The 55,396-nt window shown below is 57.7% G+C and carries 57 protein-coding genes, 1 tRNA gene, 3 pseudogenes and 1 riboswitch (1 of these 62 running past the window's edge); of the genes and pseudogenes, 23 read left to right on the forward strand and 38 right to left on the reverse strand.

Annotated features, from left to right (window positions below):
- Positions 1–109: 109 nt before the first annotated feature.
- The 8 genes from MA884_RS17960 to MA884_RS17995 all read right to left on the reverse strand — a co-directional run bounded on the left by MA884_RS17960 (position 110) and on the right by MA884_RS17995 (position 8,636).
- Positions 110–1,339, reverse strand: a complete 1,230-nt coding sequence (locus MA884_RS17960) for a hypothetical protein (protein WP_256231757.1) — start codon at positions 1,337–1,339, stop codon at positions 110–112.
- A 32-nt stretch (positions 1,340–1,371) separates the two neighbouring features.
- Positions 1,372–1,821: a YcgN family cysteine cluster protein gene (locus MA884_RS17965; RefSeq protein ID WP_186656064.1), complete on the reverse strand. Its 450-nt coding sequence runs from the start codon at positions 1,819–1,821 to the stop codon at positions 1,372–1,374.
- A gap of 263 nt (positions 1,822–2,084) precedes the next feature.
- Complete coding sequence (locus tag MA884_RS17970) at positions 2,085–3,020, reverse strand: D-2-hydroxyacid dehydrogenase (RefSeq protein WP_256231758.1); 936 nt, start codon at positions 3,018–3,020, stop codon at positions 2,085–2,087.
- 123 nt (positions 3,021–3,143) lie between these two features.
- Positions 3,144–3,437: a YcgL domain-containing protein gene (locus MA884_RS17975; RefSeq protein WP_256231759.1), complete on the reverse strand. Its 294-nt coding sequence runs from the start codon at positions 3,435–3,437 to the stop codon at positions 3,144–3,146.
- Entirely contained in the window at positions 3,434–4,567 is a 1,134-nt protein-coding gene (gene rnd, locus MA884_RS17980) for a ribonuclease D (protein ID WP_256231760.1), read from the reverse strand. Before rnd ends, MA884_RS17975 begins: the two co-directional genes overlap by 4 nt.
- A gap of 121 nt (positions 4,568–4,688) precedes the next feature.
- Positions 4,689–5,330 (reverse strand): class I SAM-dependent methyltransferase, encoded by a 642-nt coding sequence (locus MA884_RS17985; RefSeq protein ID WP_256231761.1) that lies wholly within the window; start codon positions 5,328–5,330, stop codon positions 4,689–4,691.
- 70 nt (positions 5,331–5,400) lie between these two features.
- Positions 5,401–7,050 carry a phosphoethanolamine transferase gene (locus MA884_RS17990; protein ID WP_256231762.1) on the reverse strand — a complete coding sequence of 550 codons (1,650 nt, stop codon included), beginning with the start codon at positions 7,048–7,050 and terminating at the stop codon, positions 5,401–5,403.
- 203 nt (positions 7,051–7,253) lie between these two features.
- On the reverse strand, positions 7,254–8,636 hold the full coding sequence (locus MA884_RS17995; protein WP_256231763.1) for a glutamine synthetase family protein: 1,383 nt from the start codon (positions 8,634–8,636) through the stop codon (positions 7,254–7,256).
- 523 nt (positions 8,637–9,159) lie between these two features.
- Here MA884_RS17995 and MA884_RS18000 point away from each other — a divergent pair.
- Positions 9,160–9,462: pseudogene (locus MA884_RS18000) on the forward strand (LysR family transcriptional regulator); the annotation flags it as partial.
- A gap of 105 nt (positions 9,463–9,567) precedes the next feature.
- On the opposite strand, the gene MA884_RS18005 reads toward MA884_RS18000, so the two are convergent.
- Together MA884_RS18005 and MA884_RS18010 are read right to left on the reverse strand one after the other, a co-directional pair.
- A complete protein-coding gene (locus MA884_RS18005) occupies positions 9,568–9,933 on the reverse strand; it encodes a 5-carboxymethyl-2-hydroxymuconate Delta-isomerase (protein WP_256231764.1) in 366 nt (121 codons plus the stop codon).
- 72 nt (positions 9,934–10,005) lie between these two features.
- Complete coding sequence (locus tag MA884_RS18010) at positions 10,006–10,959, reverse strand: LysR substrate-binding domain-containing protein (RefSeq protein ID WP_256231765.1); 954 nt, start codon at positions 10,957–10,959, stop codon at positions 10,006–10,008.
- A 165-nt stretch (positions 10,960–11,124) separates the two neighbouring features.
- Between MA884_RS18010 and MA884_RS18015 the strand changes: the two genes are divergently transcribed.
- The 3 genes from MA884_RS18015 to MA884_RS18025 all read left to right on the forward strand — a co-directional run bounded on the left by MA884_RS18015 (position 11,125) and on the right by MA884_RS18025 (position 12,739).
- Positions 11,125–11,316, forward strand: coding sequence for a DUF1508 domain-containing protein (locus tag MA884_RS18015; protein WP_256231766.1), 192 nt, complete (start codon positions 11,125–11,127; stop codon positions 11,314–11,316).
- A gap of 142 nt (positions 11,317–11,458) precedes the next feature.
- Positions 11,459–12,265 (forward strand): AraC family transcriptional regulator, encoded by an 807-nt coding sequence (locus MA884_RS18020; protein ID WP_256231767.1) that lies wholly within the window; start codon positions 11,459–11,461, stop codon positions 12,263–12,265.
- Between the two features lie 102 nt (positions 12,266–12,367).
- A complete protein-coding gene (locus MA884_RS18025) occupies positions 12,368–12,739 on the forward strand; it encodes a cupin domain-containing protein (protein ID WP_256231768.1) in 372 nt (123 codons plus the stop codon).
- 31 nt (positions 12,740–12,770) lie between these two features.
- Here MA884_RS18025 and MA884_RS18030 read toward each other — a convergent pair whose 3' ends face one another.
- The 3 genes and pseudogenes from MA884_RS18030 to MA884_RS28080 form a co-directional block, all read right to left on the reverse strand.
- Positions 12,771–13,541: a phytanoyl-CoA dioxygenase family protein gene (locus MA884_RS18030; RefSeq protein WP_256231770.1), complete on the reverse strand. Its 771-nt coding sequence runs from the start codon at positions 13,539–13,541 to the stop codon at positions 12,771–12,773.
- 14 nt (positions 13,542–13,555) lie between these two features.
- Positions 13,556–14,344 (reverse strand): methyl-accepting chemotaxis protein, encoded by a 789-nt coding sequence (locus tag MA884_RS28075; protein WP_371134788.1) that lies wholly within the window; start codon positions 14,342–14,344, stop codon positions 13,556–13,558.
- Positions 14,345–14,413: 69 nt separating this feature from the next.
- A pseudogene (locus MA884_RS28080) lies at positions 14,414–15,190 on the reverse strand (MCP four helix bundle domain-containing protein); the annotation flags it as partial.
- Between the two features lie 344 nt (positions 15,191–15,534).
- On the opposite strand from MA884_RS28080, the gene MA884_RS18040 reads away from it, so the two are divergent.
- The 5 genes from MA884_RS18040 (at position 15,535) to MA884_RS18060 (ending at position 19,493) form a co-directional block, all read left to right on the forward strand.
- Positions 15,535–15,690, forward strand: a complete 156-nt coding sequence (locus MA884_RS18040) for a hypothetical protein (protein WP_256231772.1) — start codon at positions 15,535–15,537, stop codon at positions 15,688–15,690.
- A complete protein-coding gene (locus tag MA884_RS18045; protein WP_256231773.1) occupies positions 15,687–15,959 on the forward strand; it encodes a short-chain dehydrogenase in 273 nt (90 codons plus the stop codon). Before MA884_RS18040 ends, MA884_RS18045 begins: the two co-directional genes overlap by 4 nt.
- A 479-nt stretch (positions 15,960–16,438) precedes the next feature.
- Complete coding sequence (locus MA884_RS18050) at positions 16,439–17,902, forward strand: site-specific integrase (RefSeq protein WP_256231774.1); 1,464 nt, start codon at positions 16,439–16,441, stop codon at positions 17,900–17,902.
- Positions 17,903–18,660: 758 nt separating this feature from the next.
- The gene (locus MA884_RS18055) at positions 18,661–19,092 is read left to right on the forward strand and encodes a hypothetical protein (RefSeq protein ID WP_256231775.1); all 432 of its coding nucleotides are present in this window, start codon (positions 18,661–18,663) and stop codon (positions 19,090–19,092) included.
- A gap of 29 nt (positions 19,093–19,121) precedes the next feature.
- The gene (locus MA884_RS18060) at positions 19,122–19,493 is read left to right on the forward strand and encodes a Rap1a/Tai family immunity protein (protein WP_256231776.1); all 372 of its coding nucleotides are present in this window, start codon (positions 19,122–19,124) and stop codon (positions 19,491–19,493) included.
- Between the two features lie 262 nt (positions 19,494–19,755).
- Here the strand turns inward: MA884_RS18060 and MA884_RS18065 are convergent, their stop codons facing one another.
- From MA884_RS18065 to MA884_RS18100, 8 genes are all read right to left on the reverse strand, one after another.
- Positions 19,756–20,376, reverse strand: a complete 621-nt coding sequence (locus MA884_RS18065; RefSeq protein WP_256231777.1) for a recombinase family protein — start codon at positions 20,374–20,376, stop codon at positions 19,756–19,758.
- A gap of 126 nt (positions 20,377–20,502) precedes the next feature.
- Positions 20,503–20,751, reverse strand: coding sequence for a hypothetical protein (locus MA884_RS18070; protein ID WP_256231778.1), 249 nt, complete (start codon positions 20,749–20,751; stop codon positions 20,503–20,505).
- 913 nt (positions 20,752–21,664) lie between these two features.
- Positions 21,665–22,876, reverse strand: a complete 1,212-nt coding sequence (locus MA884_RS18075; RefSeq protein WP_256231779.1) for a hypothetical protein — start codon at positions 22,874–22,876, stop codon at positions 21,665–21,667.
- Positions 22,877–23,014: 138 nt separating this feature from the next.
- Positions 23,015–23,197, reverse strand: a complete 183-nt coding sequence (locus tag MA884_RS18080) for a hypothetical protein (protein WP_130926754.1) — start codon at positions 23,195–23,197, stop codon at positions 23,015–23,017.
- 263 nt (positions 23,198–23,460) lie between these two features.
- Positions 23,461–25,671, reverse strand: a complete 2,211-nt coding sequence (locus MA884_RS18085; RefSeq protein WP_256231780.1) for a tape measure protein — start codon at positions 25,669–25,671, stop codon at positions 23,461–23,463.
- Entirely contained in the window at positions 25,668–26,042 is a 375-nt protein-coding gene (locus MA884_RS18090; RefSeq protein WP_256231781.1) for a hypothetical protein, read from the reverse strand. Before MA884_RS18090 ends, MA884_RS18085 begins: the two co-directional genes overlap by 4 nt.
- Entirely contained in the window at positions 26,042–26,302 is a 261-nt protein-coding gene (locus MA884_RS18095) for a hypothetical protein (protein ID WP_256231783.1), read from the reverse strand. The genes MA884_RS18090 and MA884_RS18095 overlap by 1 nt, the downstream gene beginning before the upstream one ends.
- On the reverse strand, positions 26,299–26,859 hold the full coding sequence (locus tag MA884_RS18100) for a hypothetical protein (RefSeq protein ID WP_256231784.1): 561 nt from the start codon (positions 26,857–26,859) through the stop codon (positions 26,299–26,301). The genes MA884_RS18095 and MA884_RS18100 overlap by 4 nt, the downstream gene beginning before the upstream one ends.
- 775 nt (positions 26,860–27,634) lie before the next feature.
- Here MA884_RS18100 and MA884_RS18105 point away from each other — a divergent pair.
- Complete coding sequence (locus tag MA884_RS18105; protein ID WP_256231785.1) at positions 27,635–28,120, forward strand: hypothetical protein; 486 nt, start codon at positions 27,635–27,637, stop codon at positions 28,118–28,120.
- Positions 28,121–28,284: 164 nt separating this feature from the next.
- On the opposite strand, the gene MA884_RS18110 is transcribed toward MA884_RS18105, so the two are convergent.
- The 5 genes and pseudogenes from MA884_RS18110 to dapA form a co-directional block, all read right to left on the reverse strand.
- Positions 28,285–28,374, reverse strand: a tRNA-Ser gene (locus MA884_RS18110).
- Between the two features lie 83 nt (positions 28,375–28,457).
- Positions 28,458–29,171: a phosphoribosylaminoimidazolesuccinocarboxamide synthase gene (gene purC / locus MA884_RS18115; protein ID WP_025212375.1), complete on the reverse strand. Its 714-nt coding sequence runs from the start codon at positions 29,169–29,171 to the stop codon at positions 28,458–28,460.
- A 28-nt stretch (positions 29,172–29,199) separates the two neighbouring features.
- Positions 29,200–29,955 (reverse strand): annotated as a pseudogene (locus MA884_RS18120) (MBL fold metallo-hydrolase); the annotation flags it as partial.
- 7 nt (positions 29,956–29,962) lie between these two features.
- The gene (bamC, locus tag MA884_RS18125; protein WP_256231787.1) at positions 29,963–31,078 is read right to left on the reverse strand and encodes an outer membrane protein assembly factor BamC; all 1,116 of its coding nucleotides are present in this window, start codon (positions 31,076–31,078) and stop codon (positions 29,963–29,965) included.
- Positions 31,079–31,095: 17 nt separating this feature from the next.
- The gene (gene dapA / locus MA884_RS18130; protein WP_256231788.1) at positions 31,096–31,974 is read right to left on the reverse strand and encodes a 4-hydroxy-tetrahydrodipicolinate synthase; all 879 of its coding nucleotides are present in this window, start codon (positions 31,972–31,974) and stop codon (positions 31,096–31,098) included.
- Positions 31,975–32,289: 315 nt separating this feature from the next.
- Here dapA and MA884_RS18135 point away from each other — a divergent pair, with 315 nt between their 5' ends.
- A complete protein-coding gene (locus MA884_RS18135) occupies positions 32,290–32,850 on the forward strand; it encodes a glycine cleavage system protein R (protein ID WP_256231789.1) in 561 nt (186 codons plus the stop codon).
- A 10-nt stretch (positions 32,851–32,860) separates the two neighbouring features.
- On the forward strand, positions 32,861–33,334 hold the full coding sequence (locus tag MA884_RS18140) for a peroxiredoxin (protein ID WP_256231790.1): 474 nt from the start codon (positions 32,861–32,863) through the stop codon (positions 33,332–33,334).
- Positions 33,335–33,469: 135 nt separating this feature from the next.
- Here MA884_RS18140 and MA884_RS18145 read toward each other — a convergent pair whose 3' ends face one another.
- Positions 33,470–34,540 carry an AI-2E family transporter gene (locus MA884_RS18145; RefSeq protein ID WP_256231792.1) on the reverse strand — a complete coding sequence of 357 codons (1,071 nt, stop codon included), beginning with the start codon at positions 34,538–34,540 and terminating at the stop codon, positions 33,470–33,472.
- Positions 34,541–34,570: 30 nt separating this feature from the next.
- On the reverse strand, positions 34,571–34,810 hold the full coding sequence (locus MA884_RS18150; RefSeq protein WP_256231794.1) for a sulfurtransferase TusA family protein: 240 nt from the start codon (positions 34,808–34,810) through the stop codon (positions 34,571–34,573).
- Between the two features lie 98 nt (positions 34,811–34,908).
- Here MA884_RS18150 and MA884_RS18155 point away from each other — a divergent pair, with 98 nt between their 5' ends.
- Positions 34,909–36,342 carry a M48 family metalloprotease gene (locus tag MA884_RS18155; protein WP_256231795.1) on the forward strand — a complete coding sequence of 478 codons (1,434 nt, stop codon included), beginning with the start codon at positions 34,909–34,911 and terminating at the stop codon, positions 36,340–36,342.
- A 62-nt stretch (positions 36,343–36,404) separates the two neighbouring features.
- Here the strand turns inward: MA884_RS18155 and MA884_RS18160 are convergent, their stop codons facing one another.
- The 4 genes from MA884_RS18160 to rpoE form a co-directional block, all read right to left on the reverse strand.
- Positions 36,405–37,832, reverse strand: coding sequence for a DegQ family serine endoprotease (locus tag MA884_RS18160; RefSeq protein WP_256231796.1), 1,428 nt, complete (start codon positions 37,830–37,832; stop codon positions 36,405–36,407).
- A gap of 226 nt (positions 37,833–38,058) precedes the next feature.
- Positions 38,059–39,006 carry a MucB/RseB C-terminal domain-containing protein gene (locus MA884_RS18165; protein WP_256231797.1) on the reverse strand — a complete coding sequence of 316 codons (948 nt, stop codon included), beginning with the start codon at positions 39,004–39,006 and terminating at the stop codon, positions 38,059–38,061.
- 9 nt (positions 39,007–39,015) lie between these two features.
- Positions 39,016–39,603 carry a sigma-E factor negative regulatory protein gene (locus MA884_RS18170; RefSeq protein ID WP_256231798.1) on the reverse strand — a complete coding sequence of 196 codons (588 nt, stop codon included), beginning with the start codon at positions 39,601–39,603 and terminating at the stop codon, positions 39,016–39,018.
- Positions 39,604–39,633: 30 nt separating this feature from the next.
- Complete coding sequence (gene rpoE / locus MA884_RS18175) at positions 39,634–40,215, reverse strand: RNA polymerase sigma factor RpoE (protein WP_003172477.1); 582 nt, start codon at positions 40,213–40,215, stop codon at positions 39,634–39,636.
- Between the two features lie 557 nt (positions 40,216–40,772).
- On the opposite strand from rpoE, the gene nadB reads away from it, so the two are divergent.
- Entirely contained in the window at positions 40,773–42,389 is a 1,617-nt protein-coding gene (gene nadB, locus MA884_RS18180) for an L-aspartate oxidase (RefSeq protein ID WP_256231799.1), read from the forward strand.
- On the opposite strand, the gene MA884_RS18185 is transcribed toward nadB, so the two are convergent.
- Together MA884_RS18185 and MA884_RS18190 are read right to left on the reverse strand one after the other, a co-directional pair.
- Positions 42,358–42,810: a protein YgfX gene (locus MA884_RS18185; RefSeq protein WP_256231800.1), complete on the reverse strand. Its 453-nt coding sequence runs from the start codon at positions 42,808–42,810 to the stop codon at positions 42,358–42,360. The two genes, nadB and MA884_RS18185, sit on opposite strands and share 32 nt — an antisense overlap.
- Positions 42,794–43,048: a succinate dehydrogenase assembly factor 2 gene (locus tag MA884_RS18190; protein ID WP_007930227.1), complete on the reverse strand. Its 255-nt coding sequence runs from the start codon at positions 43,046–43,048 to the stop codon at positions 42,794–42,796. The genes MA884_RS18185 and MA884_RS18190 overlap by 17 nt, the downstream gene beginning before the upstream one ends.
- Before the next feature lie 149 nt (positions 43,049–43,197).
- Here MA884_RS18190 and MA884_RS18195 point away from each other — a divergent pair, with 149 nt between their 5' ends.
- Complete coding sequence (locus MA884_RS18195; RefSeq protein ID WP_256231802.1) at positions 43,198–44,139, forward strand: folate-binding protein YgfZ; 942 nt, start codon at positions 43,198–43,200, stop codon at positions 44,137–44,139.
- A 36-nt stretch (positions 44,140–44,175) separates the two neighbouring features.
- Positions 44,176–44,997, forward strand: a complete 822-nt coding sequence (locus MA884_RS18200; RefSeq protein WP_256231804.1) for an HDOD domain-containing protein — start codon at positions 44,176–44,178, stop codon at positions 44,995–44,997.
- Positions 44,998–45,133: 136 nt separating this feature from the next.
- On the opposite strand, the gene MA884_RS18205 is transcribed toward MA884_RS18200, so the two are convergent.
- Together MA884_RS18205 and MA884_RS18210 are read right to left on the reverse strand one after the other, a co-directional pair.
- Positions 45,134–46,525: a sensor histidine kinase gene (locus MA884_RS18205; protein ID WP_256231805.1), complete on the reverse strand. Its 1,392-nt coding sequence runs from the start codon at positions 46,523–46,525 to the stop codon at positions 45,134–45,136.
- Entirely contained in the window at positions 46,518–47,189 is a 672-nt protein-coding gene (locus tag MA884_RS18210; RefSeq protein WP_047227978.1) for a response regulator, read from the reverse strand. The genes MA884_RS18205 and MA884_RS18210 overlap by 8 nt, the downstream gene beginning before the upstream one ends.
- 236 nt (positions 47,190–47,425) lie before the next feature.
- On the opposite strand from MA884_RS18210, the gene MA884_RS18215 reads away from it, so the two are divergent.
- The 5 genes from MA884_RS18215 (at position 47,426) to MA884_RS18235 (ending at position 51,751) form a co-directional block, all read left to right on the forward strand.
- Complete coding sequence (locus MA884_RS18215) at positions 47,426–47,551, forward strand: hypothetical protein (protein WP_256231806.1); 126 nt, start codon at positions 47,426–47,428, stop codon at positions 47,549–47,551.
- 157 nt (positions 47,552–47,708) lie between these two features.
- Positions 47,709–48,686: a tripartite tricarboxylate transporter substrate binding protein gene (locus MA884_RS18220; RefSeq protein ID WP_256231807.1), complete on the forward strand. Its 978-nt coding sequence runs from the start codon at positions 47,709–47,711 to the stop codon at positions 48,684–48,686.
- A gap of 57 nt (positions 48,687–48,743) precedes the next feature.
- On the forward strand, positions 48,744–49,202 hold the full coding sequence (locus tag MA884_RS18225; RefSeq protein ID WP_092397315.1) for a tripartite tricarboxylate transporter TctB family protein: 459 nt from the start codon (positions 48,744–48,746) through the stop codon (positions 49,200–49,202).
- A gap of 1 nt (position 49,203) precedes the next feature.
- Positions 49,204–50,718: a tripartite tricarboxylate transporter permease gene (locus MA884_RS18230; protein WP_256231808.1), complete on the forward strand. Its 1,515-nt coding sequence runs from the start codon at positions 49,204–49,206 to the stop codon at positions 50,716–50,718.
- Positions 50,711–51,751 (forward strand): AbrB family transcriptional regulator, encoded by a 1,041-nt coding sequence (locus MA884_RS18235; RefSeq protein ID WP_256231809.1) that lies wholly within the window; start codon positions 50,711–50,713, stop codon positions 51,749–51,751. Before MA884_RS18230 ends, MA884_RS18235 begins: the two co-directional genes overlap by 8 nt.
- A 109-nt stretch (positions 51,752–51,860) precedes the next feature.
- Here MA884_RS18235 and ung read toward each other — a convergent pair whose 3' ends face one another.
- Positions 51,861–52,553 (reverse strand): uracil-DNA glycosylase, encoded by a 693-nt coding sequence (gene ung / locus MA884_RS18240; RefSeq protein WP_256231810.1) that lies wholly within the window; start codon positions 52,551–52,553, stop codon positions 51,861–51,863.
- A gap of 131 nt (positions 52,554–52,684) precedes the next feature.
- Between ung and MA884_RS18245 the strand changes: the two genes are divergently transcribed.
- On the forward strand, positions 52,685–53,797 hold the full coding sequence (locus MA884_RS18245) for an enoyl-CoA hydratase/isomerase family protein (protein ID WP_256231811.1): 1,113 nt from the start codon (positions 52,685–52,687) through the stop codon (positions 53,795–53,797).
- A gap of 288 nt (positions 53,798–54,085) precedes the next feature.
- On the opposite strand, the gene MA884_RS18250 is transcribed toward MA884_RS18245, so the two are convergent.
- Positions 54,086–54,448, reverse strand: a complete 363-nt coding sequence (locus tag MA884_RS18250; protein ID WP_256231812.1) for a hypothetical protein — start codon at positions 54,446–54,448, stop codon at positions 54,086–54,088.
- A gap of 306 nt (positions 54,449–54,754) precedes the next feature.
- Positions 54,755–54,856, forward strand: a riboswitch (guanidine-I (ykkC/yxkD leader).
- A gap of 60 nt (positions 54,857–54,916) precedes the next feature.
- Between MA884_RS18250 and MA884_RS18255 the strand changes: the two genes are divergently transcribed.
- A protein-coding gene (locus tag MA884_RS18255) for a putative urea ABC transporter substrate-binding protein (RefSeq protein WP_256231814.1) crosses the window boundary here: on the forward strand, positions 54,917–55,396 show its beginning. It continues 588 nt past the right edge of the window; only the first 480 of its 1,068 coding nucleotides appear in the window; the start codon lies at positions 54,917–54,919; its stop codon lies off the right edge, out of view.

The raw sequence follows: 55,396 nt of genomic DNA on the forward strand, positions 1-55,396 counted from the left end.
GCAAAGATCCAGCCTGGGAGCAAGCCTTGCCCCACAGGATCAAGTCCTACCAAACAGTTCATCCGGCAAAGAGCCAGTGTGGGAGCAAGGCTTGCCCGCGATAGCGGTATTACTGAAGTAGCTTGCTATCCAGAACGGTGGAGCCCCCACCCAACACACTTTCACTGAGTTGCACAAACTCCCGGGTATCGACCGTCTCCAGACGCATGGCGGCCTGCAGCACGTCATCGAGCGAGCGCTTGTTGCGGGTTTTCAAACGAATCTCGCGGTCCAGCTCCTGCAACAGCAACACCGCCTTGGCCACCGTCGCCGGGCCGATCTGCTCGCCGCGCAAGGTGGTGACGCCTTTGCTGTCCCGAGCGAGCCGGTCATTCAGGCTCTGGTAGCGCTCATCACTCATGCCGCCGGCCCGGCGCAGCAATTCGATGGCGTAGTACTCGGCCAGCCCTTCGCTGATCCAGTCACTGCGCTCACGGTCGTTGACGCGCACCAGCATCTGCACCAGTTCCCGCAACATCGGGCTATTGCCGCGCTCGCTGACCAGAGGGAGGCGACTGTGCAGATAAATCGATTCATGCCCGGCCTGGGCGCCACGCCACATCGGGTCTGACGCGCCGACGATCAAAAGCTTGTCGGGATGGCGCGGTACCAGCGCCTGCACCTGCGGCCAGACGAACGTCAGCAGCGTCAGCACATCCATCCGGCGCATACCCTGGCCTTGGGGCGAAGCCACCGTCACCTCGGTCTCTCCCAGGCGTGTGCGACGGCTGCCGAGTTTGCCGGCGAGCATCCAGCCGGTGGGTCGATCGAACAGCCGCGAGGGGTTGTCGATGCGAAAGCGCTGCTTGCCGATGCGCGGCCAGGGCGTTTCGATGCTCTTCCAGTCTTCAGGCAGTTCAAACTCCAGACGTGCAACCAGCTCGACACCGTCCTGCTGGTCGAGCCGGGCCGATGGCACCAGGTCATCGCCGCGCAGCAAGGCCCAGCCGGGAGACATGCGGGTTTCGAAAGTGCCGTTCTTGCGGGCCTGGCTGATGCGCACGCGATAGGTCAGGCTCGCCTTGTCAGCGGGCGGACGCCAAACACCGCGTGTTTCCTCGCCGGGAATGAGTTGCCATTGACCGTCGGCCTTGAAGTGGCTGTAGCGGCTGCCATCGCCGAGGTCGAAGTCCAGGCTGCGCACCGCCGAGCCCCGTGCCAACGTCAAGCGCACTTCGGCCTGATCGCTTTGCGGCAACAGATGCACGTGATAATCCAGGTCGACCCTCTGCGCTGCCCACAGCGGCCCACACACCGCCAACAGCCCGGCTGCCAGCATCCGTTTCAATCCTGCTGCCATGGGTTCTCCCTGATGGTGCGATGCCTGGCCGTTCAGCCAGCGCGAAAAATCAGATGATCTTCCCAATCGTCTTCGGGCACGCTGCCTTCGGCCAGCATGCGCCCGGACTGGGAAATGCGTTCGTGGTGCACGGCATCGCGATCACCGCAGACCAGGTGGTGCCACAGCGGCAGATCCTTGCCCTCGCTGACCAGGCGATAACCGCAGGTCGGCGGCAACCATTTGAACTCATCGGCCTTGCCCGGTGTGAGCTGGATGCAATCGGGAACAAAGTCGCGGCGCCGGGGATAGTCGGTGCACTGGCAGGTCTTCAGGTCCAGCAATTTGCAGGCAATGCGCGTGTAATAGACGCTGTTGTCGTCTTCGTCTTCGAGTTTTTGCAGACAGCACAGGCCACAGCCATCACACAGCGATTCCCACTCCTGTGCATCAAGCTGATCGAGGGTTTTACGTATCCAGAACGGTTCGACTTTGGCGGCCATGGCTCAAGCAATCAGCATCAGGTGGTGAAAAGGCCGTCAGTCTAGTGCCGGGGCCTCTTCAGGCCAAGCATGGGCGACTGTCGGTAGGGCGTTGCGTTGGCGAAGTCCGTATGTGGATTGGCCGAGAACACCGATTGGGTGACCGCTGAAGATCACTGTGGGAGCGAGCCTGCTCGCGATAGCGCCGGTTCAGCCAGCATTGATGTCGACTGGCAAACCGCTATCGCGAGCAGGCTCGCTCCCACGAGTTGATTTGGGTCGGTCTAATATCCCCGATCGAAATCCACTTCCCCGCGCAATGCTGTTTCGCCAGCCTGGTAGGCCCGCAGGTTTTCCAGAAACAACTGCACCATCATCGCAGGCGACGTCGGTGCCGAGCTATGGCCAGTCAACAGCAAGCCCCAGGCCGTCCAGAACGGATGCCGCTGAGGCAAGGGTTCCTGACGGCAAACGTCAATGACCGCGCCGGCCAGGTGCCCTTCCTTCAAGGCTTGCACCAGATCCGCATCGACCACGGCCACGCCGCGTCCGACATTGATGAACAGGCCGGAGGGCTTGAACTGCCTGAACAGCGTCGCGTCATATATATCGTGAGTGTCCGGCGTGTTGGGCAGCAGGTTGATCACGTAATCCACCTCGCCCACCATGCGCGGCAGATCCTTCATCGCCCCGACCTCGATGAACGGCGCCAATTCCCGGGCTTCGCTGGCAATGCCATACAACTGCACGCCAAACGGCTCCAGGAACTGCGCTACGCGCTGGCCGATATCGCCGGTCCCGACGATCAGTGCCTTGCGCCCAGCCAGGCTTTGACCCTGACGATTGTCCCACTTGCGCTCCACTTGGCTGACCAGCCTCGCCAGCACCTCGCGCTCATGGCCGAGCATATAGGTAAGGACGTACTCGGCCATCACCTGGCCAAAAATGCCCACCGCACGGGTCAGACGATAATCGCGCGTCAAGCCCTCGGCCAGCAGCGGTGTGATGCCCGCCCAGGTCGATTGCAGCCATCGGGGTTGATGGCCTTGACGCACCAGGGTAGCCAGCAGGTCGGGCTGGCCCAGCCAGACCAGGCAGTCGGCGGCCAGTCGCGACAGCTCGGCGGAGTCGCCGCTGGTCAGGACTTCGATATCGGGTGCAGCCTGTCGCAGAAGCTGGGCGTACACCGCGTGGTCGTGTTCGGCAATCAGAACGCGCATGGATCAAACCTTTCAAAAACTATGCAGACGACCGCCGACAGAGTGTCGCTCCATCCTTGCGGTCATCGCCAATAAACCATTCCAGTGTTTCAAGAGGCCCGGGAAAGGTGCCTCGGGGTACCGTCAGACCGGGTCGTTGCGTCGCAGCAACTCTTCAGGCAGATGTTCGATGTATTCGTCTTCGGCCGGCGGCATCTGCAGGTGATAACCCTGGGTATCGAGGTTTTCCAGCACCAGGCTGATGTCTTCCCGGGACAGCTTGCGCTCGGGGCTCAGCACCAGGTCAAAGGCATGGATCGCCTTGCCAAAGGCAGTCATCAGGGGTTCAGGCACACGCTCCAGGGCATCGCTTTTGAGCACATACAGGTACATCTCGTTTTTCTTCGAGCTTCGGTAGATCGAGCAGATACGTTTCAAGGCTGTTCTCCGGCGGTGGCCAGGCTGTCGAGCAGCGCCTGGCCCATCAATTCGCGGCGCCAGCCACGCAGCGAATCGGGCAATTGGTAGGGTCCCTCGGGAAAGCCGCTCTTGATCAGCGCTTCGAGGGTTTTCTTGCGCAGCATCAGTTCAGGGGCGATTCCCAGGCGCTCGGCCTCAGCCTGCCCCAGTGCCCGCAGACGCTTGACCAGCGCTGAGGCCTCGATGGGTAAGGGTTCGGCCACGGCTGGCGGCCATTGCTCGGGCGGCACGCTGGCGGCGCGCTTAATCAGCTCCAACAGGAACTCGCCGTCCTGGCGCACGGTACGCGGGTGCATGTCTTCGATTTTCGCCAGCGCACCGAGGTTATCCGGCTGAGTACGGGCCAGAGGCCACAGCGAATGCTCGCGAATGACCCGGTTGCGCGGCAGGTCACGGGCCCGCGCTTCCCGCTCGCGCCAGGCGCATAGCTCGCGCAGCACGGCCAGTTGAGCACGGGAAAGTTTCCAGGCCAGCTTGGCCTCGCGATAAACCTCATAGGGGTCGACTTCGCGACGCAGGTTGGCCACCAGCTCGGCGCCATCCTCCAGGACCCAGGCGTATTTTTCGTCAGAAAGCTTCGGGCGTAGCTGTACGAAAACTTCCGCCAGATGCACTGCATCTTCAGCGGCGTAGCTGATCTGCGTTTCGGACAATGGCCTTTGCAACCAGTCGGAACGGGTTTCGCCCTTGGGCAACTCGATGCCCAATACTTCCTGTACCAGCCGGGAGTACCCCATGGAAAAACCCAGGTTCAGGTAGGCGGCGGCCAATTGAGTGTCGAACAGCGGTGCGGGCAGGCTGCCGGTCAAGCGCAGCAGCACTTCAAGGTCTTCGCTGCAGGCGTGCAGCACCTTGAGCACTGCCGGGTTTTCCAGCAACGCGGCCAGCGGTTTCCAGTTGTCGATGGTCAAGGGGTCGATCAGATAGGCGCGCTCGCCGTCGCCGATCTGCAACAAACCGGCAATGGGATAAAACGTGTCGACCCGCATGAATTCAGTGTCGAGGGCGACGAATGGCAACTGCTGCCATTGGGCGCAAAACTGACCGAGGCTATCGTTGTCGCGAATCCAGTGAATATCGATGGCCACACGGCTCTCCCTTGAAGAATGGCGCGCAGTATATATCGCCGTCAGCGATTGCGAGCATCCATAGAGCGGGAGCCTGAGAGAAATCGCCTGCGTGAAGGCAAGAATAGTCCTACATCGGCAATTAACCGGCCTTGCACAACGCATAAACCCGCTTCAGCGCAAACCCTGGCAGAAAATCCTGGTACCACAGCAGGCTGAAACCGGCCTGGCGAAACTCGGTTTCAACTTCAGCCTTGTCGGCCAGGCCGCGGTGCGGCCCAGGTCCGATGTTGAGGTGACCTTCAATTTGCACCGACACAATCACCGTGTCACGGCTGACCCGATGAAATTCGCGCAACAGCGCCAGCCGATCTTCACTGTCCCTGACGTGCCGAAACAGTTGCAGACACAAAATACAGTCCACCGCGTTAGCCGACAGGCCGAGGGTGAATGCCGAACTGGGAAAGGTCGTGACCCGCTCCAGCAACGCGCCGCCATGGTGGGTTCGGGCATGATCGAGCATGTCCGGCGAAGGGTCCGCTGCCAGGATCACCCGGTTGGCATGTTCGGCCAGCACCGGCCAGAACCGCCCCGCGCCACAGGTCACATCCAGCACCAGTCCCGGTTCACCGGCGGCTTTCAAGGCATTACGCACCAGTTGCTCGTCACGCCAGAACGCCAGGCGCAGTCGCTTGGGCACCGCTTGACGACAGATGCGCGCGTGTTCCCGGTCATGATGCCTGGCGAACTCGATCTCTACGGGGGATGGGGGTTGCCCGGACATACCAACCGCTCTTGGGAAAGATGAATAGGAACAGGCTAACCACCGGTACGTGAAAAAAAAGTCGAGGCGCTCACTGCCGGGCCAGCACGCCGTCAATGACCGCGCCACGGCAACCGGCGAACAGGTCCAGGTCCCGGTTGTAAACCTTGCTGTTGACTTCCAACAGCCCGAGCATCGAATGAAACAGATTGTCCTGGCTCAAGGGCTTGTCCCGGCTCAGTTGCAGGCAGTGGGTATCGACCGAGAAGGACTTCTGGTAGCTGTCGGAAAACCAGGCCAGCATCGCCACGTGTTTCTGTTGTTCCGGGGCGAGCATGTAGGGCGTGCCATGGAGAAACAGGTTGTACTCGCCCAGGGATTCGCCATGGTCCGACAGGTACAGCATCGCGGTGTCGACCTTATCCTGATTGGCCCGCAGCAGGTCGATCAGGGTCGATAACACATGGTCGGTGTACACCAGCGTGTTGTCGTAGCCATTGACGATGCTCTGGCGGCTGCAATTGTTCAGCGCATTGCTTTGGCACACCGGGGTGAAATGTTCGTATTGCTTGGGATAGCGCTTGAAGTACTCCGGCCCGTGACTGCCCATTTGGTGGAGCACCAGCACGGTGTCCCTGTCGAGGGTGTCGATGAAATGCTGCAGGCCCTGGAGCAGAATTTCGTCGCGACACTCACTGTTGGCGCACAGCGCCGGGTCCTTGAGATTGCTGACGTCCTGCACGGTGACCCGATCGCAAGTGCCTTTGCAGCCCGACTGGTTGTCACGCCAGATCACCTCCAGCCCGGCGCGCTTGAGCACATCGAGCAGGCCTTCTTCGTTCCTGGCCTTGCTGGCGTCGTAATTCTTGCGGCCCATGTTGGAAAACATACACGGTACCGATACCGCCGTTTCGGTACCGCAGGAATGCACATCAGTGAAGGCGATCAGGCCGGCTTCTTGATTGAGTTGCGGCGTGGTATCGCGGTCGTAGCCCAGGATGCCGAAGTTCTCGGCACGAGCGCTCTCCCCCACCACCAATACAGTCAGGGACTTGCGGGCATGGGATTGCCAGACCGGATTGCGACTCGCATCTTCACCCAAGGTGATGAACGGCTGTTTGGCCGACGCGACCTGCTCACGCAAGTACCCGATCGACGCACCGATGTAGTTGCTCGGCACCACCATCAAGTGCAATTCATGGTGATTGCGAAATAACGAAGACAACCCTTGATAATTGGCCAGGGCGACCACGCCGATCACCGCAGCCGACACCCCACTCACCACTAACTTGCTTAATAGCTCTCTGGGCCAGCGGCGATACTTTATCGGTGTTTTCAATAATAACCAGGACGGCAACACGCCTAACAAACCGAGGTAAACAAACAACTTTAACGACAGTAAATCACGCACTTCCGTGGCATTGGTTTCGGCGAAGTTACGAAACATGCCGGCATCGATCAGCACACCATACTGAGCCATGAAATACGCCACACCGGCGCTGATCAGAAAAAGCACTATCAGCAAAGGCTTGAGCAGCCCACGGAACGCCACCAGTGTCAGTACCAGATTGAAGGCGAACAACACCAGTACCCCAAACGCCACACCGATCAGCGCGCCCCCGCCGCCACCCGCCGTGATGGTAAGCAGGTGCTGCCAGAGCACGACGTTAAAGCCCACTAATAAAAAGGCACTGGCGACCAGCGTGATCCACTCGGGGCGCACGGGTTTAAGAGTCAGCATGATGGTTGACCGTTTCCTGAAAGTTGCTCTTTATAAAAAAAGTGCCGAAGAAAAGTATGAAAAAACCTTTTCCTACGGCAACGCGAACTTTAGGCAGCCCACTATCAATTTTTTGTGAAAAGAGTGCTAATAAATAATTTTTTAAGCCGCCCTTTTTAACGGCAAACCACACGTTTTAACCCATGTGTAGCATGTCGCTGAATTCAGGCCTGATTCAGATACCAACGCCAGTCCTGCTCTCCCACCTCGCCCATGAACTGGCGGTATTCGGCGCGCTTGACCGCCAGGTAAACACCAAGGAATTCATCACCGAAAGCTTCCCGAGCCCAGGTCGAAGCTTCAAGCGTGCGCAAGGTAGTGAGCCAGTCAGTGGGCAGCAATTCGCTCGCCTGGGCGTAGCCATTACCTTGCACCGGCGCACCGGGATCACACTGCTCACGGATGCCACGATGGATGCCGGCCAGGATCGCCGCGGCGGCCAGATAGGGATTGGCGTCGGCCCCACAAATGCGATGTTCAATGTGCCGCGAGAACGCCGGGCCGCCCGGTACCCTAAGGCTCACTGTGCGGTTGTCCACGCCCCAGGTCGGCGCCAGCGGCGCGTAGCTGTTGCTCTGGAATCGCCTGTAGGAATTGGCATTCGGGCAGAACATCAGCAGTGAGTCGAGCAAAGTATCGAGCATCCCGCCCACCGCATGGCGCAGCAGCGGCGTGCCATCGGCGGCCTCGCTGGCAAACAGATTGTGGCCCTCGCGGTCCGCCAGGCTTACGTGCATGTGCATGCCCGAACCGGCCAGTTCCTCGAACGGCTTGGCCATGAAACACGCCTGCATGCCGTGTTTATGCGCCACGCCTTTGACCAGACGCTTGTAGCGCACCGCTTCATCCATGGCTTGCAAGGCATCGGTGCGGTGTTGGAGAGTGATTTCCACCTGACCCGGCGCGTATTCGGAAATGGCCGTTCGGGCCGGGATGCCCTGCGACTTGCAGGCCGCGTAGAGGTCCGCCAGGAACGGCTCGATCTGTTCCAGTTCGCGCAACCCATAAACCTGCGTGGCGCGGGGGCGGCCGCCATCAGCGTCCCGCGCCGGTTGCGGTCGGCCCAGGCTGTCGCGCTGCGCGTCCAACAGATAGAACTCCAGCTCCGCCGCCATCACCGGGTAATAACCGTCGGCCTGCAAAGCGTCGATCACTTGGCTGAGCAGGTAACGCGGATCGGCGATGGTCGCCGGCATGCCTTCTTGAGGATGCATGCTGACCTGAACCGCGGCAGTGGGGATCAGCCGCCAGGACATTCGCTGCAAGCTGCCGCTGATGGGATAAGCCCGACAATCGATGTCGCCAACATCCCACACCAGCCCGGAGTTTTCGACGTCATCGCCGTTGATGGTCAGCCCGAGGATGGTACTGGGTAAAGGCCGCCCACTTTCGTAGACCGCCAACAACTCGTCCCGGTGCAGCAGTTTGCCCCGAGGCACACCGTTGCTGTCGAGGATAAACAACTCGAACAGCTCGATATCCGGGTTTTGCGCCAGGAACGCCTGTGCTTGTTGCAAGGGGGCAAAAGAAAGAGGAGTAGAACTCATGGGAACGCTCGTATTTTCATGTCGGACGGGCGACAAAGCACCGTCAGTCTGTGCTCGCGGTCAACGAACACTGTTTAACGATCAACAGGAAATACAAGCATCTGGAGGACGGGCGTGACGACAATGCCAGAGAGCCCAAAAAGCCAGTTCTGAGGGCAGCGCACAAAGCGTGGGGGACACACCGGACATAAACCTGCCGACCGGGCCCATTGCGGCGAATGACGGGTATTGGATTGCTGCAGGCCAACCGTCCATAAAAAAGATCACAGGAAACACACCCTTGCAGCGTCCCACGTCACCCACGCCGGTTAAACCTTGATTTGACGGAGCTTGGATCGCAACGAGCTAAACAATCGGCAAACGGATCAAGTGATGATCGATCCGTCGTGTTCGTTACATTATCTGTCCCACTCCCGACCGTGAAACTGGCGGCCTGGCATTCTCCTGGGACGATCGTTCCGTTAGGATCAAAGGTCTGGTTTGCGCAAGATCCGCGCAAGGAGCACAGCGAGAGACAGAACGGATGCTGAACAGTAACTCCCTCAGAAAACTCGATATGCAAGACCTCATGGTGTTTAACGCCGTGTACGAGCAAAGCAGCGTCACCGGTGTATCCGAGGCGTTGTGTGTCAGTCAGTCAACGGTCAGCTACTGCCTCAAGAAACTGCGGACCTGTTTCGACGACGAGCTGTTCATCAATACCCGCACCGGCATGCGCCCCACGTATAAAGCCGAGGCCATGTACTGCCATGTGCGCGCCATCTTGCAGAGCATCAACCTGTGTCATGCCGGTGCGGCCACGGTTGATCCCGCCCGGCAAGCCATCAAGCGCCTGAAGGCCTGCCGGGATTTACCTTGAAACGCAGTGCAGCCAGGCCGCCGATAGCGTCTGGCTGCGCGAGCGGATCGTCAAGCTCCGAAGCACCTGCCCTCAAGCGCCGACGATAGCCTTGGCATAAGGACCTCGATCGATGTCGAGGATTTCTACGCACAGTTGCACGGAAACGTCAGCTGGCCAGTCGCCCAGATCCTGGATCACCGCCAGCAGATTTTCGGCCAACTGCTTCTTGATCTCTGGCGAACGGCCACTCAACAAGGCCAGCTTCACATGGACGAAACCTCGCTTTTCGAAAACGGTGCCCACCAGGAAATTCTCGATTTTCACAGCCCGGCTTTTGATGTCCGATTCGGCAGCGAACTGACCGGATGCCACCAGCGCATTATTCAGGCGCAACAGTACGACACCTTCGTCTAGCTTGGGCAGGTTGGCGGTGTACTCCATGTGCAGGTGAGGCATGTGTTCGACTCCTGTTCGAAAATATGACGATGTGGTTTCAGCCGTCGCAACCATACCTCGACTTTACTTTGCTCACGCAGGTTTTGTTTCGTGGAGCGGTTTCAGGATTTGCGCCGAGTCCCCGCGCTCACTCATGAACGCCTCCAGCCGTGAGCGCAACCAGCGTTCGGCCGGATCACTGTCGACATGGCTCAGCCAGACCATGGAGAGGTCCAGGGTCGGGGTTTTGAACGGTAAAGGTTCACTGAACAACTGGCCCGAAGCGGCCATGGCGGCGGCAGTATAGTCTGGCAGGCTGGCGATCAGATCGGTGCCCGCCAGCAACGCAGGCAGCGCACTGTACTGCGGAACGGACAGCACAACCTGGCGCTTGCGTCCGATTTCGGCCAGCCACTCGTCAACAAAACCGGCGACGTTGGCGGTATGGGACACCAGCACATGAGGTCGTGAGCAATATTCGTCCAGGGTCAAGGGCGTGTCCGATGCATCGGCCCGCAGCACACTGGGCTGAATATGACGCAACAGTTTGCGCTTGGCATTGGCCGGTAACCCGCGTGTCTGACTGATGCCCACGGTGATGTCGCCCGAGGCCAACAAATCAGGGATGCGCCAGTAATCGACGTGCTGGACCACAAATACAATCTGCGGCGCCTCCTCGCGCAGACTGCGCAACAGCGGCGGCAACAGGCCAAACTCGACGTCGTCCGACAGCCCGATGCGAAACGTCATGGTGCTGCTGGCGGGGTCAAAATCGTGGGTCAGGCTCAGCGCCACCGACAGCGAGTCCAGCGCCGGTGACAAATGCTGGATGATCTCCTCGGCCCGCGCCGTGGGCTCCATGCGATGACCGACGCGAATGAACAACGGGTCGTTGAACATCTTGCGCAACCGATTGAGGGCCGAGCTAATGGTCGGCTGACCCAGAAACAGTTTTTCCGCCACCCGTGTCACGTTGCGCTCAAGCATCAGCGTTTCGAAAACCACCATCAAATTGATGTCAGCCTTGCGCAATTCATTGCGGTTCATCCACCGTCCCCGATTCGTATCATTTGAGCGAAAGCGCTGCAATTATTGGCAATATCTCATAATCATTGGAAACGAATTTCCAATAGCGAAAAGCTCCAGCTTGGCTAGGCTGCGACAACATGTTCAAAACATGTCTTGAATGAATTAATCGCAGGGAGCGAACCCATGTATTTTGAGATCTACAGGCAAAGCCGAGGCACCCATAGCACTGGAAAAGGCCAGTGGCGGTGGCGCTTGAGAGCCGGCAACCACGAAACGATCGCCAGCGGCGAATCCTATGTGAACAAGGCCGATTGCCTTCACGTCATCGGGTTGATCAAGAGCGCCCAAGGCGAGACACCTGTGAAAGAAATCTGAAACAGCGACGCGCTGTACGGATCAGTAAGCTGCTCGGCGTGACGAGCAGTTTTCTGCGACCTGAGTCCGGCTCTCGCTTTTTACTGCTCCAACGCCTATCAGACAGGTATCGTGTGCAGACAAAAGCGAGAGGCCGGTCTAAATGACTCAATCAAACCGTGATCGCGACTGGCTGGTGCGGGCGCCTGATTCGAGAAAAATGGAACGCATCGAAGCCTATTTCAGTGGCCATGGCTATACCACCCACCGGCATGACACCTACGCCATCGGCGTCACGCTTTGCGGTGTTCAGAGTTTCAATTACCGCCATAGCAAACGCCATAGCCAGCCTGGCGGAACCATCGTCCTGCACCCGGATGAAGTTCACGATGGCGAAGCAGGCACGAGCGACGGCTTTCGTTACCGGATGTTCTACATTGAGCCGTCAATGATCCAGCAAGTGCTGGGCGGCAAACCCTTGCCCTTCATCGAAGGAGGGTTGTCGAACGATCCTCACCTCAATGTCGCTACCCGCAGATTATTGAATTGCATGGATCATCCGCTCGATCCGCTTGAGGAAGAAGACGGCATCTACGATATGGCCCAGGCACTCGACAACGCAGCGGGTAACCGGCGTGGACGGCGGTTGATTGACTACTCGGCGGCAGAGCGTGCACGACTGTTTATTCACGATGCCCTTGACCAGCCCATCAACCTGGATGATTTGGTCAGGGCGAGTGGCCGGGATCGATGGAGCCTGTCCCGGGATTTTCGAGCGCTGTATGGCACCAGCCCCTATCGGTATATCAACCAGCGACGCCTGAATAAAGCCCGTCGTCTGGTCATTAATGGCATGCCATTGAGTGAAGCAGCCCTGGCTTGCGGCTTTTTCGATCAGAGCCACATGACCCGGTTGCATACCCAGGCGTTCGGCATTTCACCAGCCCGCTGGCTGAAGATGCTGCGCTGACGGCGGGCGCCATGCCCCACAAAAAGCTGCACAATCATCCAATACCCGCTCAGACTCAGGCAGTAAGGTCGCTCTTCCCTCTGCACAAGACGAGCATCCCCAATGAGTACTCACTACTCCCCCATCAATTTCGCTCAGAAATACGCACTCTTCCAGGAACAATGGGCCCCAAAAGTCGTGGCCGAAATGAACGACTACCAGTTCAAAATCGTCCGGCTCGAAGGTGATTTCGTCTGGCACGCCCACGCCGATACCGATGAAACCTTCATCGTGCTGGAAGGCGAGCTTCGAATTGATTTTCACGACGGCGCCGTGACGATTGGCGCGGGCGAGATGTACGTGGTGAAAAAAGGTGTCGAGCACAAGCCCAGCGCCGTACTGGAAGTGAAATTGCTGTTGATCGAACCTCGCGGCGTCATCAATACCGGCGAGCAAACCAATGAGCGAACAGCGGTCAATGATGTCTGGATATAACGTCGCCCCGTGAGGCAATCGATGCCAGGGGTCAATCGTACTCAGCCTCCTGATGCTCACCCAACAGGCGCCGCTGGCGAGATGTCGCGGCAGCCAGCACAGCGGGGTTGAACTGCCAGTCCAGATAAGGCGAGAACTTCTGCGCGATCATCCGCCGGCCATAGTGAACCTGCAGCATATAACGTGAACGGTCGACGCTGCGGTTCTCGCTGCCGGCATGCCACAACTCGCTGCGCAGCACCAACACATCGCCAGCCCGACACAACACCGGCTGTGCGACGCGCCCTTGCCACTGCGTTTCGCCCGCCACGGGCGCCCGCCCCGCCCGATGACTGCCGGGAACGACACGGGTGGGGCTCAGGTCGGCATCAATGTCGTCGAGGTAAAACTGCGCGGTGCAAATCTGCATCGGCAACTCGAAAGCTGGATCGGCCAGAAGCTGTGCTGGCAATGCCATTGCCAGGTAATCCAGGTGCAACGGGGCGCCGACAAACCCAGGATGGCAACGCCAGGCTGTCTGCCCGATGATGTGGCAGTCGTCTCCCAGGGCCGCCTCGGCCAGCTCGATCACCCCGTCCATATCGAGAAACGGCAACCAGAACGGGTCGCGATTGAACACGCATTTGTAGTGATCGATCACGCCGCTATAGTCCCAATGCAGGGGTTTGAGGCGATCAATTGCAAGGCGCAGGTCGGTGATTTGCGCGGCACTCAACACCGCGGGCATCAGGACGAAACCGTCCTGATGCAGGGCGCGCAAGCGGTCGCTGGTCAGCGCCGCCAAGGATTGGGGGGTGGCCACGATCACGCCTGGGCTCAGGTGCGAAAACGGCCGGTCAATTCCGCCAGTGTCCTCGACAGGCCGGAAAGCTGCTGACTGGCATGCATGCTCTGGGCAGAGTTCTGCGCCGCTTCGTTGGACAGGTCGCGGATGTCGGAGATGTTGCGGGCGATTTCCTCAGTGACGCTGCTCTGCTCTTCACAAGCGTTGGCGATCTGCGCGGCCATGTCGTTGATCCGCTGTATGGAACCGCCCGTGCCGCTGAGTACCTGATCGACACTCGCGGCCCGCTCAACGCTGTCACGGGCCTTGGTGCTGCCGACGTGCATCGCTTGCACGGCCTTGGCGACACCGGACTGCAGGCGCTCGATGCGGACCTGGATATCCTTGGTCGAATCCTGGGTCCGCGCCGCCAGCGCCCTGACTTCGTCAGCCACGACGGCAAAACCGCGGCCTTGCTCACCAGCCCGCGCAGCCTCGATGGCGGCGTTCAGCGCAAGCAGATTGGTCTGTTCAGCGATGCCACGGATCACCTCAAGGACCGCGCCAATGCTGGAGGTTTCCTGGGCCAAGGCTTCGATGGTTCCCGACGCGCTTTCCACTTCCTGAGCCAGTTGGCGGATCGATTCGATGGTGCTGCTGACAACCTCGGCGCCATCGCGGGACTGACTGGTGGCCTGTTGGGCGGCATCCGAGGCATTCAGCGCGTTGTGAGCGACTTCATGCACGGCGGCGCTCATCTGGGTCGCGGCGGTGCTGACCTGATCGAGTGCCGCATGTTCGCTGCTGATCAGTTGGTCATTGGTCGCGGCCATGCTGGCCATGGCCCGTGCCGCCGCATCGACCTCTCCGGTCACCCGGCCTACCTCGGCAATCAGCGGCTGCAGTTTGTCGAGAAAGCGATTGAACGCGCTGCCGAGTTGCCCCAGCTCGTCAGCCGAACGGACCTCAAGACGCGCCTTCAAATCACCGCCACCCTCCGCAATCTGCTCGACGCGGCTGAGCAAGCGACGCATAGGGCGCAGCACGACCATTGGCAGGGCAACAACGACCAGAATGCAGCCAAGCAGACCGATCAACAAAATGCCTGCCTGATACAACCCAACGTCCTCGCCATTTTCTATCGCCGCGTCTCCCTCGCGATGGGACGCCTGGTCTTCCAGCTCGCCAAGTTTGTCGATGGGATCACGCATGACGTCGAACAGGCGTTCGCTGTCACCAAAACTCAACGTGCTGGCCGCCTCCATATCCCCCACGGACAACTCCATGACCCGCCGCGAAACCTGCTTCCACTTTACAAAAGCGTCATTGAACTGACTGACCAACGCCAGCGCCTCAGCACCGGGCTGCATCGCGGCATATTGCTGCACGCGATCGTAAGCCTGCTTCGCATTCTCCTCATGACTGGCGCTCAGCGCCGTCAGATGCTCGTCCGCATGACCATCGAGCAGACTTCGCTCGGCCACAAAAGCCTGGTAAAGATCGCGATCGGCATTGAGCAACAGGCTGATGGCCGGCAAGTAACGTTTAGTCAGTTGTGTGCTGGACGCCGTCACCTGGTCGATGCCTCTCATGCCCGACCACCCCATCAACACCAACAACAACGCCAGGAAAGCAATCGGCAGGGTAATTTTCCAGCGAAAACCCAGGTCGGCAAAGAACCGCATCATGGGGGGCACTCCTTCTATGGGGGTTAGCTTACCTATCGGCAGGCATGCCTTGAGCTATAGACCATTAGTCTGATTGACACAAAGCTTTCGGCCTGGGCAACACTGTGTTTATGCGGGTTGCGGAGGGGTTGGCCGGGATAGAAAAAGGTGGGGAGACGCAATTGCTGCGGGGAATTTTCTGACATTTCCCGCCCACATAATTCAGGGAATTTTCTGACTCATCATCTGATTGATGATTTCTACAGAAGGGCCCTATAGTCCAAGCGTCGTTCGTAAGAGCGGCTAGGGTTTGGCGACCCGATGACAAATATGCAGGAACCTCTCGCGGATTGCGGAACGCTACCGTGCGCAATATGCTGCTTTTCGGTAGCTATGCGTGGGAGATCTTCGGATCTGCCGGTTTTTCTATTTGTCCGGTTCGCCAACCCGCGTACAGCTACCACCTTATTCGTTTGGCGACGATTAAGAAGGTCATCAATCAAATGGAATTTAAAAAATGAATAGATACATGGCTCTTACCAGTAATGCCGACGATCAACCCCTCTTCGTCGATACCTCCGCGCCTTTGCACATACTGCTTGACACGGCGGGCTATAGAATTCGCGCAGTTACCCAGCTTTTAGAGAACCTCGCAATGCGCGGGGACATTCCCAGCGACTCGGTAATCCTTCAGGACTTTGCACAGCTGTGCTGTATCCCCTTGAGAGATGGCTGTGACGTGCTCGATGTCATCGCCCGACGATTGGATGCAGAGCCGGCCCAGTATTGAAGGGCCTCTACGAAGTGATATCGATCAGTTACCTGTGGCGAGGGGATTTATCCCCGCTGGGCTGCAAAGCAGCCCTAAAAGCCAGACACCCTGTATGTCTGGCTGATTGAGTTGACGTTGGGATTGCTTAGTAGCCCAGCGGGGCGGTGCGACGTTTCGCTAAATCCCCTCCCCACAAATTCAGCGCCTGACTCAATCGCCCTTAACTGACTGGCATTATCTCTCATGGGGCCATTTCGTCGGAGACGAGCATAAATCTATGGCGCTGAAACCCTCTCCTTCCATGCCCAAAACCAAACGCCAGAAACGAAAAAGCCCCTGAAATGTTCAACCACTTCAGGGGCTTAGTCGTATTCAATAATGGCGGAGAGATAGGGACTCACCATACGCACCCCAGAAACCCAACAAACACTGTATTTACTGGCTTTCCCGGTGATTTTACGTAGAATCTTTACGTAGAATCCAATGAAGAAACGACCATGCCGAAGGCCAACAATCTTGAACTCCAAGGCGGCACCTACCACGTTAGGATGGATATCCCTAAGGACGTGCGAGAGGCTTTCGGCGGTCGTCGTATCCTATCGTTGTCGCTTAAAACCGGTTCACGAGAAGAGGCAATGTTCCGGCGCTTACCCATCCTGCATGCATGGAAGAGCCAGATAAAGGCAGCACGTGAAGGAAAAGCACTCCCAGAAGGTTGGCAGGATAATGTCTCAGCGGCGATTGATCAGGTTGACCAATGGACGCAACAAGCCAAACGGGCAAGGATTGGTGAAGACGTACCAGCGATGCCAGCACCTGATGCAGAAGACGTCTCAAAAGCGATGGGAAACCCCAAACTGGTTGCTGCGCTAACAAGCCTCATTCAGCGTCGTCGTGGCGAACCCATGGGAATGGTCAAACTGGAAGATGACCTAGCAGCCCTCGGGAAACAGTTCATAGAAAAGCAGATTTCTAGCGCTCACCGACTCACGACTGAGCAGGGCCAGGAACTGGAAGCGCTGGTAAAAGATCCTGCCAGCTACAAAGCTCGCTCACCAATCACCAAGACCCGGCTCGCTGCTTTCCGCATCTACAGGCTTGAACATCACGTCGCGCTCAAGACGGTGAATCAACAGGAGGCGAAGCTGCTGAGTCTATCGGAGCATCTGCTAGCCACGGGCACCAAACTCGACTTTGATTCTGTGAGTGCTTGGCTACAGGGCATGAAGCTCAGCTCAAAAACCAAGCAGCAATATTTGCTCGCTGCTAGTCAGTTTTGGCAATGGGCAATGACGCATGAGCCTCAGTGGCGACAGACCTTCAAAGGGCATGTGAATCCATTCGAAAAACACACACTGCCCTCCCTCAAGGGTAAGGCCAAACTCGACGCAAAACGGAAGGCTTTCACCATCGAGGAAGTCGGCACTCTGTATTCAGCAGCGAAGAAACAAGGTCTGGATACATTGGCAGACCTGATCCTACTGGGCGGGTATACCGGGGCTCGGATCGAGGAACTGTGTCAGCTTCGCAAGGAGCACCTGATTACCGTCGATGGGGTGAAGATGTTCGATATCGTGGATTCGAAAACAGTGGCAGGCATTCGACAGATGCCGGTGCATCCCAAGCTAACGGCGCTGGTGGATCGACTCAGCAAATCATCTACAGACGGCTATCTGGTGCCTACCGACAGCAACAACAAATATGGGATTCGGTCGGATGCATTGAGCAAGGCGTTTGGCAGACTGAAAACCACGATGGGTTTTGATCGTACCCGCGTGTTCCACTCGATCCGGGCAACGGTAATCACTCAGTTGGTACGAGCAGACGTAGCAGACAGGCTTATCAAGGAGCTAGTCGGCCACGAAACCGGCACAGTGACGTTCGACGTGTATTCGGATGGATCATCACCAAAGCAAAAGCTCAAAGCCATATCGAAACTTCCCACCATTCCAACAAGCTAAACGTCAGTTCGGTTCCTTAGCCCGACTTAAGGCACCGCCCATAGTTCGAAGAAAACAAACCTTCAAATGTATTGGCCGAATAAGTTTTGTGTAAAAGCGTCCGCGCCCGCAAAAACCGGCAGGCTGTTTGCAATACCTCGAAAACGATGAAAACAGGCTCGCTCCAGCTAGGTCGCGGCCCACAGACCAATTCCATGTTTCGCACACAAATTACGCACACACTTATCCACAGGTAGTACGTTGCAATCACTCACAAGAACACATTATCTTGTAGCACGGCATGAGAAAAGCCCTACATGTAGGGAGGGTGTCGTAGATAGAAGACCGTAGGTCTGTAGAAGGGAAAGCTTGCGAGTGGTCACGCGAAGTTTGGCGACAGAACGTGATCCACCCGCACCACCCCCGATACACCCGTTTCGAAAAACGCATGAATCTGGGCAGGCGGTTATTAAGCCAACAGCGTGACCGTCACGTCAACAACACTTTGAGTGTACGTTGTCACGCCCAGAGGATTGCATCACTGCAATTTCTCTAAAGGCACCATTTACCATGGCTAGACGTCCCCGTCACCGCTTGTCGTCTCAACGTACCAAAAGTGTTTTCGTCCACGATTATCCCCGCTGGCGTTTTGGGCGGTGGGAGCATGTGAGGCAGCATTTCCGTAGCCCGCCTTTCCAGTATGTACTCGATCTTTAATCGATGAAGACGAATCACCAACTTGGCTCAGGTTGGTGATTCTCTATACCTAGGAAACCAAAATGTCTGGACAACCCAGCCCAGTCCTACAGTTGAAAGTCGCTCACAATGAAGCGGCAAGCAAACTGGACTACTTCATTCTCGGCGTGACGTTGGCAATCTGTGCCTACCTCGCCCAAACCAACCCCTACGCCCAGCTAGGCGTCAACAAGGAAACGTTTCTGCTTGGTAGCCTGCTGGTTTTCGCAACCAGTGCGATCTGTGGTTTCAAAAGGATCGAATCAACGATTGCAGCGCTTCGAATGAATGCTGTTGCGCTGGAAGAACCTAACCCACAAGTGCGGGCCTACTGCATCATGAAGCTCAACGAAAGACGAGAGTCGCACTGGTGGTACAAGGCACGGAATCTCCTTTTGGCTGCTGGCCTCCTGTGTTATCTCGCCACGAAGGTGTGGGACACGTATCAAAGCCACGGCTGGATCACTGTCAGTTGAGCTGCATCTTACTCACCGAGGGGAAAGTCATGAAAGCAGGGATAGCGGCAGCGGTTGCACTGGTAGCAGCACTAGGGTGTGGTCAGGCCATGGCAGGAGATGGAAATGAACTACTGAGGAGCTGTAAAGAGGCTGTCCGCGACGCAGATGGCGAGCGCGACACCAGTCACATACAAGTCGGATATTGCTACGGTCTGGTGAACGGGGTTATGAACACCATGGTAGCAATGAACGATTACATGCTTCCAAAAGAAAAGACGTGCTTCCCCGAGGGCCTGATGAATCAGCAGGCAGCAAGAATAGTTGCCAAGTATTTAGAAGAGCATCCTGCTTCACTCCACCGAGACGGAGCATTCCTCGCCATGGCGGCCTTTCAAAACTCCTATAAGTGTCGAAGATAACCCGTGCGTGTTTTCCAGATTTTCATTTTTCCGCCAGAATTTTCGACCACTTGAAGGATCGATCAGCCTTCAAGGCTGAAAAATAACCGCGCTGCTAAGCGGTGTGCGACGGGGGCTTACCTGATCGCTATAAAAGCAGAAATAACCGCCCCACCCGAGGCGCTACAACACTCTCAGAGCCCTTGTGCGACTCGCGCTAGTACACTTTTCTCCCGTACATGACAAAGCCCGCTCAGGGCGGGCTCATGGACTGTCTGAAACCCTAGTTCATTTCACGTTTGATCCTGTACACAGTCGCCACGCCGCAGTCAGCGAGCTTAGCCACGTCGTCGGCTGAAAGGGTTGGACTCTTGGTTATGATCGCTTGCACCTTATTCCAGAGTTCCGCGTTCTTGCCCTTTCCGGCTGGCTTCCATTCTGGGTCAGCAGCTCGCTTGTTGCTTAGTCCTTGCTTGATGCGTTCAACGCGCTTCTCTTGGTCGAGACGGGCCATGGTTGCCATGAGGTCGATCAACATGTCATTGATGACTTTCATAATCTGACCGGTTATGCCCTTGTCTTCGACCATCATGTGACTGGTGGGCAAGTCATGCACCAAGAGGCGAAGCCCTTTATCTGCAATGGTGCGTTTCAACACCTCCCAGTCAGCCATAGAAAGGCGACTCAGACGGTCTACCGACTCACACAGGAACACATCGCCACGTTCTGCCACTTCCAGCAAACGTATCAGTTCAGGGCGATTGAGCTTGGTGCCACTGATGTTCTCGGCATACACGCCTACGATGGTTAATCCCTTCTCAACAGCAAACGCCTCAAGAGACTCTTGGGCGCGGTCTGCATGTTGTTCCTTGGTACTGGCACGGAGGTAGATGTGGGCGTTCATTGATGGCTATCCTTTAGTCCATTTAGAAGATAGATCAATGATAATTTATCAGATAGCCAAACGTACATAGTTATTTGATAGATAAATCAAGCTTCAGACAGACGGCTATCGCACTACCAAACATGTCTACTTCTTTGATAGCTCGGCGGCAACCCAAGCCTGTAGCTCTCCAGTAGGATCAAGCACCCTCATTGTGCCAAGTGGAGTGGGCGAGACCTCCGTGTAACGATCTGGCCCACCCTCGCCATTGAACTGCACCAGCCCGAAATTGAACAAGCGCTCAAAGATGGCGACATCCTTTCCAGTGACTTCGCTCTGACTCTCATGAATTCGTTTAAGCAACTCATCCAAGACTTCTGTTCCGAATACAGGCATTTCAACTCTCCTTGCGCCCGGCATGGGCGAAACTCAAGTGAAGGCATCAGCTCGGAGCCTGTCAATGTTGTGCTTTTGCGCAAATCGGTGATTCCGACTCAAAAATGTAATTTTGGCGTAGAAACCCCGGACTGAGCCGGAATCACTGCGGCGAGCTTATCCATGGATTACGGAAAGCCCCGGAAACACTGACCTATAGCTAAACGCTATTTGTTGATATGACTTGATAGAGTAGTTTGCAAGCAGGGTTTTAGTGGGGATTTGACCCAGTTGTTGTGAATTTCAACGGAGGTTATGGCGGGAGTTTTACTCACACTGCTAAGCTGGCGCTTTGATACAACCTTCGTAAAGGACTACCACATGGTTAAGAAAATATTATTCCAGCGCCCTGCGTGGTTCCGACACGAAGGGTTTTGGAGAATTGCACAAGTGGTGAGGCTAGGACCATCGGCGGCACTGGGCTTATTCGGATTACTCGTATTAGTGGCTGGCCTCCTTCGCCCTGATAAAGATTCTTCATACGAGATAGCAATCAACAGCTTCATCGGTGCAATAGCCATCTTCGTGACTATTCACCTTATGCTCAGGTTAATAGTGTGGATTATTGACGGGTTCCATCCCAAAGCGGGATAACCACCACAGCTCACGCTGTGAACAACGGGAGTAAATGGGATGCGTGCAGAAGGATGGCGACGGCTCTGGGAGGTTGCAAAGGTGCTTGCCTCAGTCGCCGGGGCAGCTTGGGTTGTGATGATGTTGGTGAGCGTCCAGCCTCTGCTGCCAGCAGGTTCGGCCCCATCAGCATCCCAGATAGCTACTGGTTTCTTCCTATCAGCCGTTGTCAGCGGGGGTGTTGTCTATCTTGCCCTAAGCACACTTCAATGGCTGTGGGAGGGCTTTAGAGTCAAACCCACTACTCCCACGGAAGAGGATGATCAACCATCGGATACAACTCCGACAACGGCAGAAGCACTGGAACAGCGTCCAGCTCTTGCCCATCCAGACAATCAGCAAATGAACGAGCGTCAGCAGCAACGCTGACAGGGCTTTGCACCGTCGCCACCCCCCTTGCAGGGCGCTGAGCTTTGAATACGATTGGCTTGTATGGCGGGATACGCTCTCCATTGTCCATAGTGCTGGTGTGGCGCTCTACGAACTCGGTTAGCACGTCACGGATGGCATCAACAGGCTTGCCGTGGAGCACGTCAAACACTGCCTGTAGCTCTTCCTCATTGAGCGTGGTTCTACTCATGTGCAGCGCTGTAAAGGGGCTCACACGTTTGCATATCACGCCCAGCACTTCGGTTAGTTCTGGTCGGTGCTGGGCGTGGCGCTCAAGCTCCTGGGACAACACTTCGAATGGTGTAAGCATCGTTGTCTTGATCTGGAAGCCACTCCCCTCCTTTCCCTCAAGCTTGGCCTTGAGAGCTGATAGAGCCTTGCCTGACATGCTATCGAGAGCATCTAGGTGGGTGCGTTGTTCTGGTACGGTTGGGTCTAAGTGGTCGTGTAGCCAGCTCAGCACCTTGTGTCGTTGCGTTGGTTGAATCTTGGCAACCTTCACAGCCTCAGCCACTACGTCAGCACCTAGGAAGGCGATGATGCGTTGCACGGTTTGCCTGCGTGGGGCGCCCTTCTCTACTGAGTGTTTCGATACCAAAGCATTGCGATTGATGCTCAGGCCATGGCCGTAGTGGGTTGTGGCGTGAGTGCGGTTGAGCTTCACTGGCACCACTACCAAGTTGGGAGCGTGGTAGAGGCCAATGGTGTTATCACCTTGCACGGGGTGAATGTGGCTGATCTCAAAATCCTTGATCTCTCCGTAACGGTTGGCTTTCAGCTTGAGCTTGTACACGTCATATAGGGCCACCAGTGATTGCACGGTGTGGCCTGCGAGGATCTGGAGGGTTCCGGCACGCTCACATTCGTAGGCCAAGTGATAAAAGAATGCTGAATGGGTGGCACGGTTTGTACGGGATACTCGGCGTTTCTTCTTGGTGGCTTCTTTCTGGCACTGGGTGGTGCAGTAGGTCTTTTTAGTGCTAGTGGTGCGGAAACGCTTTTTACAGTGCGGGCACGTTGGTTGGCGTATCGCCTTATTCTTGTCCGGTGTTGCTGAGGTCATTGAATGCTCCGTCTCGGTTAGCAGGGTATGTAGGCTTAGGATTGATTACGCTGTATGCGTGTCGGCATTGACCGCTACAAAAGGCTTCCACCTTTGGTGTTTGGAACTTGGTAGAGCAGTTGCGACATGTGCATGTCTTCATGCTGTGAATACCTCGTATGGAATTGCTGGGTTACCGTCTGGGTGGGTAACAATCCAACGGAGTTGACCAAATGGGTTGATGATCTGTTTGATTACAAACTTCTTACGTGTTGTTCCGATCAGGGTCATGGCAGCGGTTAACGCCGCCCCTGATGATTTGAATTCGAATGGCAGCGCCATACAGTTGTCTCCTATGAAATGGGATATACATGTGTGCTTGCATCACTCCGCTTGCGGAGTTACGCACACGGTTGTTGATGCACACGAAAAATGGCTACACCCCTTATAAAACAAGGTGTGGGGCGTTTTGTATCATGCAGATACTGCTACTAGAGCAGTGGTTACTTTTTGACAACACTGACGAATATAAAACGTTGCTAGGCAGATAGACAAAAGGCCGCAAGCGGCCCTAGAGTCTCGTTAAGGAGTTATATGGGTTTCATTTATTCAACCTCCTTTTGGGCTGCCCGAATTTTTCTTAGCTCTTCATCCCACAAAGCGCGTGTACTCTCCGTGGTTATCTTTTCCACCTCAGATGCGCCCATACCCCGAGCGTCCACGTTCACCTCGACGTGCAACTCAGTGTGGGATTGATCGATCTTACTTTCAGTAGGCTTACTAGTGACTTGGCCGTTAAGATCACCCGGCCCCAACCAAGCTGGCAACACTGGTTGACTACGCTGTTTAGCCGCTGCACCATCTAGAATATCGGTCGTAGTGTAGGGCTGGTATGGGCGGAACTGGCGGAACTTACCATCTGCTAGGTTTTCCAAATCAGAGCTAAACTTTGATAAGTCTAGCGGCGGAAATTGCAAACCAGCAATGTTCATTTCCAACGCTTCAACTTTGTTAGCGTCGCCCTTGCGGTAATCCGGCACGCTAAATAACCAGTTCCAAAGCTCGCCAATAGGCCCGCCTTGATGCTGGGTATCGCCATTAACAGCGCTGTAGTCGCCCACTCCCACCATCGCCGTAGATACGGCGACGTCATTGGTGGACATTCGGCTTTGCAACTGCTGCTGCTCTGTTTTCTCTGTCCCGTCTGCGTTGCGATTGGCCGCGAGACGAAGCATTGACGTGCTGAGTTTAGTCAAGCCTAAATCTAATAGCGCTAAAGTTTCTTTGAACGGTTGCATGGCTGCATTCAAATCACGCTCAGCCTGAATCCTTTCCAGAATCACACCCTTCAACTCTTCACTTGAATTAATAGCGTTGTCATTCAAATAGCTTTGATTTTCCGCACGTTGTTGAGCTGCTGCGATAGAATTCATTTGCTTATCAAGGAGGTCAACGTTCGTTTTCAGGAAATTAGTCATACCCTGATCGAAGTCTTTAGCCAGAATCTTGCCGTCAGTTACAGCCTTCTTGAACCACCCGGCTTGTTCTTCAACTTTGCCTTTGAAATTAAGACGTGTTGCAGCAGCTTGTCGGATAGATGCAGCAACAACCCCACCAACAGCATCGAACAAATCGTTTACATCAGAGCCTTCTGGCTTACCTTTTGCCCGAATCTGATTCAACTGGTAGTTGGCTCGCTTCTGAGCTTCCTTATCGAGAGCAGCAGCACGGAACGTTGCTGACTGATCTTCAAACATCTTGGTGGCAATCGTCAGACTCTTACCAAGGGCAAGTTGACCTTGGATGAACAGAGCAAAGGACTTCGCTGTCTCGACTGACACTTCCTGACCATACTTGTTGCTGATATCTACAAACTGATCGCGAGCAAACTTTTGGTTTTCGGGATTCTTGCCACCGGCACTTTGAAGTGCCGTATTAAACTGTTCTGCGCCACTTGCGTCAGATTGTCTTTGTGTAACACGCTCACTAAGGTAGCTGACACCGCGTACAAGCCCGTATAACGCTGCTGAGGCCGCTGTAAGCCCGATAGCGAGACCACCGAAGTCCATAGGCTTTGGCGCAGCCTGACGGGCCTGCCAAGCCTCGTGGCGTTGAGCAGCAAACTGGTGACGCTCAGTAGCGCGGGCTTCACGATTAGCGGTTGCAGCCTTAGTTGTCGCCCAGCGCTCAGCCTGTCGAATGCCATTTGCACGAGCATTATTTAATGCCAGTTCGGCACGCTGAAATCTCGTTTGCTGAATCATTGCCTGCTGTTGAAGCTGCACCGTCCGAGCTTGCCTCTTTTGCAAGATGTCAGCAAGGCGAGCCTGACGGAGTGCTGACTGTTCGGCGGTTGTGTTTAGTTTCGCCTTACCGAGTTCAACTTTCAAAGCTTCCTGTTGAGCCTTGTGTTGCTTGCTCAAGAGCACGGCTTGTTGTTGCTGAGCTTTCAACGCATTGGTTTGTAGCCAAGCCTCTTGCTTTGTCCCTGCTGACACTAACTTTTGTTCTGAAATCTGTGTAGCGAATTGCTGGCGACGTAGCTTAGACAGTTTGGTTTCCGTCAAAAGCTCCTTATCCAAACTTCTACGAATGGACGCATCAAGTTTCATTCTCTCAGCACTAGCACCCTTACTAGCAGAAATATTGAAAGCCTTGCTCAACTTGGCCTGAAGAGCTGTAGCTTCTTTCCCGACACGAGCCATTGAAGCCTCAGCAGCTTTCAACATTGCCATGAAACGCTGTAGGGGCGATGTATTTACGTCAAATACCAACTTACCAGTTAGGCGTGCAACCTCTTCATTAATACCGGTCATTTCGTTTCACCATAAGCGCCACGACCGTGTTTCAGCTCCAGCAGCTTATCGAATGCGCGATTGAATGCAGTTGTATTGCGCCCATAATGTTTGACGACAGCTTCGTCGTAGTAGTCGCCTCGGTTGTTGGTGAGGTAATCGGCGAATACATCTTGCACTGAGCGAGAGCCAGACAGTGCAAAATATAGACTACCGTCTTGGTGGCGAACCCAGCGGTAATTAAATTCAACATCAAATCCGTGATACTTGCGAAGCCATTGCCTAAGAGCACATGTGAACATGCGAATTTTCGGGTGGCCGGTCATTTTTGTAATTGAGTGGTGTTGCGGAGATTTTTTCAACTCCTGAATCGGTGTAACGCTCGATGTCATTATTTTCCTTTGTTTAATTTAGCTTGTTTGGCAAGCTCAATAATCTTGTTGGCACGTTCTCTTGCTGCAAGCAACTCCAGAGCCGCTTTAAATGCGATTACAGCCTCTTCCGAGGCTTCTTCACCTGCTGGTAGCGCTTGTTTAGTTACGGCCTCTGTAGTGACGCCTGAAGAGCTTGTAGCAAGTGTGTCTTTGGCAAACTTCTGACGTAGTAGCAACTCCGTACCTGACAGAGTGCTTGGATCAATTTTATCGGTCATTGTGCGTTACCTTCGGCAGTCAGTCGGCCAGATTTAATTAGTTCATCGCGAAGCTTGGCACGTGACGCAGCGAGTTCATCGCGAACTTCTTGTTCACGGCTCAAACGATTCTGTTCTTCGGTCTGTAGACGGTCACGTTCATCCTTGAGTAGAGCGAGTGCCACTTGGCGGTCAATCTCAGCATTCAACGCTGCTTCAAGCTCTGCTTCGTAGTCTGCTCGCACTTGCTTGCAAACTTTAACAAGGTCGCGTTCCTGATCTCGCGCTGGCTTTTTCAAATACAGCGTAATGAACGAAGCTAGCGGGCTTTCCAGTAGCATTGCAGTTGGTAGCCCTCCCGCTGGTTCAAGTGGAAGCCATCCGGCTGCACGGTATTGGTGATACAGTTCAAGAGCCTCTACCAGTGTGCCGGGGTTGAACTCGACAATTGCACCAACGATACCGGTGCTTGGATTTTCGATTCGTGATTCGTAGAAGCCTTTTGCGTTCTGGCAGCGTTGGCGGTATTCCAATTCGCTAAATGCAAATTGCATTGGTGTAGAAGTTGGTTTACTCATGGTTTTGCTTCCTTCTGTTTTTATGGTTGGTGTTGCTCGTTGTTTGCGCTGTTGAGCGCGATGGTGTTGCATGTAGCATTTGTGGCTACAAGTTTGCTTTGATGCTCTTTTCGTTTGCATGGGTGTGTTGCAGACCACGCACGGTCTTACCACGGTTAGTGCCATCAGGCCTCCGGTGAGAATAATCTGTGTGAGAATAAGGAAACTCAGGTAAAAGTTAGCCGGAACAAGTCCGGCTAATGAATGCACAAGGCTTTCGAAGTTACATGAGTGTGTTGCGAATTTGGGGCGAGGGGAAAATCTAAAAACCCCTCTCAGCATTTGGCCCACTCTGCTGTATGAGTGCTATTGGCTGCCTTGCGTGCAGTCTGACCGTTTGTGACAGGGATCAACCACCGCCCCTATCGGGCGATCCTTGAGGCATTTCAGCCTTGGTCTGGCAAGTATTGGCCATCGCCTTGCTTAAACGATGGAGAGGCTTGTGGGGAGCCTCGGCCACAGCAAAACAGAACTCAGTCATTAGCTGGTTCTGTGTTTGATGTTCTGGAATTGGATAAAACGTAAGGCAAGAAAGGAACAAAATTTATCTATCTCTTGTACCTAATTTTACCACGAAACCTCATTTTTGTCAAGATCAACCATGACTTTGCTCGCATTGTCAAGCAAGTTTCCCGATATTTACGCAGGTTTCGGTAGTTATAGTTTTTTATCTCAGCCAGTCCTTTAGCTGCCAGAACAGCTAAAATCCATCATCACCCTCTTATAAGTGAACCAAATGGACTCTGCCCAGATTATCTCCGTCTTCGGTGTTGCAGTGCCCGTATGCACCGCTGTTGTTGCTTGGTTCTGGAAAACTTACCATGAACGGCAAGTGGTGAAAGTTGCCCTAGTGGCAGAAGTGCTTGCCCTCAAGGAAATAGCCAACGCTCGGGAGTACCTAGAAAACCTTCGAAAGACCGCTGATGACCTCGAAGCAATCCCTGAGAACGATAGAGATATGGTTCAGTACCAAATCCTCGTACCGGAGCATTATTGCCGTGTCTACGTGGCAAACATTAGTAAGCTCGGATCGCTGAAGCTCAAGGATGCAAATCTGATCGTGAGGTTCTACCAATACGCGGACAGCGTCATCAGGGATGTATCGCCGGGAGGGGTACTGCATAAAGGCTCATCAGACCCAGATGACTTCAGAGAAAATGCAAGCATCTTGGCGCTAGCGCTAGAAGCCGCTGCCGAGCTTGAGCGTCGTAACCCGATGTAGGCCGCTGGTGACACATCTGGAGGTAAATGGCTACAGGTGGCGACAAACACTCTGCTGGAGCATTGAGAGGGTCTGTAATGACAGTTATTTTACGTAGAATATCTACGTAGAATCCTGAAACCAAAAAAGCCCCGAGACCTTGATCTACGGGGCTTTTCTATGTATGGCGGAGAGATAGGGATTTGAACCCTAGGTACTGTCGCCAGTACAACGGATTTCGAATCCGTCCCGTTCGGCCACTCCGGCATCTCTCCAGTGGCGCGCATCATACCAGCACATTCGCCGGAAGCGAACCCCCGGGCGAAATTTTTTCCGTGCTATCAGATGCTTGCGTCGATTACAGCGGTACGCCCAGACGCTGGGCAACTTCTTCGTAGGCTTCGATGACGTCACCGAGGCCCTGGCGGAAACGGTCTTTGTCCATCTTTTTCTTGGTGTCCTTGTCCCAGAGGCGGCAGCCGTCCGGGCTGAATTCGTCACCCAGGACGATGGAGCCATCGCTGAACACGCCGAACTCAAGCTTGAAGTCCACCAGCAGCAGGCCGGCGTCGTCGAACAGCTTGGTCAGCACTTCGTTGACCTTGAGGGACAATTCTTTCATGCGCGCCAGTTGTTCGGCGGTGCCCCAACCGAACGCCACAACGTGGGATTCGTTGATGAACGGGTCGCCCTTGGCGTCGTCCTTCAAGAACAGCTCGAAGGTGTATGGGTTGAGCTTCATGCCCTCTTCCACGCCCAGGCGCTTGACCAGGCTGCCGGCGGCGTAGTTACGCACGACGCATTCGACCGGGATCATGTCCAGCTTCTTGACCAGGCACTCGTTGTCGCCCAGCAGCTTGTCGAACTGGGTCGGCACGCCAGCGGCTTCGAGCTTCTGCATGATGAAGGCGTTGAACTTGTTGTTCACCATGCCTTTGCGATCGAGCTGTTCGATGCGCTTGCCGTCGAACGCCGAGGTGTCGTTGCGAAACAGCAGGATCAAGCGGTCAGCGTCGTCGGTCTTGTACACTGACTTGGCTTTGCCGCGGTAGAGTTCTTCACGTTTTTCCATGATGGGCTCCGCTTGCTAAGTAGATGGGCTAGGCGATATGTCGCCAGTCGAGCCCTGAATCTTGATCGGCCAGTTGCAGCCAGTCCGGGTCGCACCCGAGGGTGTCGACGAAACATTGCCGGGCCAGCTGCGGCAGGTTGTTCTTGCTGCTCAGATGGGCCAGGACCAGGTGTTGCAGGCCTTGCCAGCCCAACTCGGCCACCAGGAACGCCGCCTGGTGGTTGTTCAAATGTCCGTGTTCCCCGCCTACCCGCTGCTTGAGAAAGTACGGGTAGTACCCGCGCGCCAGCATGTCACGGCAGTGGTTGGACTCGATCATCAGAGCATCGAGATCCCGGTAGCTGTCCATCACCCTGTCGCAATACGAACCCAGGTCGGTCAGCAACCCAAAGCGCCGCTCACCGTCGCTGAATACATACTGTGTTGGCTCCCGGGCATCGTGCGCCACGCTGACCACGCTGACATCCAGGGCACCAATGCGCAGTTGCTCGCCACCGGCCACGAAGCCAGCAGGTTCGATGGGCTTACGCAGACCCGCCAGTGTTCCGCGGCTCAGGTATACCGGCAGATTGTAGCGCCGAGACAGCAAACCCACGCCATGCACGTGGTCGGCATGTTCGTGGGTCACGAGTATCGCGCTCAATTGCGCCGGGTGCACACCCAGGCGCAACAGGCGTTTCTCGGTTTCTCGCAAAGAGAAACCACAATCGACCAGCACATACGTGCCGGCGCTGGTTATCAGCGTGCCGTTCCCCTGGCTACCGCTGCCGAGAACGGCAAAACGCTCCGGATCAGCCCAGGTTGTCCTGAATCACGCCCAACACCTTGCGGGCCACATCGGCCGGCGCCACGGTGTTGATGTTTTTCTCGACGGTCACCTGAACGCTCTCACCCACCTTGCTCAGGCGAACCTGATAACGCTCGGCACGGGCTTCAATTTCTTCCTTGTCCGGCTCGCTGCCGAACAGACCACTGAAGAAGCCAGGCTTCTCATCTTTATTCTCGGCCTTTTCGGCGAGGTTGATGTAGTACAGGCCCAGGCTGCGGTTGATGTCTTCAACCCGCCATTCACCCTGCTCCAGCGCACGACCCACGCTCGACCAGGCACGATCCAGGTCGGAGCCGACGTTGAGCACCGGGTTGCCGCTGCCGTCTTCGCTCAGGCTGACGCGGCTCGGCACGTCGAAATCCCGGGATGCAAGCATCGAAACCGAACCGCCTTGCTCGGCGGTACGGCTCATGCTGGCGAGCATGTCGTCCACCAGCGCGGCGTCCAGGCCGGTGTTGACCGAACGGTTGGTGAAGGCCACATCGGCGGTGCTGCCGGCAGGACGTTCGGCGCTGACCACGTAGATTTCACTGGTGTTGCGCTGCACGCCTGGCTCAATGCGAACCCGCACGCGGCTTTCGCTGTCGGCACCGACACCGGCGGCGCTCAGGCGCTTGGCCATGGCGGCGGACAGCTCATCGGCACGTTGCCAGGTCGTGGTGAACTCGCCCGTTTGCGGGCGCTGTTCGTCCAGGCGGAAACCGTTGTCCTGGAAGAACTGGATCGCCACGGGCCAGACTTCGGCCGGTGGGTGCTGGGCCATGACCCAGCTTGAATCGCCACTCTTCTGCAGGGTGTAGTCGCTGGCATCGGCCATGGCCGTGAGCGGCTGTGGACGGGGGACGATGTATTCACCCTTGACGCTGTCGTCAGCCACATTACGCGGGATCGGCAGCAACGGATCCAGACGCTTGGCGACATTGACATCAGGGGGCAGTTGCATCGGTGCAGTCTGTTGCGCTTCCAGGTAATCGCTACCACGGTCGCGGAAGTAACCTTCCGGGCCCCAGACCCATCCGCAGCCGCTGGTGCTGGAGATAATCAAGGCAAGTGCGGAAAGTCCGGCCATTCGCTTCATGCGTTGTACTTCCTCAATTAAACCAGGACGCCCGACTGGCGCATGGCCTGCCGAAGCGGTTCGTGACAGGCTTCGCTCAGCCAGGTGAGCGGCAGGCGGATGCCTTGATGCATCAGGCCCATTTCAACCAAAGCCCACTTCACCGGAATCGGGTTGGCTTCGATGAACAGGTCCCTGTGCAGCGGCATCAGTTTTTCGTTGATGGCCCGCGCGGTCTCGGCGTCGCCCTTGAGCGCAGCCTCGCACAGGTCGGCCATTTCGCGCGGAGCGACGTTGGCGGTGACGGAGATATTGCCCTTGCCGCCCAGCAGGATCAGCTCGACCGCGGTCGGATCATCGCCTGACAGCACGATGAAGTCATCGCTCACGCCATCGAGGATGGCTTTGGTGCGGTCCAGGTCGCCGGTGGCTTCCTTGATGCCGATGATGTTCGGCACGGTGGAGAGGCGAATCACGGTCTCGGCCTGCATGTCGCAGGAGGTGCGGCCGGGAACGTTGTAGAGAATCTGCGGGATGTCCACAGCCTCGGCAATGTGCTTGAAGTGCTGGTACAAGCCTTCCTGGGTTGGCTTGTTGTAATACGGCACGACGAGCAGACAGGCGTCGGCGCCGGCTTCCTTGGCGTTACGGGTCAGTTCGACGGCTTCGCGGGTCGAGTTGGCGCCAGTACCGGCGATCACCGGAATCTTTCCGGCTACCTGTTTGACCACGGCCCGGATGACTTCGATGTGCTCATTGACGTCGAGGGTTGCCGACTCGCCGGTGGTACCGACGGCGACAATGGCATGGGTGCCGTTTTCAAGGTGGAAGTCCACGAGTTTGCTGAGGCTGGCCCAGTCAAGACGCCCTTGTGCATCCATGGGTGTGACCAGTGCCACCATACTGCCCGCAATCATGAAACCGCTCCTGCCGGAAAAAGAGAGCGGTAATGGTACTGGCGCCAAGATGCTTGTACAAGCGAACTACCATTCCCCTTGGCGATGGTTTTCGCTACCCTTCAGGCTTTGATCGGTACCGATAAGCTCATACGCCGGTTCCCAGCCTCCGTTTTCGTCGCCACAAGCCCCATTCCTGCGTTTGTCTTGCCGCATTCCCGCCGTCCCGGAATGCATCGCAACCCCAGGCACAGGGCTTGAGTCGTTCGTTTCTCAAGGTCTGTCGCCGTGCCGAGCTGCAAAAGTACCGACCGCTCATCGCTTTAGGAATGCTGCATGTCCACCCCCACAGTCCGCGAACAATTCCTTGTTATCAGTGCCCTTGGCGCCAACCCCATGGAGCTGACTAACGTCCTGTGCCGCGCCAGCCATGAAAATCGCTGCGCCGTCGTAACCTCACGCCTGACCCGTCACGGCGAATGCAGTGCGCTCGTGCTTGAGATCTCCGGCAGCTGGGACGCCCTGGCCCGCCTGGAAGCCAGCCTGCCTGTGCTGGCCAAGAAACACGCCTTCACCGTCAACGTGGTGCGCAGCGCCGCCCTGGAGAACCGCCCCCAGGCCCTGCCTTACGTGGCGTATGTGAGTTCAGCCTATCGCCCGGACATCATCAACGAGCTGTGCCAGTTCTTCATGGACCACCAGGTCGAGCTGGAAAACCTGACCTGCGACACCTACCAGGCCCCGCAGACAGGCGGCACCATGCTCAATGCCACGTTCACCGTGACACTGCCGGCCGGCACCCAGATCAGTTGGCTGCGCGATCAGTTCCTGGATTTCGCCGACGCGATGAACCTCGATGCCCTGATCGAACCGTGGCGCCCCCAAAACCCAATGTAAGGAAGCGTTCATGGCCGTTGCCATCGACCAACCGGTTACCGATTTCCAGGCCCCCGCCACCAGCGGGCACACCGTCAGCCTCGCTGCCCTCAAAGGCAAGCAGGTGGTGATTTACTTCTACCCCAAGGACAGCACCCCGGGCTGTACTACCGAAGGCCAGGGCTTTCGTGACCAGTACGCGCAGTTCCAGGCTGCCAACACCGAAGTGTTCGGCGTATCGCGCGATAGCCTCAAGTCCCACGAGAACTTCAAGTGCAAGCAGGAGTTCCCGTTCGAGCTGATCAGCGACAAGGACGAGACCGTCTGCCAGCTGTTCGACGTGATCAAACTGAAAAAGCTCTATGGCAAGGAATACCTGGGCGTTGATCGCAGCACGTTCCTGATCGACAAGGATGGCGTGCTACGCCAGGAATGGCGCGGCGTGAAGGTGCCGGGGCATGTGGATGCGGTGTTGGCGGCAGCTCAGGCTCTGAACAAGGCCTGAAGTTTTTTGTTGCCGGTTCTGGCGCTATCGCGAGCAGGCTCGCTCCCACACTGGACTTTCGGCGTTAATAAATCCCCTGTGGGAGCGAGCCTGCTCGCGATGAGGCCCGTCGTCTCACCGGAGAACTAGCACCCGCTACAACAACGGCGCCACAACCGGCTCCCGGCTCGGCCACGCATCCAGCACCGCCTTGAACAGGGTCGCCAGGGGAATCGCAAAGAACACCCCCCAGAACCCCCACAGCCCGCCAAACAGCAAAACCGCGCAGATGATCGCCACCGGATGCAGGTTCACCGCTTCGGAGAACAGCAGCGGCACCAGTACGTTGCCATCGAGCGTCTGGATGACCCCGTAGACCGCCATCAGATAAATGAACTGATCGCTCCATCCCCACTGGAACAACGCAATCAACGCCACCGGCACGGTCACCACCACGGTACCGACGTAAGGCACCACCACCGAAATACCCACCAGCAGCGCCAGCAGTGCGGCGTAATTGAGCCCCAGGGCCACGAAGCCGATATAGGTCACGCCGCCGCAGATGAAAATCTCGATGACTTTTCCGCGAATGTAATTGGCGATCTGGCGATTCATCTCTTGGGCTACCCGGGTGATCAGCGCCCGCTCACGGGGCAGATAGCCACGGACCCAGCGCCCGATCATTTCCCGATCCTTGAGAAAGAAAAACACCAGGATCGGCACCAACACCAGATAGATCATGATGTTCACCAGGAGCGGCAAGCTGGACAGCGAAAATGTCAGCGCCCACTGGCCGAACCTGCCGATCTGGCCACGCACCACCTCAATGGCCTGCAGCACCTGCTCGTCGGAGACCAGATGCGGATAGCGCTCAGGCAACAGCAACAACAGCGACTGCCATTTGGCGAGCATGCCTGGCAATTCGTTGAACAAGGTCACTAACTGGTGCCAAAGCAGCGGCACGATCACCACGACGAACACCACCAATAATCCCATGAACAGGGCGAATACCAGCCCTACCGCCACGGCGCCGGGCAGCCGCATCCGTTCCAGCGTCGTGACCAGCCCTTGCATCAGGTACGCCAGCACCATCCCTGCCAGCACCGGTGCGAGCATGCCGCCGAGCGTGAGGACTGCCGTGAATGCCAGGAACAGCAACACTGCCAGCACGACTGCCTCTTCGTCGGAGAAGTAGCGCTGGATCCAGTCGCGTAACACTTTGAACATTAAAAATCCTTAAGGGCCACTGTCGGTTTTTCAGGCTTTCTTCAGCCAGTAACGGTAAACGCCGTTATCGTCTTCTTCACGCAGCAGCGTATGACCGGCCAGCCGGGCGAAGGTGCGGAAATCACGCTGGGAGCCCGCGTCGGTTGCGGTCACCTTGAGCACGGCGCCGCTGGCCAGGTGATTGAGTTCCAGCTTCGCCTTGAGCAGCGGCAACGGACAATTCAGGCCGCTGGCGTCCAGTTCGGCATCGTGGGCTACAGCATCGGTCATCGGTTCACTCCGCAGCAGGTCGTTGAGCGACCTAGAATATCTGGTCCCGGGCCTGGTGTCCGGCTACAGTAGGGTCTTTGTCAACTAAGGCTTCGTGCATGACATTTCTGCGCCCCACCCTGCTGACGCTCGCTTGCCTGCTTGCCTCACCGGGCTTCGCCGACGACCTGCCGTCACTTGGCGACGCCAGTTCTGCCATCGTCTCGCCACAACAGGAGCACCAGCTGGGTCGCGCCTGGCTGGCCTTGCTGCGCAGTCAGGTCTCACAGCTCAACGATCCACTGCTCAAGGACTACGTCGAGTCCAGCGTTTACAAACTGGTGGAGACCAGCCAGGTCAACGACCGACGCCTGGAATTCATCCTGATCAACAGCCCACAGCTCAACGCCTTCGCCGCACCCGGCGGAATCGTCGGGGTAAACGGTGGATTGTTCCTCAACGCGCAAACCGAAGGCGAATACGCCTCGGTCATGGCCCACGAACTGGCGCACTTGTCGCAACGCCACTTTGCCCGGGGCGTCGAAGCCCAGCAACGCATGCAGGTGCCAATGATGGCGGCGCTGCTGGCCGGCATTGTGATCGCTGCCGCCGGTGGTGGTGATGCCGGGATCGCCGCCATCGCTGGAACCCAGGCGGCCGCCATCCAGGAACAACGGCGTTTCTCCCGCCAGAACGAACAGGAAGCCGACCGCATCGGCATCCAGAACCTGGAAAAGGCCGGCTATGATCCGCGGTCCATGCCGAGCATGTTCGAGCGGCTGATGCGCCAGTACCGTTTCGACGCCAGGCCCCCTGAATTCCTCCTGACTCACCCGGTGACCGAATCCCGAATCGCTGACACCCGCAACCGCGCCGAACAGGCAAGGCCAGGTGGCATCGAGGACAGCATGCGTTATCAATTGATTCGCGCACGGGTCAAGTTGATCTACGAAGAAACTCCGGGACTGGGCGCCAAGCGCTTCCGGGCGCAGCTGGATGAAAATCCGAAGAACGACGTGGCCCGCTATGGCTTGGCGATCGCGCAGATCAAGGGCGGCCAGTTGAATGAGGCCCGGGAAAACCTCAAACAGCTGCTGGCCAAGTCACCCAACGAGATCATCTATAACCTGGCCCAGGTCGATCTGGACATCACCAGCAACAAGCTGCCAGACGCTCAGGCTCGCGTCGACCGGATGCTGACCCAGTACCCGGGCAACTATCCACTGAATCAGGTGCGTGTCGACCTGCTGCTCAAGCAGAACCGCCCCGCCGACGCCGAGAAAGCGCTTGAGGACCTGCTCAAGACTCGCCCGGACGATCCGGACGTCTGGTACATGGTGGCAGAGACTCGGGGGTTGTCGGGCAATATCATTGGCCTGCATCAAGCCCGCGCCGAATACTTCGCACTGGTAGGCGACTACCGTCAAGCCATCCAGCAACTGGACTTCGCCAAACGGCGTGCCGGTAGCAATTTCCCGCTGTCGTCACGCATCGACGCCAGGCAGCGCGAGCTCATGGAGCAGGAGCGCATGGTCAAGGACATGATGGGCTGAGTATTTTCGGACACAAAAAAACCGCCTCTCTCGAGGCGGTTTTTTTGGGGGCAGCTAAGCGATCATTCGGCCAGTTTGAAGGTAATGAAACTCGCACGGCCTTGACGCAGAACCCGCATCGAAACCGAACGATTTTTCGGCAACGCCTTGGCGATGTCGGTGAACTCCTTGGCCGAACCGATTGCCTGGTTGTTCAGGTGAGTGATGATGTCGCCTGGTTGCAGGCCGATCATGGCCGCAGGACCGTCCTGCACCTCCTTGATCACTACGCCACCCTGCAGCTCCAGGGTCCGCTTCTGCTCCGGCGTAAGCTCCGCTACCGCCACGCCCAGACGATTGCTGCTACGTTCCACGCCTGACTTGGCCAGCGAATCCAGCTCCTTGCCTTCCTCAGGGATGGCGCCGACGGTCAATTCGACGTTTGTGCGCTTGCCTTCGCGAATCACTTCCAGATTAGCCTTCGAACCGGCCTTGAGGGCGCCTACCAGATGTGGCAGGTCAGCGGACATGACGATCGGCTGGCCATTCATGCTCAGGATCACGTCGCCCACTTGCAGACCACCCTTGGCAGCCGGACCACCCTCCTGAATCTGCGCCACCAGCGCACCGGCAGGTTTCTCCAGCCCGAACGACTCGGCCAGGTCCTTGTTCACTTCCTGAATGACCACGCCCAACCAGCCGCGGCTGACCTTGCCTTCGGTTTTCAGTTGGTTGGATACGTCCATGGCAACGTCGATCGGAATCGCGAAGGACACACCCATGAAGCCGCCCGAACGGGTATAGATCTGGGAGTTGATTCCCACTACTTCACCGTCGAGGTTGAACAGCGGGCCACCAGAGTTACCCGGGTTGATCGGCACGTCGGTCTGAATGAACGGCACGTAGTTTTCGTTCGGCAGACTGCGACCGATTGCACTGACGATGCCCTGGGTTACGGTATGGTCGAAGCCGAACGGCGAACCGATGGCAACGACCCACTGGCCAGCTTTCAGGTTCTGGGATTTGCCCAGCTTGAGCACAGGCAGGTTTTTACCTTCGATTTTCAGCAGCGCCACGTCAGATCGCGGGTCAGTGCCGATCAGCTTGGCCTTGAGCTCACTACGGTCTGCCAGGCGTACCAGGATCTCGTCGGCATCGGCAATCACATGGTTATTGGTCAGGATGTAACCGTCAGGCGAAATAATGAAGCCCGAACCCAGGGACTGCGCTTCACGCTGGCGGCCACCACCGGGAGAGCGCGGTTGCGGCATCCCTCGCTCGAAGAACTCGCGCAACATCGGCGGCAAACCTTCCAGATCCGGCATCTGCTGGTCCATCACCCTGCGTTCCGGCAGTTTCTGGGTGGTACTGATGTTCACCACCGCGGGCGAGGCTTGCTCGACCAGCTCAGTGAAGTCCGGCAATTCGACTGCCATAGCGGGAACGGCCTGACCGAGCACAAGCACAGTGGCAAAAATGGAGAGATAGGTTTTCAAGCGTGGTATCGACATACGGCTCCCGTTACGACGAGCGTGGTTAAGCGATATGGAGCAAGAAATACCAGAGGAAGATACGCCGGTATTTTTGTTCCGCAAACAGGCAAGGCCAGAGCCGAGCGGCTCTGACCTATAGAAAAAAAAAAGAAGTTTTGCAAATGAAAATACTGACAGGAAGTTTCGGCATTTCGATCAAGTCCCGGCATTACAAGCCTCTTACCCAATCGAACCACTCAGGCAACTAGTGAGTCGCCGTGGCATCGGAACGCATGGAAAGCGCGATCCGCTCCGCTGTACCAATGGGAATTTCGCCGACCACCGTGACCATCATTTCCCCTTGGGGCGTCGTGAGTCGACGCGAAACGGCAGCCGTCGGGCCGAGCTGAGTACGGGTATCAGTCACGGTAGCGCCGTTCAATGGCTCTAGAAACACCGAAAAACGAGCCAGGCCATCGTCGTACATCAGGCTGCTGACCTGAACCTTGGTCTCCGGGTCCTTTCTCATAGCGCTGCTGCTCAGCTCAAAACCGGGGGGCAACCAGTCCGAATGCCAGGCAGTTTTCACGATCGGGCTTTTACCGGCCTTCTGCGCTACTACCTTGCATTCGGCAGTCGCTTGCAAATCGACCTCCGACGGCTCGGTAATGTTCAAACGCGTGAACTGGAAACGTTCGAGCAGTTGGCCCTTGTCATTGAGCAACAAAGACTTGAGCGGCAAGCCAGTCTCTCTGTCCAGATGCAACTCGAAACCATAACGATGCTGATCCTTGGGCGTCAGCGCCACAATCACCGCCGGGCGCCCGGCCACGCGCGACTTGCCAATGACGGCAAGGTCATACCAATTCTTGAGTTTTTGCGGATCGAGCGCACGTGCCGTGCCTTCAGGCGTATTCCCCACCCCAGCAATCAAGGAGCCACTTACGCATTGAGTACGTCCATCAATGCGCAGGACTTCCTGTGCCGACCCATCGAGCTGGAGTAACCGCTCGCGGACTTTACCATTCTGGACACGATGCCAGATGTTATGGGTAGAAAAACTACCATTACGCTCGTAAACGAAAGTGCCCTGGAAGCTTTGCTGTTGCTCGGCTTGACTCAGACGCTTCAGCCAGTCCCGAGCCTCACCGGCATGGGCTGGAATGACGCACCAGGCACCAAGCAGAACTGAAAAGAGAGGTATGGCGCGCAATGGTCCTCCTTAGCGGTTTTCCAGACTGGCTGCACGGGCGTAAGGCAGCGCGCTTTCGGTACCTTTCAGAGCAGCTTCCTGGGCATGCTGACGCAGGTAATTGGGCAGACGCTGATCATGCCAGCCTGGTTGGCCTTGCAGCACACCATTGGCCATCGGACCTGCAACTTCTGAGCTTTCGCTGTAACCGGCCAACACTGCCGGCCCTTTGACCTGCGGAGCAGCCAAGCCTGGTTGGTTGGACTGCTGTGCCATCTGCACGCCAGCAATCTCATCCTGGTTGTACAGGCGCACACCGGCCAGAACAGCTACGGTAACCGAAGCGGCAACCGCCAGACGACCCAGGTTACGCCATGGGCTACGGGAGGCTTTGGCCGGAACAGCTTCATCAGCCAGTGCAGCAGAAACAGCCGCAGCGATGTCCAGACGCGGAAGCAGCAGGTCCTTGTGCATGACAGCCCGGGCGATCTGGTAACGAGCCCAGGTCTCACGGGTTTCAACATCGTCGAAGGCATTCAGTACCCGACGTAATTCCAGTTCGTCCGCTTCGTTATCCATCACTGCGGACAGCGATTCCTGCAGGGCTTCACGACTCATGGCGTTCCTCTCTTGGCTGTCGCCGCTGTCTCAGTTTTCCTGCAACAATGGTTGCAGGGCTTTATCAATGGCCTCCCGAGCGCGGAAAATCCGGGAGCGCACGGTACCCACTGGACACTGCATGACGCTGGCAATGTCCTCGTAACTCAGACCGTCGAATTCACGTAAAGTTAGAGCCGTACGCAAATCTTCGGGCAGTTGCTGGATGGTTCGATGGACAGTGCCTTCGATCTCATCCCGCAGCAACGCTCGTTCTGGTGACTCAAGATCCTTGAGGCCATGATCGCCATCATAGAACTCTGCATCCTCAGAACTCACATCGCTATCCGGCGGCCGGCGGCCGCGTGAAACCAGATAGTTTTTCGCCGTGTTAATGGCGATACGGTAAAGCCACGTGTAAAACGCGCTGTCCCCGCGAAAATTACCAAGTGCACGATAAGCCTTGATGAAGGCTTCCTGAGCAACATCCTGGGCTTCATGGGTGTCGTGCACAAAACGCACGATCAACCCGAGAATTTTGTGCTGGTATTTCAGCACTAGCAGATCGAAAGCTCGCTTGTCGCCGCGTTGAACGCGCTCGACCAGTTGCTGATCCTCTTCCTGGGTTAGCATGAACACTCCTCGATAAGCTCGAAGGAGGCCTGCATTACTAATCGACCGGGCTTGCAACCATAGACTCGGGCTTTTCGCAAAAGTTCTCCCCCTTCAAGCAAGTTTCCGGCGTGCTCTGATCCGGCACGCACGAAAAACGCAGCACGAGATTCCCCGGCTGCGCGAATAATCTGTCGTCGGGCCTGTTGGCAAAGATTCAAATCCTAATCTTGCACCAACCCGACGTTGTTCCCTTTTGCAGACAACCGTCTATTGAACCCGGTCGCTCGGCAAAAGTTCCAACTATTTATAGCCGTGTGTATGGAACATCGGGGAACCCTGACGAGATAAACAGCCTTTCATCCTCGAAACGGTCGCCTTGTCGCCCATCCACCAAAATCGTGACCCGACGAAGCGTATCGCTTTTCTGTCATCTTGGTTTCACATTGCCATGAATACGCCGCTATTGTGCCGATCCCCCTCTCTATATACTAGTGGGCTGCGTGGCTGCCTGACCCATTGAACCGGATGTCTTGCGCCAACCCCGACCCGGGTCGTTTTGAGCGGAAACCTTTCAAATGAGCCAACAGTTCCAACACGATGTTCTGGTAATCGGCAGCGGCGCCGCAGGATTGAGCCTTGCCCTGACCCTGCCTGAACATCTGCGCATCGCAGTACTGAGCAAAGGCGACCTGGCCAACGGTTCGACGTTCTGGGCCCAGGGCGGGGTCGCGGCCGTGCTGGATGACACCGACACTATTGAATCTCATGTCGATGACACCCTCAATGCCGGCGGTGGCCTGTGCAATCCAGAAGCGGTGCGTTTCACCGTCGAGCACAGCAGAGAGGCCATTCAGTGGCTGATCGACCAGGGCGTGCCTTTCACCCGTGATGAGCAATCGGGCACCGAAGACGGTGGTTTCGAATTTCACTTGACCCGCGAAGGCGGTCATAGCCATCGACGCATCATTCATGCGGCCGATGCCACCGGCGCGGCGATTTTCAAGACGCTGCTGGCCAAGGCCCGCCAACGGCCAAATATCGAGCTTCTGGAACAACGGGTCGCGGTCGACCTGATTACTGAAAAACGCCTGGGCCTGGATGGTGATCGCTGCCTGGGCGCCTACGTTCTCAACCGCGGCACCGGCGAAGTCGACACCTACGGCGCGCGTTTCGTGATCCTGGCCTCCGGCGGCGCAGCGAAAGTCTATTTGTATACCAGTAACCCCGATGGCGCCTGCGGGGACGGTATTGCCATGGCCTGGCGCTCGGGTTGCCGGGTGGCGAACCTGGAGTTCAACCAGTTCCACCCTACATGCCTCTACCATCCGCTGGCCAAGAGCTTCCTGGTCACCGAGGCCCTGCGCGGTGAAGGTGCTCACCTCAAACTTCCCAGTGGCGAGCGGTTCATGCACCGCTTCGATCCCCGCGCCGAACTGGCGCCCCGGGATATCGTCGCCCGCGCCATCGACCACGAAATGAAGCGCCTGGGCATCGACTGCGTCTACCTGGACATCAGCCACAAACCCGAAGCGTTCATCAAGAGCCATTTCCCGACGGTGTACGAGCGTTGCCTGGAGTTTTCCATCGACATCACCAAGCAACCGATTCCGGTGGTGCCGGCGGCGCACTACACGTGCGGTGGCGTGATGGTGGACCAACAGGGACGCAGCGACGTACCAGGCCTGTATGCCATTGGCGAAACCAGTTTCACCGGCCTGCACGGCGCCAATCGCATGGCCAGCAACTCGCTGCTGGAATGTTTCGTCTACGCCCGTTCGGCGGCGGCGGATATTCTTGAACAACTGCCGCAGATCGCCATTCCAGCCGCCCTACCCTCGTGGGATGCCAGCCAGGTCACCGATTCGGACGAAGATGTGATCATTGCTCACAACTGGGACGAGCTGCGGCGCTTCATGTGGGACTACGTCGGCATCGTGCGCACCAACAAACGCCTGCAAAGGGCGCAGCATCGGGTGCGGCTGTTGCTGGATGAAATCGATGAGTTCTACAGCAACTACAAGGTCAGCCGCGACCTGATTGAGTTGCGCAATCTGGCACAGGTGGCTGAGTTGATGATCCGCTCGGCCATGGAACGCAAGGAAAGTCGGGGTTTGCACTACACCCTCGACTACCCGGACCTGCTGCCCGAGGCGCTGGACACTATTCTGGTGCCGCCCACCTACGCCGACTGAACTTGAGCCGAACCCGCAGGCGCCGATGCAGATCCGGCGCCAGCGCGTCGCGAGGCACGCACAACGACCGGACCCACCACTCCCCCCGCAAGCGAAAACGCAGCACGATAATCATCGGCAACGCCAGGCTGTCAGGGCGCAACTGCACCGTCTGCCAGCCATCAGCCCTGTTCCACAGCTGCCAGCCATCGGCATCACGACGCAACCGGCAAAAGGCCTGACGATGGGACAGCAATAGATGTCGCGGTAGCGTCCAGGCGCCATGGGCCAGGCACAGCACTATGCCAAGGACGATCAACCAGAACGGAACCGACAACAGCAACAACGAAGCCAGGGCGAAGGCCTGGGCCAGGAGATAGGCCGCCAACAGTTGCCCGGAGGCATGCCAGCGGCATTCAAACCGATTACTTGGGCTGGACACGGTCCAGAATCATCCGAACCATGCGCTGCAGCTCCGGGTCTTCGGATTCGCTGCGTTCCATGAACCAGCCGAACATGTCCTGATCCTCGCACTCAAGCAGGCGCACGTAGCACGCACGGTCCACGTCGTTAAGGTGGGGATAGACTTCTTTCACGAACGGCACCAGCAACACATCAAGCTCAAGCATGCCGCGACGGCTGTGCCAGTAGAGGCGATTCAGTTCAACATCTTCGACCATGGAGCGCTCCTCAAATAGAGCGCAAGTATACAGGCCCCGCCGCGATGGAACAGACGGCTCAGCTCAGGCACCACCGATCCTTTGTGAACTACCCATTTCAAGGGCGCCCCCTTATGATGTCCACCAGACTATTTACCCTGCGATGACCCATGGCTGATTCCGCTTTTTTCTGCACCCTGTCCCACGAAGGCGTTCTCGCGGTCCGCGGCGTGGATGCTGGCAAATTCCTGCAAGGCCAATTGACCTGCAACCTCAACTACCTGAGCGACAGCCGGGCCAGCCTCGGTGCCCGTTGCACCCAGAAAGGCCGCATGCAATCGAGTTTCCGCATCCTGCTCGAAGGCGATGGTGTACTGATGGCAATGGCCACCGAATTGCTCGAACCGCAACTGGCAGACCTGAAAAAATATGCCGTGTTCTCTAAATCCAGACTGACCGATGAAAGCACTGCCTGGGTTCGCTTCGGCCTGGAGAACGCCGACACGGCACTCGCAGCCCTGGGCCTCGAACTGCCGGCCGACACCGACAGCGTCGTTCGTCATGATCGCCTGATCGCCGTTCGCGTCTCTCCCAACCGTGCCGAACTCTGGGCTCCCGCTGAACAGACCGAGACGCTTGTAGCCCGGCTGCGCCAACAGTTGACCGAGGGTGAGCTGAACCAGTGGCTGCTGGGCCAGATCCGCGCGGGGATCGGCCAGGTCATGCCGACCACCCGTGAACTGTTCATACCGCAGATGCTCAACCTGCAAGCCGTCGGCGGCGTGAGTTTCAAGAAAGGCTGCTACACGGGCCAGGAAATCGTCGCGCGCATGCAGTACCTGGGCAAGCTCAAGCGGCGCCTGTATCGCCTGCAACTGGAGGCCAGCGAGCTGCCCGAACCCGGTACCCCTTTGTTTTCCCCCACGCACGGCAGTTCAATCGGTGAAGTGGTGATGGCCGCTCGCGCCGAACGAAACATTGAACTGCTGGCAGTGGTACAGGCCGAAGCTGCAGTAGATGACAATTTGCACCTCGGCGCGCTGGAAGGCCCGGGCCTGCAATTGCTCGACCTGCCCTACGAACTGGACCGCGACCGCGAAATCCAGCGCTGATCGCAGCATTTTGTCGTAACACCCTAGAGAAACGAAATGAGCGATTTGGCGGATAAGGTCCAACGGGATTTGGTGGAGGCCATCGATAACGATGACCTGGTTCTGCCAACATTACCGGAAGTGGCCCTGCAGATTCGCCGGGCCGCCGAAGACCCGGAGATCAGCGTCAGCAACCTGAGCAAAGTGATTGGCCGTGACACGGCACTTTCGGCACGCCTGATAAAAGTGGTCAACAGCCCACTGTTGCGCGCTACCCAGGAAGTCACTGACCTGCACACAGCCATCACCCGGCTGGGGGTCAACTACAGCAGCAACCTGGCCATCGGCCTGGTCATGGAACAGATTTTCCATGCCCGTTCCGAAGTGGTGGAGCAGAAGATGCGCGAAGTCTGGCGTAAAAGCCTGGAGATCGCCGGCGTCAGCTATGCGTTGTGTCGTGGCTATACACAACTCAAACCCGATCAGGCCGCGCTGGGCGGGCTGGTGCATCAGATCGGCGTACTGCCGATCCTCACCTATGCCGAAGACAACAATGAATTGCTGTCTGACCCGGTCAGCCTCACCCATGTCATCGAAACGATTCACCCAGTGCTGGGGGACAAGTTGCTCAGCGTTTGGGAGTTTCCGGAAAGACTGGTGAAGCTGCCAGGGCTGTACCTGGACTTCACTCGCGATTCGAAACAACTCGATTACGTCGACCTGGTGCAGGTCGCTGCATTGTATTGCTACAAGGACACCGACCATCCCCTCGGCAGGATTGATGCCTTCGCTGTTCCAGCTTTCAAGAAGCTGGGCATCGACCCGGACAACAAGGCCCGGTGCGCGGATATCGAAGAAGCGCGGTCGATGTTTTATTAGAGCGTCCCGGGCTAAGAAGCGTTTTTGTGGCGAGGGAGCTTGCTCCCGCTGGGCCGCGAAGCGGCCCCATCAGCCTTGCGACTGCTGCGCAGTCGAGCGGGAGCAAGCTCCCTCGCCACAAGGTAGTGTTCGACTCTCAATCTGAGCCTGGGATAAAACTCACCCGCACCTTCAAGCCACCCTCCTGCCCATCATGCAGCGTGATCTGCGCCAGATGCGCACGGCAGATTTCACCAACGATCGCCAACCCCAAACCAGAACCGGCCACTTGCTGGTTACGTCGATAGAAGCGCTCGAACACGCGATCCCGCTCATGCAGTGGGATGCCTGGCCCGTCGTCCTCGACCTCGAGCACCGCAGGCGCTGTGACCCGCAGAATCACATTGCCGCCCGACGGGGTATGGGCCAGGGCATTGTCCACCAGATTGCTCAACAACTCGTTCAACAAGGTCGGCTCACCTCGCAGCCACACCGGCTCGTCGGCTTCCAGAGCCAACGCCACGCCGCGGGCATGGGCCAACGGGGCCATGGCCATGCCCAATTCACGGGCCAGTTGGCTGAGATCAAGCAACTGCGCGCCGCCCTCGGCGATGGCCCGAGCGCCGTTTTCGACACGCGCCAGGGACAACAACTGATTCGCCAGATGGGTCAACCGATCCGTGCCCTGGGCCGCGGTTTCCAGGGTTTCACGCCAGATTACCGGCTCGCTGGCGCGCAGCCCCAACTCAAGCCGAGCCTTCAACGCGGCCAAGGGCGTGCGCAGTTCATGGGCGGCATCGGCGATGAATTGTGCCTGACGCTCGAACTGCCCACGAAGACGCTCGGTGAAATGGTTGAGGGCTCGCACCAGTGGCCAGAGTTCATGCTGGACCTCCACCAGGGGTAACGGGCGTAGATCGTCCGGCTGGCGCTCCTCCACCGCCGTGCGCAAGCGCTCCAGCGGGCGCAGGGCAGCACTGACGGCGAACCACACCATCAACAGCGCACCCACCGCCAGCATGCCCAGGCGCAACAGCGTGTCGGCCATCAGGCCGCGGGCCATGCTGATCCGCGCCTCTTCGGTTTCCGCTACGCGAATTTCCGCCATGCCATTCATGTTTGGCTCACTCACCGCCTTGAGCAAACTCACCACCCGCACGTCCTGCCCCTGATAGCTGGCGTTGTAGAAGCGCGCCAGGGCCGGGTAATCGTCCGTGCGCGGCGTACCGGGCGGTGGACCCGGGAGGTTTTCGTAGCCGGAGATCAGTTTCTGGTGAATGTCATTGACCTGGTAGTAAATGCGCCCGGCGCTGTCGTAGGCGAATGTATCCAGAGCCACGTAAGGCACGTCCGCGCTAAGACTGCCGTCGCGTTGTGACAGGCCGGCGGCGATCGTCCGGGCGGAGGCCAGCAGCGTGCGGTCGTAGGCCGTGTCCGCAGCCTCGCGACCGTTCCAGTAAGCACTCAGGCCACTGGCGAGCATCAGCACCACCAGCAACAGCGCCAGGTTCCAGAGCAGTCGCCAACGCAGGCTGTCGGGCTTATGCATCGCGGGTTTCCAGCAAGTAGCCCAGTCCCCTGAACGTCACGATCGCCACGGCATGACCGTCGAGTTTCTTGCGCAGGCGGTGGACGTAGATTTCAATGGCATCGGGGCTGGCCTCTTCGTCCAGGCCGAACACCTGGGCCGCAAGCTGCTCCTTGCTCATCACCCGCCCTGGCCGGGCGATCAACGCCTCCAGCACGGCCTGCTCGCGGGAAGTCAGGGTCAGCAATTCGTCGTCGAGGGTGAAACGGCGGGTGTCCAGGTCATAGATCAGCCCACCACAGCGCTGCTGGCGTTCGCCACCCAATACGCTACGGCGCAACAGCGCCTTGACCCGAGCTTCCAGCTCAGTGAGTTCGAACGGCTTGGCCAGGTAATCGTCAGCGCCCAGGTTCAGGCCATGGACCCGGTCCTTGACGTCGCTACGGGCGGTCAGCATCAACACCGGCAAAGTCTTGCCCCGGGCCCGCAGCCGGGCCAGCACCTCGAAACCGTCCATGCGCGGCAGCCCCACATCGAGAATCGCGACCGCGTACTCCTCGCTGCTCAAGGCCAGGTCGGCTGCCACCCCGTCGTGCAGCACATCCACGGTCAAACCGGTGCTCTTGAGCGCCTGGGCTACACTTTCGGCCAGCTGGAGATGGTCTTCGACGAGCAGGACACGCATTGGGTTTCACCTCGATTCAGGGATGGTCGGCACCATTCTGTGGCGCGGAGTTTACAGCCGCATCCGCCTCTGTGAAGCCAAAAACATCGTGAAAGCTTTTGAAAGGTTAGCGAAAGGTTGGCCGGTTAGAGTCTTCCCACCGGTCAGTTTCGACTGCCAATCGCGAGGCACCTCGCGAACGAAAAACGCCCCGAAGCGTTTTCGCCAAATAAGAACAATAGAGCGGAGTATTCACCATGCTGTCCATACAGCTCCAGGCCCCGACGCCTGCTCGCCCTTCCCGCTTCAACCAGACCGCCTTCATTTGCGCCGCCGCTTTCGCCGGTCTTGCACCGTCGTCCCTGTGCGTCTGCGCCACGTGACCTATCGTTCCCCCAACCGTTGGACCTGCGATGCGGATGAACTGCATCCGGTAGTCGGCTGTAGCGTCAAGTTCTGGTAATGGCCCGCTGTCGATTCCTGAAGGATCCGGCAGCGCCAAACGTGCAACACACAACAACAACTCCTGTGGAGACAAAAATGAACCTATCACTGCGTAAAGTAGCCCTGGCCGCCGGTTGCCTGATGTTCGCCGGGCAGTTGCTCGCCGAACCCAAGCGTCCGGAATGCATCGCCCCGGCCGCGCCTGGCGGCGGTTTTGACCTGACATGCAAACTGGCCCAAAGCGCCCTGGTGAACGAAAAAATACTGACCAAACCGATGCGCGTGACCTACATGCCCGGCGGCGTCGGTGCGGTGGCCTACAACGCAGTGGTCGCGCAGCGCCCGGCCGACGCCGGCACGCTGGTGGCCTGGTCCAGTGGCTCGTTGCTGAACCTGGCCCAAGGCAAGTTCGGTCGCTTCGATGAAAACGCCGTCCGCTGGCTGGCAGCCGTTGGCACCAGTTATGGCGCCATCGCGGTAAAGAGCGATTCGCCCTACAAGAACCTCGATGATCTGGTACAGGCGCTGAAGAAAGATCCAGGTTCCGTGGTCATCGGTTCCGGCGGCACCGTCGGCAGCCAGGACTGGATGCAAACCGCGCTCATCGCCAAGGCCGCCGGGATCGACCCGCGCAAACTGCGCTACGTGGCCCTTGAAGGCGGCGGCGAGATCGCAACTGCCCTGCTTGGCGGCCATATTCAGGTAGGCAGTACGGACATTTCTGACTCCATGCCACACATCCAGAGCGGCGACATGCGCCTGCTGGCGGTGTTCGCCGACAAGCGCCTGGATGAGCCGGAAATGAAAGACATCCCGACTGCCCGTGAACAAGGCTATGAGATCGTCTGGCCAGTGGTTCGCGGCTTCTACCTCGGGCCAAAGGTCAGCGATGAAGACTACGCCTGGTGGAAAAACGCGTTCGACAAACTGCTGGCTTCTGAAGACTTCGCCAAGTTGCGTGACCAGCGTGAACTGTTTCCGTTCGCCATGACCGGCCCGGAACTGGACACCTATGTGAAGAAGCAAGTGGCCGACTACAAGATGCTGGCCAAAGAGTTTGGCCTGGTCCAGTAATCGCCTCTGTTCTCGCGGCGGCGCCAGCATCACTGCGGTGCCGCCCAGGAGTTAGTCATGCTCATCCAACGTATTTTCGCTTCAGTGCTGCTGCTGGTTTGCGTCGGCCTCGCGCTGATGGCCTGGCCCTACCAGGCGGCCTTTTCCTATGAGCCGGTCGGCCCGCGCGCTTTCCCCTTGCTGATGATCGGGCTGCTGAGCCTGGCCCTGCTCTATATGGTCTTTCGTCCGACGCCCATCGTGCACAGCGACGAAGATCCGCAACTGGATCGCGAAACCCTGCAAAAAATCGGCATCTGCGTCGTGCTGCTGCTGATATTCGCCGGGACCTTCGAACCCCTGGGTTTCATCCTCGCCAGCATTGTGGTCGGGGTTCCGATGGCGCGCCTGTATGGCGGTCGTTGGGTGCCGAGCGTGGTGATCATCAGCCTGATGGCCATCGGTCTCTATCTGTTGTTCGACAAGCTGATGGACGTGCCGCTGCCCTTGGGCCTGCTCGACGTCCTGGAGAATTGATATGGATACCCTGAATTATCTCGGCCAGGGTTTTGGCGTTGCACTGACCCCTTATAACCTCGTTACTGCCCTGAGCGGCACCCTGATCGGCACCGTGGTCGGCCTCCTGCCGGGCCTGGGGCCGATCAATGGCGTGGCGCTGCTGATCCCGATTGCATTCGCCCTCGGTCTGCCACCGGAGTCGGCCCTGATCCTGCTGGCGGCCGTGTACCTGGGTTGCGAATACGGCGGACGAATCAGCTCGATCCTGCTCAATATCCCGGGTGAAGCCTCCACCGTCATGACCACCCTGGACGGCTACCCGATGGCCCGCAAAGGCATGGCCGGCGTCGCCCTTTCGTTGTCAGCGTGGAGCTCGTTCATCGGTGCATTCATTGCCACCTGCGGGATGGTGCTGTTCGCCCCGCTGCTGGCTAAATGGGCGATTGCCTTCGGACCGGCGGAATACTTCGTCCTGATGGTGTTCGCCATCGTCTGCCTTGGCGGCATGGCCGGTGACCGCCCACTCAAGACCTTCATCGCGGCGCTGATCGGGCTGTTCCTGTCCTGCGTCGGGATTGATGCCAACAGCGGCGTGTACCGTTTCACCGGTGACAACATCCACTTGACCGACGGCATCCAGTTCGTCGTGCTGGTGCTGGGCCTGTTCTCCATCAGTGAAATTCTGTTGCTGCTGGAGAAAACCCATCGCGGCCAGGAAGCGGTGAAAGCCACCGGACGGATGATGTTCAACTTCAAGGAAGCGGCATCGGTGTTCTGGGTGAACGTGCGATGCGGCGTGCTTGGCTTCGTCATGGGTGTGTTGCCAGGCGCCGGTGCGACCCTGGCCAGTGCCGTGGCGTACATGACTGAAAAACGCATCGCCGGTGCAGACGGTACCTTCGGCCAGGGTGACAAACGTGGTCTCGCCGCCCCGGAAACCGCCATCGGCGGCGCCGCCTGCGGTGCGTTGGTACCGATGCTGACGCTGGGTGTTCCGGGTTCCGGCACCACGGCGGTGATGATTGGCGCACTGTCGCTGTACAACATCACTCCGGGTCCGCTGTTGTTCCAGCAACAACCGGACATCGTCTGGGGCCTGATCGCTTCGTTGTTCGTCGCCAACATCATGCTGGTGATCCTCAACATCCCGATGATCCGCGTCTTCACCCGTATCCTGGCCGTGCCGAACTGGGCATTGGTACCGGTCATCGCGATCATCACCGGGATCGGCGTCTACGCGGTGCACGCCACCACGTTCGACCTGTTCCTGATGATCGGTATCGGCATCTTCGGTTACATCCTGCGCAAGCTGGACTTCCCGTTGTCGCCGGTCCTGTTGGGCTTCATCCTCGGTGGCCTGATGGAACAGAACCTGCGTCGTGCGCTGTCGATTTCCAACGGTGCGCTGGAAATCCTCTGGTCGAGCCCGATCACCCTGGGTTGCTGGGTATTGACCGTCATCATGCTGCTGATGCCAGTGCTGCGGATCTGGCGCCGCCGTTCGGCTCAACGTCGTGCCCTGGCCAATGTCTGAGGCAACTCTCAGACAATGGTGGGGAACACCGCTGGTCGGTCTGGCCGGCGGTTATCTGGCCAGCCTGATCGGCTGGCCTTTGCCCTGGATGGTCGGCTCGTTGCTGGCGATCATCCTGGTGCGCTGCCTGACGCCGTGGCAACTGATGGAAATCCCCGGCGGCCGTAAATGCGGCCAGTGGATAGTAGGCATCGGTATCGGCCTGCACTTCACCCCAGTGGTGATGGAGCAGGTGCTGAGCCATTTTGGCCTGATCTTTTTCGGCGCGCTGATCACCAGCGTGTCCAGCGTGGTGAGTGTGTGGCTGATGCGCCGCACCGGTGAAGACCGCGCCACCGCTTTTTTCTCCAGCATGCCGGGCGGTTCCGGCGAGATGGTCAACCTCGGTGCCCGCAATGGCGCCGATCTGAGCCGCGTCGCTGCTGGGCAAAGCCTGCGGGTCCTGGTGGTGGTACTGTGCGTGCCGGCCGCTTTCAAATACTTGCTCGGCGAAGGCGCCCCGGTGCAACACGCTGCCACGGTGGACTGGCTGTGGCTGGCAGTGCTGTTCCCAGCAGGCGCCCTGCTCGCCTGGATCTGGGAACGTTTGCGCCAGCCCAATCCATGGTTGTTCGGGCCGTTGCTGGTGAGCGCGGCGGTAAGCGTCGGCTGGGACCTGCACATCGGCCTGCCCGACGGCGGCAGCCAGATCGGCCAATGGTTGATCGGTAGCGGCTTGGGTTGTCACTTCAATCGGCAGTTCTTCCGCCGCGCGCCGTCGTTCATGGGACGTACCCTGGTCGGCACGGTGTTGACGATGCTGATCGCCACCCTCGCGGCCTTGGGCCTGAGCACGCTGACTCATCTGGACTTGCGTTCGTTGACTCTGGGCATGATGCCCGGCGGTATCGCGGAGATGAGCCTGACGGCGGAGACGCTGCAACTGTCTGTACCCCTGGTGACGGCGTTGCAGGTGATGCGGCTGCTGTTTGTGCTGTTTCTGGCGGAGCCGTTGTTCAGGTATTGGACTCGCAAGCCGGGTTCGGACTTATAGACCGCGTTGCCCCCTATCGCGAGCAGGCTCGCTCCCACACTGATTTGTGTACGCCGCAATATCCTGTGGGAGCGAGCCTGCTCGCGATTAGGCCAGCCCGGTCAACGCATTAAACCGACGGCAACCGCCAGTCGATCGGCGCTTCGCCCTGTTGCTCGAGAAACTTGTTGGCCCGACTGAAATGCCCACAACCCAGGAAACCACGGTAAGCCGACAGCGGCGACGGGTGGACGGAGGTCAGCACCAGATGCTTGGTGGCATCGATCAGCTTCTGCTTGCCCTGGGCATGGGCGCCCCACAGTAGAAAGACCAAATGCGGCTGGTGCTCACTGACCACCTCAATGACCCGATCAGTAAAGTGCTGCCAGCCCTTGCCCGCGTGGGAATTGGCATTGGCACGCTCCACAGTCATGGTGGTGTTGAGCAACAGCACACCCTGATCGGCCCAGCTTTGCAGGTAGCCGTGATTAGGGATGTCGATATTCAGGTCGCGTTTCAATTCCTTGTAGATGTTCACCAGCGAAGGCGGTGCTGGCACACCCGGCTGCACCGAAAAGCACAAGCCGTGGGCCTGGCCTGGGCCGTGGTAGGGGTCCTGGCCGAGGATCACGACCTTGACTTTGTCCAGCGGCGTGGAATTGAGGGCATTGAAAATCAACGATGCCGGTGGGTAAATTTCCTTGCCGGCCGCGTATTCCTGACGCAGGAACTCGCGCAACTCTGCCATGTAGGGCTGGTCGAACTCGGCACGCAGGGCTTGCTTCCAGCTCGGTTCGAGTTTGATACGGTCGTCAGCAGTCATGGTTGCACCCGGTAAAAACAATGGGCGCACCCTAGGAAAGCCTACATGGCTTGTCAATTGATCTGACGCAGAACCGGCACTTTCCTACGCAGCGGTCATACTGATCATTCAAATTTCTGATCGAGGTCACGATGAATCTGCACTTCGAAGAACTCACCGGCATCAATGGCGCCCGCATCGGCATCGCCACCCTGGATGCTGAAAAATCCCTGAATGCCCTCTCCTTGCCGATGATCAACGCCCTGCGTGATCGTCTGGATGCCTGGGCCAGAGAACCGCAAATCGTCTGCGTGTTGTTGCGCGGCAACGGCGCCAAGGCATTTTGCGCCGGCGGCGAAGTGCGCAGCCTGGTGGAGGCCTGCCGCGCTCAACCAGGTGAAGTACCGCCCTTGGCGGCGCAATTTTTTGCAGCGGAGTACCGATTGGACTTCAACCTGCACACTTTTCCCAAACCCTTGGTGTGCTGGGGCCATGGCTACGTGCTTGGCGGCGGCATGGGGTTGCTGCAAGGCGCGAATATTCGGATCGTCACACCGAGCACGCGCCTGGCGATGCCGGAAATCAGCATCGGCCTGTACCCGGATGTCGGCGCCAGTTGGTTCCTGTCGCGACTGCCCGGCAAGCTTGGCCTGTTCCTGGGCCTGACGGGCGCCCACATGAATGCCCGGGACGCCATTGACCTGGGTCTGGCCGACCGTTTCCTGTTGGATGAACAACAGGACGACCTGATCGAGGGCCTGCTGCAACTCAACTGGCAGGAACAAACCCCCATGCAGCTCAACAGCCTGCTCAAGGCCTTGCAGCAGGAAGCCGTCGCTCAGTTGCCCGAGGCACAATGGCTACCGCGCCGGCAGAAAATCGACGAATGGCTGGATGTCAGCGATGTACGTTGCGCCTGGAAAGCCCTCAGTCTGCTGGTGGACCATCCAGACCCGTTGATCGCGCGGGCGGCCAGGACCATGACCGAAGGCTCTCCGCTGACCGCTCATCTGGTCTGGGAACAGATCGCCCGAGCCCGGCATTTGTCATTGGCAGGTGTGTTGCGCATGGAGTACACCTTGAGCCTCAACTGCTGCCGACACCCCGAATTCAGCGAGGGCGTGCGGGCGCGGCTGATCGACAAAGACCACAAGCCCCGTTGGCACTGGCCGGACATCAACCATGTACCCGAAGCGACGGTCGAGGCGCATTTCCACAAGGCCTGGGAAGGGCGGCATCCGTTGGCGGATTTGTCTAATGAATAAAGAACCTGGGTGACATTCTGTGGGAGTGACATCTGTGAAAGTGACATCTGTGGAAGTGACATCTGTGGGATGTGACATCTGTGGGAGTGACATCTGTGGGAGTGACATCTGTGGATGTGACATCTGTGGGAGCAAAGCTTGCTCGCGATAGCGGTATGCCAGTCACTGGAAAGCTGACTGATCCCCTGTCATCGCGAGCAAGCCTTGCTCCCACAAGCGTTATCCCATCAGGTTTGTTACAGGCACAAAAAAGCGGCGCTTGATGCGCCGCTTTTTGCTGCCGATGGATCAGCGGTGGTTACGCCGTCCATCACGATCACCGCGTCCCCGATGATCACGCCCGCCTCGACCACGACGGTCGTCATTCCAGCCGCCCCGGTGTGGATGAGACCGATATGCCGTGCGTGGTGGCGAGTAATGCCGCGGCCCGTGCTGGTAATAACGCGGTGCCGAGTAGTAGCGCGGTGCCGGTTGGTAATACCGCGGTGCGTAATAGCCACGCGGTGCCGAGTAGTAGCTCCCGCCACCGTAATAGACCGGCGCCGGTGAGGTGTAGACCTCGGAACGGTAGTAGCTTGAGCCTCCGTCGTAAGGAACACATGCCGAAAGTGTCAAACCCAGAAACGCAATGAGCAGAAGTCGTCGATACATGGCGGCCTCCTGGACCGCTAATGAGCCACATCAGCGACGCTGGCGGGCGGCAGTCATCTATTGGGTGACTGACGATTAATCTGACAGCGAAATCCGAATCTGGTGCGCCCTGGCAACAAGTTGAAACATGTGACTCTATGCCTCATCCCGGTGCAGGAAAGCACCACAACTATGCATAACCTCCGTCCGCCGCTCGTCCCCTCCAACACCTGGCCCGTCTGGACCGGGCCTTTACCTTACTTGGCACGGCTCTCGCTTTAATAAACCCCGTGCAGGAGTCATCACAGGTTCGCGGCACCACAATTTGCAATGGCTGACTAGGGTTCCGGCTCGCCTCTGGCGAGTGGCTGGTCCGAGAGTTGGCGACCTCCAGTTGAGGTTACACGGCGGGACAAAAGCCCGGGAGACAAGCCACCGTTCACGGTGCCGCGTTGCTCCTGTCCGCCCTTGATCAACTGGAGAACCACCATGCTCAAGCTTCGTCTTTGCGCCCTGCTCCTCGCCACGTTCTCGGCCCTCGTGAGCCCCTTGTCCCCTGCCGCGCAAAAAGACCATTTCAGCGTCTGCTGGACCATTTACGCCGGCTGGATGCCCTGGGAATACGCCGGTAGCCAAGGCATCGTCGATAAATGGGCGAAAAAATACGGCATCAGCATCGATGTCGTGCAGCTCAACGACTACGTCGAATCCATCAACCAATACACCGCCGGTCAGTTCGACGGCTGCACCATGACCAACATGGACGCCCTGACCATTCCCGCCGCTGGCGGCGTGGACAGCACCGCGCTGATCGTCAGCGACTTTTCCAATGGCAACGACGGCATCGTGCTCAAGGGTGACGGCAAGCAAGTCGCTGACCTCAAGGGCATGGACGTCAACCTGGTGGAACTGTCGGTCTCCCACTACCTGCTGGCCCGCGCCCTGGACTCGGTCGGCCTCACCGAGAAG

The organism is Pseudomonas sp. Q11 (assembly GCF_024494355.1).
Lineage (GTDB): Bacteria > Pseudomonadota > Gammaproteobacteria > Pseudomonadales > Pseudomonadaceae > Aquipseudomonas > Aquipseudomonas hefeiensis.

Excerpts from the sequence above, each read along its gene's own strand:
- MA884_RS17960 (WP_256231757.1), bottom strand. The coding sequence starts at position 1,339 with ATGGCAGCAGGATTGAAACGGATGCTGGCAGCCGGGCTGTTGGCGGTG.
- MA884_RS17965 (WP_186656064.1), bottom strand. The coding sequence starts at position 1,821 with ATGGCCGCCAAAGTCGAACCGTTCTGGATACGTAAAACCCTCGATCAG.
- MA884_RS17970 (WP_256231758.1), bottom strand. The coding sequence starts at position 3,020 with ATGCGCGTTCTGATTGCCGAACACGACCACGCGGTGTACGCCCAGCTT.
- MA884_RS17985 (WP_256231761.1), bottom strand. The coding sequence starts at position 5,330 with ATGTCCGGGCAACCCCCATCCCCCGTAGAGATCGAGTTCGCCAGGCAT.
- MA884_RS17990 (WP_256231762.1), bottom strand. The coding sequence starts at position 7,050 with ATGCTGACTCTTAAACCCGTGCGCCCCGAGTGGATCACGCTGGTCGCC.
- MA884_RS17995 (WP_256231763.1), bottom strand. The coding sequence starts at position 8,636 with ATGAGTTCTACTCCTCTTTCTTTTGCCCCCTTGCAACAAGCACAGGCG.
- MA884_RS18005 (WP_256231764.1), bottom strand. The coding sequence starts at position 9,933 with ATGCCTCACCTGCACATGGAGTACACCGCCAACCTGCCCAAGCTAGAC.
- MA884_RS18010 (WP_256231765.1), bottom strand. The coding sequence starts at position 10,959 with ATGAACCGCAATGAATTGCGCAAGGCTGACATCAATTTGATGGTGGTT.
- MA884_RS18015 (WP_256231766.1), top strand. The coding sequence starts at position 11,125 with ATGTATTTTGAGATCTACAGGCAAAGCCGAGGCACCCATAGCACTGGA.
- MA884_RS18020 (WP_256231767.1), top strand. The coding sequence starts at position 11,459 with ATGACTCAATCAAACCGTGATCGCGACTGGCTGGTGCGGGCGCCTGAT.
- MA884_RS18025 (WP_256231768.1), top strand. The coding sequence starts at position 12,368 with ATGAGTACTCACTACTCCCCCATCAATTTCGCTCAGAAATACGCACTC.
- MA884_RS28075 (WP_371134788.1), bottom strand. The coding sequence starts at position 14,344 with ATGGCCAGCATGGCCGCGACCAATGACCAACTGATCAGCAGCGAACAT.
- MA884_RS18045 (WP_256231773.1), top strand. The coding sequence starts at position 15,687 with ATGAATAGATACATGGCTCTTACCAGTAATGCCGACGATCAACCCCTC.
- MA884_RS18050 (WP_256231774.1), top strand. The coding sequence starts at position 16,439 with ATGCCGAAGGCCAACAATCTTGAACTCCAAGGCGGCACCTACCACGTT.
- MA884_RS18055 (WP_256231775.1), top strand. The coding sequence starts at position 18,661 with ATGTCTGGACAACCCAGCCCAGTCCTACAGTTGAAAGTCGCTCACAAT.
- MA884_RS18060 (WP_256231776.1), top strand. The coding sequence starts at position 19,122 with ATGAAAGCAGGGATAGCGGCAGCGGTTGCACTGGTAGCAGCACTAGGG.
- MA884_RS18065 (WP_256231777.1), bottom strand. The coding sequence starts at position 20,376 with ATGAACGCCCACATCTACCTCCGTGCCAGTACCAAGGAACAACATGCA.
- MA884_RS18070 (WP_256231778.1), bottom strand. The coding sequence starts at position 20,751 with ATGCCTGTATTCGGAACAGAAGTCTTGGATGAGTTGCTTAAACGAATT.
- MA884_RS18075 (WP_256231779.1), bottom strand. The coding sequence starts at position 22,876 with ATGACCTCAGCAACACCGGACAAGAATAAGGCGATACGCCAACCAACG.
- MA884_RS18080 (WP_130926754.1), bottom strand. The coding sequence starts at position 23,197 with ATGGCGCTGCCATTCGAATTCAAATCATCAGGGGCGGCGTTAACCGCT.
- MA884_RS18085 (WP_256231780.1), bottom strand. The coding sequence starts at position 25,671 with ATGACCGGTATTAATGAAGAGGTTGCACGCCTAACTGGTAAGTTGGTA.
- MA884_RS18090 (WP_256231781.1), bottom strand. The coding sequence starts at position 26,042 with ATGACATCGAGCGTTACACCGATTCAGGAGTTGAAAAAATCTCCGCAA.
- MA884_RS18095 (WP_256231783.1), bottom strand. The coding sequence starts at position 26,302 with ATGACCGATAAAATTGATCCAAGCACTCTGTCAGGTACGGAGTTGCTA.
- MA884_RS18100 (WP_256231784.1), bottom strand. The coding sequence starts at position 26,859 with ATGAGTAAACCAACTTCTACACCAATGCAATTTGCATTTAGCGAATTG.
- MA884_RS18105 (WP_256231785.1), top strand. The coding sequence starts at position 27,635 with ATGGACTCTGCCCAGATTATCTCCGTCTTCGGTGTTGCAGTGCCCGTA.
- purC (WP_025212375.1), bottom strand. The coding sequence starts at position 29,171 with ATGGAAAAACGTGAAGAACTCTACCGCGGCAAAGCCAAGTCAGTGTAC.
- bamC (WP_256231787.1), bottom strand. The coding sequence starts at position 31,078 with ATGAAGCGAATGGCCGGACTTTCCGCACTTGCCTTGATTATCTCCAGC.
- dapA (WP_256231788.1), bottom strand. The coding sequence starts at position 31,974 with ATGATTGCGGGCAGTATGGTGGCACTGGTCACACCCATGGATGCACAA.
- MA884_RS18135 (WP_256231789.1), top strand. The coding sequence starts at position 32,290 with ATGTCCACCCCCACAGTCCGCGAACAATTCCTTGTTATCAGTGCCCTT.
- MA884_RS18140 (WP_256231790.1), top strand. The coding sequence starts at position 32,861 with ATGGCCGTTGCCATCGACCAACCGGTTACCGATTTCCAGGCCCCCGCC.
- MA884_RS18145 (WP_256231792.1), bottom strand. The coding sequence starts at position 34,540 with ATGTTCAAAGTGTTACGCGACTGGATCCAGCGCTACTTCTCCGACGAA.
- MA884_RS18150 (WP_256231794.1), bottom strand. The coding sequence starts at position 34,810 with ATGACCGATGCTGTAGCCCACGATGCCGAACTGGACGCCAGCGGCCTG.
- MA884_RS18155 (WP_256231795.1), top strand. The coding sequence starts at position 34,909 with ATGACATTTCTGCGCCCCACCCTGCTGACGCTCGCTTGCCTGCTTGCC.
- MA884_RS18160 (WP_256231796.1), bottom strand. The coding sequence starts at position 37,832 with ATGTCGATACCACGCTTGAAAACCTATCTCTCCATTTTTGCCACTGTG.
- MA884_RS18170 (WP_256231798.1), bottom strand. The coding sequence starts at position 39,603 with ATGAGTCGTGAAGCCCTGCAGGAATCGCTGTCCGCAGTGATGGATAAC.
- rpoE (WP_003172477.1), bottom strand. The coding sequence starts at position 40,215 with ATGCTAACCCAGGAAGAGGATCAGCAACTGGTCGAGCGCGTTCAACGC.
- nadB (WP_256231799.1), top strand. The coding sequence starts at position 40,773 with ATGAGCCAACAGTTCCAACACGATGTTCTGGTAATCGGCAGCGGCGCC.
- MA884_RS18190 (WP_007930227.1), bottom strand. The coding sequence starts at position 43,048 with ATGGTCGAAGATGTTGAACTGAATCGCCTCTACTGGCACAGCCGTCGC.
- MA884_RS18195 (WP_256231802.1), top strand. The coding sequence starts at position 43,198 with ATGGCTGATTCCGCTTTTTTCTGCACCCTGTCCCACGAAGGCGTTCTC.
- MA884_RS18200 (WP_256231804.1), top strand. The coding sequence starts at position 44,176 with ATGAGCGATTTGGCGGATAAGGTCCAACGGGATTTGGTGGAGGCCATC.
- MA884_RS18205 (WP_256231805.1), bottom strand. The coding sequence starts at position 46,525 with ATGCATAAGCCCGACAGCCTGCGTTGGCGACTGCTCTGGAACCTGGCG.
- MA884_RS18210 (WP_047227978.1), bottom strand. The coding sequence starts at position 47,189 with ATGCGTGTCCTGCTCGTCGAAGACCATCTCCAGCTGGCCGAAAGTGTA.
- MA884_RS18215 (WP_256231806.1), top strand. The coding sequence starts at position 47,426 with ATGCTGTCCATACAGCTCCAGGCCCCGACGCCTGCTCGCCCTTCCCGC.
- MA884_RS18220 (WP_256231807.1), top strand. The coding sequence starts at position 47,709 with ATGAACCTATCACTGCGTAAAGTAGCCCTGGCCGCCGGTTGCCTGATG.
- MA884_RS18225 (WP_092397315.1), top strand. The coding sequence starts at position 48,744 with ATGCTCATCCAACGTATTTTCGCTTCAGTGCTGCTGCTGGTTTGCGTC.
- MA884_RS18230 (WP_256231808.1), top strand. The coding sequence starts at position 49,204 with ATGGATACCCTGAATTATCTCGGCCAGGGTTTTGGCGTTGCACTGACC.
- MA884_RS18235 (WP_256231809.1), top strand. The coding sequence starts at position 50,711 with ATGTCTGAGGCAACTCTCAGACAATGGTGGGGAACACCGCTGGTCGGT.
- ung (WP_256231810.1), bottom strand. The coding sequence starts at position 52,553 with ATGACTGCTGACGACCGTATCAAACTCGAACCGAGCTGGAAGCAAGCC.
- MA884_RS18245 (WP_256231811.1), top strand. The coding sequence starts at position 52,685 with ATGAATCTGCACTTCGAAGAACTCACCGGCATCAATGGCGCCCGCATC.
- MA884_RS18250 (WP_256231812.1), bottom strand. The coding sequence starts at position 54,448 with ATGTATCGACGACTTCTGCTCATTGCGTTTCTGGGTTTGACACTTTCG.